This is a genomic window from Pseudomonas sp. M1, from assembly GCF_022760135.1.
Lineage (GTDB): Bacteria > Pseudomonadota > Gammaproteobacteria > Pseudomonadales > Pseudomonadaceae > Pseudomonas > Pseudomonas citronellolis.
Genome location: NZ_CP094343.1, coordinates 5,725,793 through 5,780,786 on the forward strand (window position 1 = coordinate 5,725,793; position 54,994 = coordinate 5,780,786).

The following is a 54,994-nucleotide window of genomic DNA, read 5'->3' on the forward strand; positions in this document are numbered from 1 at the left end:
TTTCGCAAGCTCAACCCATCCTACGAAAAGCCCCTCGGCGCAGCCGGAAAGGCATTGGCCGGGACAAAAGAAAAAACCCCGCATCGGCGGGGTTTCTTCGCTTCAGCTGCGGCTCAGATGTAGAAGGCCTTCAGCGGCGGGAAGCCGTTGAATTCCACCGCGCTGTAGCTGGTGGTGTAGGCGCCGGTGGACAGCCAGTACAGGCGGTCGCCGGCGGCCAGGTTCAGCGGCAGGCCGTACTTGTAGTGCTCGTACATGATGTCGGCGCTGTCGCAGGTCGGGCCGGCGATCACCACTTCTTCCATCTCGCCCTTCTTCTCGGTCCAGATGGGGAACTTGATGGATTCGTCCATGGTTTCGATCAGGCCGGAGAACTTGCCCACGTCGGCGTACACCCAGCGCTCCACCGCGGTGCGCGACTTGCGCGCCACCAGCACCACTTCGCTGACCAGAATGCCGGCGTTGGCGATCAGCGAGCGGCCCGGCTCGAGGATGATTTCCGGCAGGTCGTCGCCGAAGTCTTCCTTGAGGAAGCGGATGATCTCCTCGGCGTAGGTTTCCAGGTCGTTGGTCTTGGCGATGTAGTTGGCCGGGAAGCCGCCGCCCATGTTGATCATCTTCAGCTCGATGCCGTCTTCTTCCTTCAGACGCTCGAAGATCACCTTGACCTTGGCGATGGCCGCATCCCACACCGAGATGTCACGCTGCTGCGAGCCGACGTGGAAGGAGATGCCATAGGGCACCAGGCCCAGCTGGCGGGCGAGGATCAGCAGGTCCATGGCCATGTCGGTCTGGCAGCCGAACTTGCGCGACAGCGGCCAGTCGGCGGTGGTCGAACCCTCGGTGAGGATGCGCACGTAGACCTTGGCGCCCGGCGCGGCCTTGGCGATGTTGCGCAGGTCGGCCTCGGAGTCGGTGGCGAACAGGCGCACACCCTTCTCATAGAAGTAGCGGATGTCCTTGGCTTTCTTGATGGTGTTGCCGTAGCTGATGCGCTCCGGGCCCACGCCGGTCTTCATCACCTTGTCCAGCTCGTAGATCGAGGCGATGTCGAAGTTCGAGCCCTTGTCGCGCAGCAGCTCGGTGATCTCGGTGGCCGGGTTGGCCTTGACCGCGTAGTACACCTTGGCGAACGGGAAGCAATGGGTCAGCTGGTCGTAGGCGTCGGCGATGGTCTGCTTGTCGATGACGACGAAGGGGGTTTCCTGCTTGTCGGCAAATGCCTTCATACGCTGGAAGGTTTCAGGGGCGAAGTAATCCTCGACCTTGATGGACATGGTTGGGACTCCCAATGGCAAAACACATGGATACGTAGGGGTGAAGCTGAACGTCTAATCCGTTTCCCCACTTTGGTTCGCCTACTTCCCAAGGCATGTCGCCGAGTATCACCTGGTGCCCGGCGCTTTCTGCGAAGGACTCGCAGAAACCGCTGAACTGATTAGTCAGGCAGACTCTCGTCGTCAGTACTTGAGCCGGATGGATCGTTTCCAGCATGGACGTTCGGGCGCGAACTTTAGGACCTGAAGTCCGTGAGTTCAACCAGAAATTGCCGCTTTGCCGAATCCCTTTGTCGCCTGGCCGGTTGACTGTTCTAGATACTCGACAAAATGCACGGAATACCGCACAGCACGGGGCTTCCAGGGGTTCGGAACGGCCTAATCATCCCCCTTCTTTTTGACAGACCGGGGACAGCGACGAGGGTTCATCGGCGGCATCATCACGCTCCAGGTTTTGGGGAAAGTTCGCGCACCAAGCTCGGAAACCCTAACCACGGCTGGACCCCATACTCCCCGCCCCTGTCGGACGAAACCTCGGCGCTCGCCAATATGTCCGCCATATCCGGTTATCATCCGGTCTCTTTCCGCGTGCCCCCGACCCAGGGATAGGTCACTGGGGCCGGCCCACTTGCCTTGCCAAGGAGTACCTGCGACATGCTCGACCTCGCCGCGGCGTTCATCACGCTGACCACCCTGCTCACCTACGTGAACTACCGCTTCGTACGGCTGCCGCCGACCATCGGCGTGATGGCCACGGCGCTGGTGTTCTCGCTCCTCGCCCAGGGCCTGTCGATGGCCGGCTACCCGGTGCTGGAGGTGGAGATGCAGCAGATCATCCGCCGCATCGACTTCTCCGAAGTGCTGATGACCTGGTTCCTGCCCGCGCTGCTGTTCGCCGGCGCCCTGCACGTGAACCTCGGCGACCTGCGCAACTACAAGTGGCCGATCGGCCTGCTGGCCACCTTCGGCGTGCTGATCGCCACCACGGTGATCGGCTACCTGGCCTACTACACCTTCGCCCTGTTCGGCTGGCACGTGGACTTCATCTACTGCCTGCTGTTCGGCGCGCTCATCTCGCCCACCGACCCCATCGCCGTGCTCGGCATCCTGCGCTCGGCCGGCGCGCCCAAGCCGCTGGCCACCACCATCGTCGGCGAGTCGCTGTTCAACGACGGCACTGCGGTGGTGGTGTTCACCATCCTCCTGGGCATCCTCATGGCCGGCGAGACGCCGACCGTCTCGGCCACCGCCTGGCTGTTCCTGCAGGAGGCGGTGGGCGGCGTGCTGTTCGGCGCGGCGCTGGGCTACGGGGTGTTCCTGATGATGCGCGGCATCGACCAGTACCAGGTGGAAGTGATGCTGACCCTCGCCCTGGTCATCGGCGGCGCCGCCCTGGCCGCGCGCCTGCACGTGTCGGCGCCGATCGCCATGGTGGTGGCCGGGCTGATCATCGGCAACCAGGCGCGCCAGTACGCCATGTCCGACGAGACGCGGCGCTATATCGACAAGTTCTGGGAGCTGATCGACGAAATCCTCAACGCCCTGCTGTTCGCCCTGATCGGCCTGGAACTGCTGCTGTTGCCGTTCAACTGGCTGCACGTGGTGGCCGCCCTGGTCCTCGGCGGCGCGGTGCTGGCCTCGCGCCTGCTCACCGTGGCCCCGGCCATCCTGGTGCTGCGCCAGACCGAGGCCGGGCGCCGCCAGGTGCCGAGCGGAACCATCCGCATCCTGGTCTGGGGCGGTCTGCGCGGCGGCGTCTCGGTGGCCCTGGCGCTGTCGCTGCCGCTGGGCGAACAGCGCGACCTGATCCTCAGCCTGACCTACGTGGTGGTGCTGGTGTCCATCCTGCTCCAGGGCCTGTCCATCGGCCCGCTGGTGCGCACCCTCTACCGCGGCGAGGCGCCCGCGGCCGTGGAGGAACACTGACAGCCCTGCAAGGAAACGCGGAGCCGGCTTGAGGCGGGCGCCCTGAATTATACTCTTCAAGGAATATTCATTTAAGGATATATTCAACGATGAGGTGGCAGGTCGAATTTTGCGATGAATTCGAGCCGGAATTCGCGGCCATGGCCGAGGCCGTGCAGGATGAGCTGCTGGCCCAGCTCCAGGTGCTGGAGCGTTTCGGTCCGGAACTGGGGCGTCCGCAAGTGGACACCCTCAAGGGCTCGAAGCACGCCAACATGAAGGAACTGCGCTTCAGGGCCGATGACGGTGTCTGGCGCGTGGCCTTCGCGTTCGATCCGCAACGCAAGGCCGTGCTGCTCGTCGGTGGCGACAAGTCCGGCGGCAGCGAAAGGAAGTTCTACAAGGCTTTGATCATGAGCGCGGATGCCCGCTTCGACCGGCACCTGGTCGCTTTGCAGAAGGGGAAAGACAATGGCCAAGTCACTTGAGCAGGTTATGAAAGGGCTCCCCACGGCCCGCCGGCAGAAGATCGAACAGCGCGGCGCAGAGCTCATCGCCGAGCAGATGACGCTACAGGAACTGCGCAAGTCGCTGAACCTGACCCAGGAAGCCATGGCCGACCTCCTCGCCATCAAGCAGGGGAACGTCTCCAAGGTCGAGAAGCGCACCGACATGCTGATCTCGACCCTGCGTGAATATGTCGAAGCCATGGGTGGCACGCTGGAGCTGGTCGCCCGCCTGCCGGGGCGCCCTCCGGTCAAGCTCGAAGGTTTCCGCGACCTCCACGCCGAGCACGAATAGACAAGCGCCTCGCCCATCGCGGCATTCGCAACCGGCGAGCCCCCGCCCGGCTGCGCCCTCGGGCAATCCCGACCACCTTTTGTTACAATGCACGGTTTCCTGCGCTGGCCCGAACAAACGGCCAGGGGCGCCTCTTCAGCTGTGTACACAGCAGCGTACACAATCGAGATCCAGAACGATGTCCGACAGCAAAATTGTCAATGAAGTGAAGGCCAGACGCACCTTCGCGATCATCTCCCACCCCGACGCCGGTAAGACCACCATCACCGAGAAGCTGCTGCTGATGGGCAAGGCCATCGCCGTCGCCGGCACCGTGAAGTCGCGCAAGTCCGACCGCCACGCGACCTCCGACTGGATGGAAATGGAGAAGCAGCGCGGCATCTCCATCACCACCTCGGTGATGCAGTTCCCCTACCGCGAGCACATGGTCAACCTGCTCGACACCCCCGGCCACGAAGACTTCTCCGAAGACACCTACCGCACCCTGACCGCGGTGGACTCGGCGCTGATGGTGCTCGACGGCGGTAAAGGGGTAGAGCCGCGGACCATCGCCCTGATGGAAGTCTGCCGCCTGCGCGACACGCCCATCGTCAGCTTCATCAACAAACTGGACCGCGACATCCGCGACCCCATCGAGCTGCTCGACGAGATCGAGGCGGTGCTGAAGATCAAGGCCGCGCCCATCACCTGGCCGATCGGCTGCTACCGGGACTTCAAGGGCGTGTACCACCTGGCCGAGGACAAGATCATCGTCTACGTGCCCGGCCACGGCCACGAGCGCATCGAGACCCAGGTCATCGACAAGCTCGACTCCGACGAGGCCCGCGCGCACCTGGGCGATCTCTACGACAACTTCCTCGAAGAGCTGGAACTGGTGCAGGGCGCCTGCCACGCGTTCGACAAGGACGCCTTCCTCAAGGGCGAGATGACCCCGGTGTTCTTCGGTACCGCGCTGGGCAACTTCGGCGTCGACCAGGTGCTCGACTGCATCGTCGACTGGGCCCCGCAGCCGCTGGCGCGCGCCGCCCACGAGCGCATCGTCGAGCCCACCGAGGAGAAGTTCACAGGCTTCGTGTTCAAGATCCAGGCGAACATGGACCCGAAACACCGCGACCGCATCGCCTTCATGCGCATCTGCTCGGGCAAGTACGAGAAGGGCATGAAGATGCGCCACGTGCGCCTGGGCAAGGACGTGAAGATCGCCGACGCCCTGACCTTCTTCTCCAGCGAGCGCGAGCAGCTGGAAGAGGCCTACGCCGGCGACATCATCGGCCTGCACAACCACGGCACCATCCAGATCGGCGACACCTTCACCGAGGGCGAGAACCTGGGCTTCACCGGCATCCCGCACTTCGCCCCGGAACTGTTCCGCCGCGTGCGCCTGAAGGACCCGCTGAAGTCCAAGCAGCTGCGCCAGGGCCTGCAGGAACTGGCCGAGGAAGGCGCCACCCAGGTGTTCTTCCCCGAGCGCAACAACGACATCATCCTCGGCGCCGTGGGCGTGCTGCAGTTCGACGTGGTCGCCAGCCGCCTGAAGGAGGAATACAAGGTCGAGTGCGCCTACGAGCAGATCAACGTCTGGTCGGCGCGCTGGATCGAGTGCAAGGACGAGAAGAAGCTCAAGGAGTTCAAGGACAAGGCCTTCGAGAACCTCTCCGTGGACGGCGGCGGCCACCTCACCTACCTGGCCCCCACCCGGGTGAACCTGAGCCTGATGGAAGAGCGCTGGCCGGACATCACCTTCCGCGCGACGCGCGAGCATCACTGAGTCAGGTGCCTTCGTGAAAACGCCCGCCGTTGTGCGGGCGTTTTTGTTGGTGGCGGAGGCCTCCCGGGTGGGCCGGTATTCCGAATGAACTCCGCACCCTCTCCCCAGCCCTCTCCCTGAAGGGAGAGGGGGCCGTACGTGCAAGCAGATAGTCCGGTTTCATCCTGCACCATCTGCTTTTGCGCTGGCTTCGTAGAAGCGAATTCGAACGAGGGTGCAGGATGACGCCTGACTTCCCACTCGCTCAGGACAGCCCCCTCTCCCTTCAGGGAGAGGGTTGGGGAGAGGGGACGGAACCAACCCCCGCACAACTCTTCCCACCTGACATCTCATCACGGATCCAACGCACCGGAGCTCCAGGTGGACGATGGCGCCGAGCCGGTGAACTTCGCCGCAATCGCCCCGCGCGGGATCAGCCGGTCGCGATAGCGGGTAACGAACAGCCCAGTCTGCGGCGCCCGCAGCACCACCTCGCTCCCGGCATCCCCCGGCCGCGCGACGATGCGGGCGAAGCGCTCGCCGGCCTGCACCACCTCACCCAACTCGCGCTCGAACACCAGCACCCCGGCCACCGGCGCGAACACCGTTTCCATGAACCCCATGGGCACCGCCACGCCTTGCCAGGCCGGTAGTTGCACCGCTTCCTCGATCACCCCGCGCCCGCAGAGGAAGGCCCACAGGCCGTCGGCATCCTGCTGCGCCAGCGCGTCGCTGACGTCGCCCTGGCCGCGCAGTTCCACCGTGGCCACCAGGCGCCCGTCGAAGCGATCCTCGGCCAGCCAGGGTGCGATCACCACTTCCTCGAAGGCGCCGTCGCTGTCGCCTTCCCAGATGATCGCCAGCTCGGCGCGCAACGCCGCGGCCAGGTCCTGCGCCGCCGGCCACAGGCGTTCGTGGACGTAGAGGTACTGCAGCGCCTCGTCGTCGGTATGCAGGTCCAACACGATGTCCGCCGGCGCCGCCAGCGCGGCCAGTTGGCGCTGCCAGTCGCTGAGGTTGTCCACTGTGCCCGTGGCTTTCGCCGAGGCCGGGAAGCCGCGGTTGAAGTTGCGCGCCGTCGCTTCGTGATGGCGGCCGAGGATGCGCCCCTGGCGGAACTGGCCGATGCCGAAGGGGTTGGCCTGGGGCACCAGCGTCACGCTGCCGTTGAGCCTCCCCTGCTCCGCCGCCTGGCGCAGCCTCGGCAGCAGTTGGTGCAGCACCAGCATGCCGGCGATTTCGTCGGCGTGGACCCCGGCCTGCAGGTGCACCCGCGGCCCCGGCCGGCCGGCGTCGATGCGCCAGGCCGGCACCGTCAATGGCGCGCCGGAATCCCCGCTCAGCCGCAGCGATACGTCTTCGATCATGCTTGCCTCCTCCCTCGTCGCGGGGCATGGCAAACTTGCCCGGCGCCCCCTAGTATCGATTCCACCCACCGCGCCCCGGCGCCCCGCACAAGGAACTCCCCCGCGTGGACAGCCCCCGCCAGAAAGCCCGCCGCGCCACGCCCGAGGAACGCCGCGAGGACCTGGTGCGCGCCTGCCTCAAGTGCCTGGTCGCCGATGGCCACGCCGGTATCTCGGTGCGGCGCATCGCCAAGGAGGCGGGGGTGGCCGTGGGCCTGGTCAACCACCACTTCGGCAGCATCGAGGCGCTGGTCGCCCAGGCCTACGAGAGCCTCGCCGCCGGCGTCACCCAGTCGCTGCGCGAGAGCGTCGCCGCCGCCGGCCTGGACCCCGCCGCGCGCCTGGACGCCTTCCTGGTCGGCTCCTTCTCCCCGGGCGTGCTCGACCCCGACCTGCTCAGCCCCTGGGTGGTGTTCTGGAGCCTCATCCGCCATTCCACGCCGGTCAACGACGCCCACGAGCGCGGCTACCGCGCCTACCTGCAATTGCTCGAAGGCCTGATCACCGACCTCGCCCGCAGCGAAGGCTTCGCCATCGCCAACCCGCGCCTGGCCTCCATCGGCCTGTCGGCCATGCTCGACGGCCTGTGGCTGGAGTGGTGCCTGAACCCCACCACCTTCAGCGCCGAGGACGGCCTGCAGCTCAGCCGCCACTGGGTCGAGGGCCTGCGCCGCGGCGCCTACGCCTAGACCTTCGCCTTGCGCCGCCAGAACACCCAGCCGGCGCGCGAACGCGGCGCGACGGACTCGCGGCGGACCGGCGTGGCGCGCTCCAGCAGGTTGAAACAGCCCTCGATGATGAACGTCAGGCACACGTAGATGGCCGCCACCAGCAGCAGCGGCTGGTACACCTGGAAGGTCTGCGCGCGCACCACGTTGGCCGCGCCCAGCAGGTCGACCACGGCGATGGTCGAGGCCAGCGCGGTGGACTTGAGCAGCAGCACCGTTTCCCCGGCCAGGGTCGGCAGCAGCAGGCGGATCGCCCGCGGCAGCCACACCCGGTAGAGCACCAGGCGGCGGTGCATGCCGAAGGCCGCGGCGGCTTCCAGCTCGCCGCGCGGCACGGCCTTGAGGCCGCCGCGCACCACCTCGCCGACATAGGCCCCCACCGACAGCACCAGCGCCAGCACTATGTACCAGTAGCCGTCGCGCAGGTACGGCCAGAGGAAGCTGCTGCGGATCGGCGGGTAGGTGGCGAACAGGCTGCCCAGGCCGTAGTAGCAGGTGTAGATCTGCACCAGCAGCGGCGTGCCGCGGATGACGCTGGTGAAGGCCAGGCTGGCCTTGGCCACGAACAGGTTGCGCGACATCCGCGCCAGCGCCACCAGCAGCGCCAGGGCGAAGCCGAGCACGGCGCTGACCAGCAGCAGCGACAGGGTGGTGCCCAGGCCGCGCAGCAGCAGGCTGGCGTAGCTGAATATCCAGTGATCGCTCATCGCGCGCGCCTCATACCGCCGGTATCCAGCGGCGGAAACGCCGCTCGAGCCAGCCGGAGAACAGGTTGGAGAGCACCGTGAGCAGGTAGTACAGCGCCGCCGCGGTGAGGTAGAAGGTCAGGTAGTGTCGCGTCGAGCCGGCCGCCTGCTTGGCGGTGTAGAGCAGCTCGTTGGTGCCCACCACGCTGATCAGCGCGCTGTCCTTGATCAGGTTGACCCACAGGTTGGCCATCCCGGCCAGGGCGTTGGGCGCCATGATCGGCAGGGTGACGCGGCGGAACAGGCCGAAGCCGTGCATGCCGTAGGCCCGCGCCGCCTCGATCTGGCCGTAGGGGATGGCCTGGATGGCGCCGCGGAAGATTTCCGAGGCGTAGGCGCCCTGCACCAGGCCGAGCACGGCGATGGCGACCATGGTGCCGTTGAGCTTCACGTCGCCGTAGCCGAGCCAGGCGAACAGCTGGTTCAGGCCCATGGAGCCGACGTAGTACAGCAGCAGGATCAGCAGCAGCTCCGGCACCGCCCGGCACAGCGTGGTGTAGCCGCGCGCGGCGGCGGCCAGCGGGCGCGGGCCGTTGAGCTTGGCGCTGGCGGCGCCCAGGCCGATCAGCATGCCGACCAGGAAGGCGCCGAAGGAAATCTGCAGGGTGACCAGCAGCCCGCGCAGCAGCGCCGGCCCCCAGCCCTGGGCGCCGAAGCCGACGAGGTCGAGATAGGATTGCATGGTGAATTCCTCGAACGACGGCGCCGCCCGGGCAGGGGCGGCGCCGGCTCATCACTGCTGCTTGGGCGCGACGCTGAGGCCGAAGTACTTGTCCGACAGCGCCTTGTAGTCGTCGCTGGCCAGCAGCTTGCCGATGGCCTCGTCGAGCCTGGCCTTCAGCGCGGTGTCGTCCTTGCGCAGGCCGGCGCCCACGCCGCGGCCGAACAGCGGGTCGTGGGGCACCTCGCCCTTGCTGACGATGCCCGCGGCCTTGGCGTCGGGGGAGTCGAGGAAGGACTTCACGGCGATGCCGTCGGCCATCATCAGGTCGATGCGCCCGGCCACCAGGTCGGCGTTCACCGAGTCCTGGGTGTCGTAGTAGCGCACGTCGGCGATCTTCTCGTAGTACTTCTTCAGGTAGTTGGAGCTGACGGTGGAGATCTGCACGCCGATCACCTTGCCCTTCAGCCCCTCGGGGCTGATGGCGATGTCGCTGGCGGCCGGCGCGGCCACCGCCACCGGGGTGTCGTAGTAGGGCACGCTGAAGGCGATCTGCTTCTCGCGCTCGTCGGTGATGGACATGGAGTTGAAGATGACGTCGATCTTCTTCGCCATCAACGCCGGGATGATGCCGTCCCAGGCCACCTCGTCGATCTCGCACTGCGCCTTCATCTCGGCGCAGACCTTGTGGATCAGGTCCGGCTCGAAGCCGGTCCACTGGCCGTCCGGCTGCTTCACCGAGAACGGCGGGTAGGGCTCCGCCGCCAGGGCGAAGCGCAATGTCTCCGCCTGCGCGCTGGCCATGCCCGCCGCCAGCAATGCCGCACCCACCAACCAACCGCAAAGACCCTGTCTATTCATGATGCCCCTTCCGCTTTCTTGTGGTTTGTCGTGCTAGAAGCTTGCCCGGGTGGCCGCGCGGGGCGGCCGGTTCAACGATTCTGGTGGGCGTTGACGAACTGCCGGCAGCGCTCGCTGCGCGGCCGCGCGAAGACCTCCTCGGGGGTGCCCTCCTCCTCGATCAGCCCCTGGTGGAGGAATGCCACGTGGCTGGAGACGTCGCGGGCGAAGGCCATTTCGTGGGTCACCAGGATCATGGTGCGACCCTCCTCGGCCAGCGAGCGGATCACCCGCAGCACCTCGCCGACCAGCTCCGGGTCCAGCGCCGAGGTCGGCTCGTCGAACAGCATCACCTTCGGCCGCACCGCCAGGGCGCGGGCGATGGCCACGCGCTGCTGCTGGCCGCCGGAGAGGAAGGCCGGGTATTCGTTGCGCTTCTCCGCCAGGCCCACCCGCGCCAACAGCGCCTCGGCGCGCTCGCGGGCCTCGGCGCGGCTCTCGTGGAGGACGAAGGTCGGCGCCTCCATCAGGTTCTCCAGCACGGTGCGGTGCGGCCACAGGTTGAAGTTCTGGAACACCATGCCCAGCCGCGAGCGGATGCGCGTCAGTTGCTTCTGGTCGGCCACCCGCGGCTCGCCGTGGCGGTCCTGGTCGAGGCGGATGATCTCGCCGTCGACGCTGACGCTGCCGGCGTTGGGCACCTCCAGCATGTTGATGCAGCGCAGCAGGGTGCTCTTGCCCGAGCCGCTGGCGCCGATCAGCGACACCACGCCGCCCTCGCGGGCCGACAGCGAGACGCCCTTGAGCACCTCGAACTGGCCGAAGCGCTTGTGCAGGTCGCGGACTTCGATCACGGGTTTGCTGGCGAGCACGCTCTGTGTAGGAGCGCGCCCTGCGCGCGATTCGCGGGCAGGGCCCGCTCCTACAGGGGAGGCCGCGGGCAAGCCCTCGACGAAGCCGAGGATGCGCTCGCAAGCCTCGGCCAGGGTCTCGTCGGCCAGGGTGAAGGACAGCCGCACGAAGCCGTCGGCCTGGGGCCCGAAGGCGGCGGCGTCGAGCACCGACACGCCGCGGGCGCGGAACAGCTGCCAGGCGAAGTCCAGGGAACTCAGGCCCGTGCCGCGCACGTCGACCATCACGAACATCCCGGCCTCGGGGCTCAGCACCTTCAGCCGCGGGCTGCGCGCCAGCTGCCGCAGCACCAGGTCGCGGCGCCGGCGGTAGACCTCGCGCATCCCGGCGGCCACCTCGTCGTGACGGCGCACCGCCGCCAGCGCGGCCTCCTGCACGAAGCCGGGCAGGCCGTAGAGCATGTTCAGCGCCAGGTTCTCGATGTGCCCGACCAGCTTCGGCTCGGCGACGATCCAGCCGGCGCGCCAGCCGGTCATGGCGTGGGACTTGGACAGGCTGCCCAGGCTCAGGGTGCGCGCGGCCATGCCCGGCAGCGCGGCGAAGCTCTGGTGCGGCTGCTCGAAGGTCAGCGCCTCGTACACCTCGTCCACCACCACCCAGAGGTCGTGGCGCTCGGCGACGGCGGCGATGGCACGCAGCTCGTCGGGGCGCATGACCACGCCGGTGGGGTTGTTCGGGTTGGCGAAGAAGATCGCCTTGGTGCGCGGGGTGATGGCCGCTTCCAGGGCCGCCGCGTCGAGGCGGAAGCCGTTGTCGGCGGGAGTGGGCACCGCCACCAGCTTGGCGCCGGTGGCCTTCAGGGTGGCCTCGTAGGTGACGTAGACCGGGTCGAAGACGATGACTTCGTCGCCGGCCTCCAGCAGGCACAGGGCGGCGGCGAACAGGGCGTTCTGCGCGCCGGCGAGGACGATGACGTTGTCCGCGCCCACCTGCAGGTCGAAGCGCCGCCGGTACAGGTCGGCGATGGCCTGGCGCAGTTCCGGGCGCCCGGCCACGTCGCTGTAATGGGTGTCGCCGGCCTGCAGCGAGACCACCGCGGCGTCGGTGATGAAGGCCGGGGTGGCGAAGTCCGGATCGCCGACGCTGAGGACGATCGCGTCCTCCCCAGCGCGTTGCGCCGCCACGGCGGCGTAGTGGATATCCCAGGCGGCTGCGCCTGGCCCGACCATCCTGTCCACAAGCGACGAATAACGCATGCACGGACCTCACCCGAATGACGGAGAACCCGCGGCGGGAACGGCGTTCGGCGGCGGGGCGTGGCATCACCATAACCACGAATGAACGAGTGTTCAACAGTGTTTTCCGGCCAAATCGAGCGCTCGTTCAATTTGCCCCGGAATAGAGCGGCCGCGGCCTGCGGGCCCATTTTCGGCGCCCGGCGCGGCAGGCACCGGCAAGCCTGGCGAAGGGCACGAAGCGGCCCGCACTCTCCCGTCTGCCCTGCCCCGCCAGGGTGCAGGCAGGGCCGCGACATTTTCCGAACATGCTCATAACGGGTTCTTAACGAATGCTCGGCGAGCATGGATGCATTCAATGGCCACAGTCCCGTGACCCGCATGGACAACGCGTTCCTCCCCTTCTCCCGGCCCAGCATCGGCGCCGAGGAAATCCAGGCCGTCAGCCAGGTGCTCGGCTCCGGCTGGATCACCACCGGCCCGAAGAACCAGCTGCTGGAGCAGCGCTTCGCCGACTACGTCGGCTGCAAGCACGCCGTGGCCGTGGCCTCGGCCACCGGCGCCATGCACATCGCCCTGCTGGCGCTGGGCATCGGCCCGGGCGACGAGGTGATCACCCCGTCGCAGACCTGGGTGTCCACCGCTAACATGATCTGCCTGCTGGGCGCCACGCCGGTGTTCGTCGACGTCGACCGCGACACCCTGATGACCGACGCCGCGCGCATCGAGGCGGCCATCACCCCGCGCACGAAAGCGATCATCCCGGTGCACTATGCCGGCGCCGCCTTCAACCTCGACCCGCTCTACGCGCTGGCCGAAAAACACGGCATCGCGGTGATCGAGGACGCCGCCCACGCCGCCGGCACCCGCTACCGTGGCCGCCACGTCGGTTCACGCGGCACGGCGATCTTCTCCTTCCATGCGATCAAGAACATGACCTGCGCCGAGGGCGGGATGTTCGTCAGCGACGACGAAGCCCTGGCCAACCGCGTGCGCACCCTGAAGTTCCACGGCCTGGGGGTGGACGCCTACGACCGCCTGAGCCACGGCCGCAAGCCCCAGGCGCAGGTGATCGAGCCGGGCTTCAAGTACAACCTCACCGACATCAATGCAGCCATCGCGCTGGTACAGCTGGAGCGCCTGGACGCCCTCAACGCCCGCCGCGCCGAACTCGCCGCGCAGTACCTGGAGCGCCTGGCGCACCTGCCGGTGCAGCCGCTGAGCGTGCCCGGCTACCCGCAGCAACACGCCTGGCACCTGTTCATCCTGCGCATCGACGAGCAGGCCTGCGGCATGCATCGCGACGCCTTCATGCAGGCCCTGCAGCAGCGCGGTATCGGCAGCGGCATCCACTTCATCGGCACCCACCTGCACACCTGGTACCGCCAGCGCTTTCCCGGCGCCAGCCTGCCCGCCACCGAATGGAACTCGGCGCGCCTGTGTTCCATCCCGCTGTTCCCCGACATGACCGACGCCGACCTGGAGCGCGTGGTCGGGGCCTGCGAAACCCTTCTTCGGTGAACCCGTGAAACCCTATGCCATCGACTGCGTCTCCGTGGTCATCCCGGTGTACAACGAGCAGGACAGCCTGCCCGAACTGCTGCGCCGCACCGACGCCGCCTGCCGCCAGCTCGGCCGCGCCTACGAAATCGTGCTGGTCGACGACGGCAGCCGCGACGGCTCCGCCGAGCTGCTCCAGGAAGCCGCCGAGGCGCCCGACAGCCACGTGCTGGCGGTCATCCTCAACCGCAACTACGGCCAGCACGCGGCGATCATGGCCGGCTTCGAGCAGTGCCGCGGCGACCTGGTGATCACCCTCGACGCCGACCTGCAGAACCCGCCGGAGGAAATCCCGCGGCTGGTCGAGCAGGCCGCCAGGGGCTACGACGTGGTCGGCACGGTGCGCGGCAACCGCCAGGACTCGGCCCTGCGCCGCTGGCCGTCGAGGCTGATCAACCTGGCCGTGCAGCGCTCCACCGGCGTGGCCATGAGCGACTACGGCTGCATGTTGCGCGCCTACCGCCGCGGCATCGTCAAGGCGATGCTGGCCTGCCGCGAGCGCAGCACCTTCATCCCCATCCTGGCCAACAGCTTCGCCCGCCACACCAGCGAGATAGTGGTCGGCCATGCCGAGCGCGAGCACGGCGAGTCGAAGTACGGCTTCCTGCGCCTGGTCAACCTGATGTTCGACCTGGTCACCTGCATGACCACCAGCCCGCTGCGCCTGCTCAGCCTGGTCGGCGCCGGCATGGCCCTGGCCGGCACCGCCTTCGGCGTCCTGCTGCTGGCGCTGCGCCTGCTTTTCGGCGCGGCCTGGGCCGGCGACGGCCTGTTCGTGCTGTTCGCCATCCTCTTCCTGTTCAGCGGCGTGCAGCTGGTCGGCATGGGTCTGCTCGGCGAGTACCTGGGCCGCATGTACAACGACGTGCGCGCCCGCCCGCGCTTCTTCATCGAGCGCGTGGCGCGCGGCGCGGCCCTGCCCACCGCCAGCACCGCGTCGATCTCCCCTACCCCTGCCGTCGAGTCCCTAGCCCAATGAGCGCCAAGACCCTCGTATTCGCCTACCACGACATCGGCTGCGCCGGCATCGAAGCCCTGCTGGCCGCCGGCTACCAGATCGACGCGGTGTTCACCCACGCCGACGACGCGCGGGAAAACCGCTTCTTCGGCTCGGTGGCGCAGCTGTGCGCGCAGCGCGGCATCCCGGTGCACGCCCCGGAGGACGTCAACCACCCGCTGTGGATCGCGCGCATCCGCGAGCTGCAGCCGCAGTTCATCTTCTCGTTCTACTACCGCCACCTGCTCGGCGAGGAGCTGCTGGCCTGCGCCCGCCGCGGCGCCTTCAACCTGCACGGCTCGCTGCTGCCGCGCTACCGCGGCCGCGCCCCGGCCAACTGGGTGCTGGTCAACGGCGAAAGCGAAACCGGCGTGACCCTCCACCGCATGGTCAAGCGCGCCGACGCCGGCGCCATCATCGCCCAGCAGCGCGTGGCCATCGACGCCGAGGACACCGCCCTGAGCCTGCACGGCAAGCTGCGCGAGGCCGCCGGCGAACTGCTCGGCCGGCTGCTGCCGGCGATGCTCGAAGGCGACTTCGTCGAGCGCGAGCAGGACGAAAGCCAGGCCAGCTACTTCGGCCGCCGCACCCCCGCCGACGGCCTGCTCGACTGGCGCCGCCCGGCCAGCGAACTGCACAACCTGGTGCGCGCGGTGACGCAGCCCTACCCCGGCGCCTTCGCCCCGGTGGGCGAGCGCAAGCTGATCGTCTGGCAGTCGAAGGTGGTGCCCGGCAACCAGGGCCGCCCGGCCGGCGCCGTGCTCAGTGTGGAGCCGCTGCGCATCGCCTGCGGCGAAGACAGCCTGGAGATAGTCGCCGGCCAGCAGGGCGACGCCGGGCTGTTCCTCGCCGGCGCGCAACTGGCCCGCGAGATGGGCCTGGTGATCGGCTCGCGGCTGCACGCGGTGGGCAAGCCCCGGCGCAAGACGCGGGTGCTGATCCTCGGCGTCAACGGCTTCATCGGCAACCACCTCTCCGAGCGCCTGCTGCGCGACGGCCACTACGAGGTGTACGGCCTGGACATCGGCTCCGACGCCATCGAACGGCTGAAGAGCAACCCGGACTTCCACTTCGTCGAGGGCGACATCAGCATCCACACCGAGTGGATCGAGTACCACATCAAGAAGTGCGATGTGGTGCTGCCGCTGGTGGCCATCGCCACCCCCATCGAGTACACCCGCAACCCGCTGCGCGTGTTCGAGCTGGACTTCGAGGAAAACCTCAAGCTGGTGCGCTACTGCGTGAAGTACGGCAAGCGGGTGATCTTCCCGTCCACCTCCGAGGTGTACGGCATGTGCAGCGACGCCAGCTTCGACGAGGACAGTTCCAACCTGGTGGTGGGCCCGATCAACAAGCAGCGCTGGATCTACTCGGTGTCCAAGCAGCTGCTCGACCGGGTGATCTGGGCCTACGGCCAGAAGGGCCTGCGCTTCACCCTGTTCCGCCCGTTCAACTGGATGGGCCCGCGCCTGGACCGCCTGGACTCGGCGCGCATCGGTAGTTCGCGGGCGATCACCCAACTGATCCTGCACCTGGTGGAAGGCACGCCGATCCGCCTGGTCGACGGCGGCGCGCAGAAGCGCTGCTTCACCGACGTGGACGACGGCATCGAGGCCCTGGCGCGCATCGTCGACAACGACGGCGGGCGCTGCGACGGGCAGATCGTCAACATCGGCAACCCGGACAACGAGGCGAGCATCCGCGAGCTGGGCGAGGAACTGCTGCGCCAGTTCGAGGCCCACCCGCTGCGTGCGCACTTCCCGCCCTTCGCCGGCTTCCGCGAGGTGGAGAGCCGCAGCTTCTACGGCGACGGCTACCAGGACGTGGCGCACCGCAAGCCGAGCATCGACAACGCCCGCCGCCTGCTGGACTGGGAGCCGAAGGTGCACATGCGCGAGACCATCGCCAAGACCCTCGACTTCTTCCTGCGCGAGGCCATCGCCGAGCAGCAGCAGGCCGGCAAGCTGAGGATCGCCAGCTGATGCAGGCCGGGTTGCGCATCGACGTCGACACCTACCGCGGCACCCGTGACGGCGTGCCGCGGCTGCTGGAGCTGCTCGACGAGGCGGGGGTGAAGGCGACCTTCTTCTTCAGCGTCGGCCCGGACAACATGGGCCGCCACCTGTGGCGCCTGGCGCGGCCGCGCTTCCTGTGGAAGATGCTGCGCTCCAAAGCCGCCAGCCTGTACGGCTGGGACATCCTCCTGGCCGGCACCGCCTGGCCCGGCCGGCCCATCGGCCGCGACCTCGGCCCGCTGATGCGGCGCACCCTGGCCGCCGGCCACGAGGTCGGCCTGCACGCCTGGGACCACCACGGCTGGCAGGCCAACGCCGGCCACTGGAGCGCCGAGCAGCTGCACCGGCAGATCGCCCTGGGCGTGGACAGCCTCAGCGACATCCTCGGCCAGCGCGTGGACTGCTCGGCGGTGGCCGGCTGGCGCGCCGACGAGCGCACCGTGCAGGCCAAGGAGGCCTTCGGCTTCCGCTACAACAGCGACTGCCGCGGCGCCTCGCCGTTCCGCCCGCGCCTGGCCGACGGCCGCCCGGGCACCCCGCAGGTGCCGGTGGACCTGCCGACCTTCGACGAGGTGGTGGGCCCGGAGGTCTCCGCCAGCGCCTTCAACGACTTCATCATGGCCCGCTTCCGCCCGCGGGCGCTGAACGTCTACACCGTGCACGCCGAGGTGGAAGGCATCGTCATGGCCGACGTCTTCCGCGCGCTGCTGGGCCATGCCCGCGAGGGCGGCATCCGCTTCCGCCCCCTCGGCCAGTTGCTGCCGGCCGACCCGGCGACGCTGCCGCTGGGCGAGCTGCGCCGCGGCAGCCTGGCGGGCCGCGAAGGCTGGCTGGGCGTGCAGCGATGAACCGGCGCTATTCCCTGCTGGCCGGGGCCGTGCTGGTCCTGTTCTTCCTCGTGCCGCTGGGCCTGCACGGCCTGTGGATACCCGACGAGACGCGCTACGCGCAGGTCGCCCAGGAAATGCTGCAGCGCGGCGACTGGGTGACGCCGCACTTCCTCGGCCTGCGCTACTTCGAGAAGCCCATCGCCGGCTACTGGCTGGTCGCTCTCGGCCAGGTGGCGTTCGGCGAGAACCTGTTCGGCGTGCGCTTCGCCTCGGTGCTGGTCAGCGCCTGCAGCACCCTGCTGGTCTGGCTGCTGGGCCGGCGGCTGTGGCCGCAGCCGGGCCGGGCGTGGACGGCCGCGCTGCTCTACGGCAGCTTCGCGTTGATCGCCGGGCAGGCCGGCTACGCCAACCTCGACCCGCAATTCACCCTGTGGGTGAACCTGAGCCTGTTCGCCCTGTGGTTCGCCTTCGAGGCCACCTCGCCCCGTGCCCGCCTCGGCGCCTGGGTGGCGTTGGGCGCAGCCTGCGCCATGGGCTTCATGACCAAGGGCTTCCTCGCCGGCCTGCTGCCGGTGCTGGTGGCGCTGCCCTACGCGCTGTGGCGCCGGCGCCTGCGCGAACTCTTCCTGCTCGGCCCGCTGGCGGTGCTGGTGGCGCTGCTGGCCAGCCTGCCCTGGGTGCTGGCGGTGCACCTGCACGAGCCGGACTTCTGGCATTTCTTCTTCTGGCACGAGCACATCCAGCGCTTCGCCGGCAGCGACGCCCAGCACGCGCGGCCGTTCTGGTTCTTCGTGCCGCTGCTGTTCGCCTGCGCGGCGCCCTGGACGCTGCTGGTCCCCGCCGCCTTCCAGCGCGGCTGGCAGGCGCGCCGCGCGCCCCACGCGGTGTTCCTGCTGCTGTGGTTCGCCATGCCCTTCCTGTTCTTCAGCCTGGCCAGGGGCAAGCTGCCGACCTACATCATGCCCTGCTTCGCGCCCCTGGCCCTGCTGATGGCCGATGCCCTGGCCAGCGCCCTGGAGAGCGGGCGCCTGCGGGCGCTGCGCCTGAACGGCGCGCTGAACCTGCTGCTGGGCCTGCTCGGCCTGGCCGCGCTGGCATTCCTGCAGGCGAAGAAGGCGCTGTACCACCAGCAACTGCCGAGCCTGCTGCTGATCGGCCTGGTCTGCGCCCTCTGGGCCCTGTGCGGCGCCCTGCAATGGCTGCGCCCGCAGCAGCTGTGGGGCGCACCGGCGCTGGCCGCCTGGCTGCTGGTGGCTGCGGCGCCGGCGGCGCTGCCCGAGCGCATGGTCAACAGCAAGATGCCCGACCAGTTCATCGCCCAGCACCTGGAGGAGCTGGCCGGCGCCCGCACCCTGCTGAGCAACGACCTGGGCAGCGCCTCGGCGCTGGCCTGGCGCACCGGGCGCAGCGAGGTGTTCCTGCTCAACACCGAGGGCGAGCTCAAGTACGGCCTCGGCTACCCCGACGCCCAGGGCCGCTCGCTGAGCCTGGAAGGCTTCCCCGCCTGGCTCGCCGATGCGCGCCGCAAGGGGCCGGTGGGCGTGATCCTGCGCGTCAACAGCCCCGGCGACGAAGCCGAGCTGGCGCTGATGCCCAAGGACGTCACCAGCTACCGGGAAAACCACCTGGTGTTCCTGCTGATCCCGCAGGCCGCGCCATGACCGCCGTGCTGCTCGCCGCCGTGTGCCTGCTCACCTGCCTCGGCCAGGTGGCCCAGAAACTCGCCGTGGACGGCTGGGGCGAACGCGACTTGAGCCTGTTGGGCAAGCTGCTGTCGCCCTGGCTGCTGCTGGCCGTGGCCTGCCTGGGCGCCGCCCTGCTGCTCTGGCTGCTGCTGTTGCAGCGCCTGCCGGTGGGCCTGGCCTACCCGATGCTGAGCCTGAACTTCGTGCTGGTCACCCTGGCCGCGCGCCTGCTCTTCGGCGAAAGCGTCGATGCGCGCCACTGGCTGGGCATCCTGCTGATCGGCGCCGGCGTGGCGCTGCTGGGGGCGCAGGCATGAGCCGCGTCACCGGCTTCGCCCTGGCCCTGGGCAGCGTGGCCCTGGTCAGTAGCGCCCAGTTGGGGATGCGCTGGGCCATGGTGCGCCTGCCCGAGCCGGCGCAGTGGCTGCAAGCGCTGAGCACCTACCACCTGCCGCTGCTGGGCGTGCTCGCCGCCGCCGTGCTGGCCTACGCGCTGTCGCTGCTGTGCTGGCTGGGCGCCCTGCGCCAGCTGCCGCTGGGCCGCGCCTATTCGCTGCTGAGCATCAGCTACGCCCTGGTCTACCTCGGCGCCGCCGCGCTGCCCGGCTTCGGCGAACCGCTGAACACCCGCGGCACCCTTGGCGTGGCCCTGGTGATCGCCGGCGTGCTGACCATCAACGCGCCGCGCGGCAAAAGAACCGTAACGAAGCACCGGCATGCTGGCCCAAGCCAGGGCGGCAGCACGGCGGTGCGCTCGAATCACCCGTAACCACCAGGGACACAACCATGAAAATCAGCGTATTCGGGATCGGCTACGTCGGCCTGGTGCAGGCCGCGGTCATGGCCGAAGTGGGCCACGACGTGGTCTGCATGGACATCGACCAGGCCAAGGTCGCCAAGCTGCAGCGCGGCCAGGTGAGCATCTACGAACCCGGCCTGGCCGAGCTGGTGAAGGAGAACCTGGAGGCCGGCCGCCTGCGCTTCACCAGCGAGGTGGAAGTGGCCGCGGCCCACGGCCTGGTGCAGTTCATCGCCGTGGGCACACCGCCGCTCGCCGACGGCTCGGCCGACCTCGGCGCGGTGTTCGCGGTGGCCGAGGGCATCGCCCTGCACCGCAAGGCGCCGGTGGTGATCGTCGAGAAATCCACGGTGCCGGTGGGCACCGGCGACCTGGTCAAGGCGCACATCCACAAGGTGCTGAGCCAGCATGGCCGCAGCCTGGACTTCGATATCGTGTCCAACCCGGAATTCCTCAAGGAAGGCTCGGCCCTGGCCGACTGCCGCCGCCCCGACCGCATCGTCATCGGCTGCGAGCGGCCCGAGGTGCTGGACGTGATGCGCGAGATCTACGAGCCGTTCAACCGCAACCACGACCGCATCCTGTGCATGAACCTGCGCAGCGCGGAGCTGACCAAGTACGCCGCCAACTGCATGCTCGCCACCAAGATCAGCTTCATCAACCAGATCGCCGAGCTGGCCGAGCACCTGGGCGCCGACATCGAAGCGGTGCGCCAGGGCATGGGCGCCGACCCGCGCATCGGCTACCACTTCATCTACCCCGGCTGCGGCTACGGCGGCTCCTGCTTCCCCAAGGACGTCCAGGCGCTGATCCACAGCGCGGACGACGCCAGTTGCTCCAGCGACCTGCTGCGCGCGGTGGAAGCCGTCAACCAGCGCCAGAAGCACAAGCTGTTCGAGCGCATCGCCGCCTACTTCGGCGGCAACCTCAAGGGCCGCACCTTCGCCCTCTGGGGCCTGTCGTTCAAGCCCAACACCGACGACATGCGCGACGCCCCCAGCCGCGCCCTGATGGAGGCGCTGTGGGCGGCCGGGGCCAAGGTCCGCGCCTTCGATCCCGAAGCCATGCCCGAGGCCCAGCGCCTGTATGGCCATGACGAACGCCTGACACTGATGGGCACCCCCGAGGCGGCGCTGGGCGGCGCCGATGCCCTGGTGATCTGCACCGAGTGGCAGCAGTTCAAGGCCCCGGATTTCGAGCTGCTGGCCAGCCGCCTGAAGGCGCCGGTGATCTTCGACGGGCGCAACCTCTACGATCCGGAGCGGATGGCGCGCTATGGCTTCGAATACTTCGCCATGGGCCGGGGGGATTCGCACCGGCTGCCGGTGCCGGCGCAGGAGCAGCCATTGCGGCGGAGTGCCTGAGGGGCGAGCGAGCTTGCTCGCGAACCGTGTTTCCCGGCGGCGCTGGTGCGTTGGATTGACTCCGCTCCCTCTCCCCAGCCCTCTCCCTGAAGGGAGAGGGGGCTTGTCCGTGCCAAGAGAAGGCCTGGTTTCAGCCGGTAGTCACCGTGCTAGCCGGCTGACTCAGGAACACCAGCGCCTGCCCAACAGTCCCCTCTCCCTTCAGGGAGAGGGTTAGGGAGAGGGCGCTCTTCGGGATGAACACCAGCCGCCGCCGGCAAACACCGTTCGCGAGCAAGCTCGCTCCTACGAAAATCAATCCCCATCCAGCCCCTACGCAGGACGGCACCACCGTAGGAGCGGACTCCGTCCGCAATTGAACACCCAACCTATGCCCGCCCCGGCACCCCCACCATCCCCTGCACCTCATCCCGCTTGAGCACCGCATAAATCACCCCCGTCACCACACTCCCCACGACGATCGCCAGCAGATACGCCAACGCATGATTCATCGCATTGGGAATCAGCAACACGAACAACCCGCCATGGGGCGCCAGCAGCTTGCAGCCGAAGTACATCGACAGCGCCCCGGTCAGCGCGCCGCCCACCACGCTCGCCGGCAGCACCCGCAGCGGGTCCTTGGCGGCGAAGGGGATGGCGCCCTCGGAGATGAAGCACAGGCCCAGCACCAGCGCCGCCTTGCCGGCCTCGCGCTCGCTCCGGGCGAACTTGCGCCGGGCCAGCAGGGTAGCGAGGCCCATGCCAATCGGCGGCACCATGCCGGCGGCCATGGTCGCCGCCATCGGCGCGTAGCTCTGCGAGGCCAGCAGGCCCACGGAGAAGGCGTAGGCGGCCTTGTTGATCGGCCCGCCGAGGTCGACGCACATCATGCCGCCCAGCAGCAGGCCGAGGAGGATGGCGTTGGCCGTGCCCATGCCGGCCAGGAAGTCGGTGAGCGCGCTCATCAGCCCGGCCACCGGCTGGCCCACCACGTAGATCATCACCAGCCCGGTGAACAGGCTGCACAGCAGCGGGATCAGCAGGATCGGCTTGAGCGCCTCCAGGCTCTGCGGCAGCTTCAGCCACTGGCTCACCGCGCGCGCCGAGTAGCCGGCCAGCAGGCCCGCCACTATGCCGCCGAGGAAGCCCGCGCCCAGGCTGCTGGCCAGCAGGCCGCCAATCATCCCCGGCGCCAGGCCCGGGCGGTCGGCGATGGACCAGGCGATGTAGCCGGCGAGCATCGGCACCATCAGCTTGAAGGCGCTTTCGCCGCCGATCTGCATCAGCGCCGCGGCCAGGGTGCCCGGCTCCTTGAAGGCCTGGATGCCGAACACGAAGGACAGCGCGATCAGCAAGCCGCCGGCCACCACCATCGGCAGCATGAACGACACCCCGGTCAGCAGGTGCTTGTACAGCCCGCGCGCCTCGCCCTTGCCCGGCTTCTGCGCAACGGCGGCGACGGCGCTTTCCGTGGCGCCTTCCTCCAGAGCCTTGCGCAAGGTCGCCTCGGGCTGCTTCAGCGCCACGCCGGTGCCGCAGCGGAAGATGCGCTTGCCGGCGAAGCGCTCGGCGTTCACCTCGATGTCGGCCGCCAGCAGCACCACGTCGGCGGCGGCGATGTCCTCGGCCGACAGCGGGTTGCGCGCGCCCACCGAGCCCTGGGTTTCCACCCGCAGTTGCCAGCCCAGGCGCTCGGCGGCCTGCTGCAGCGCTTCGGCGGCCATGAAGGTGTGCGCCACGCCTGTGGGGCAGGCGGTCACCGCCACTACCCGCACCGCCTTGGCCTCGGCCTGCGTGCCTTGCCAGGGCTGCGCCTCGGCGGCGGCGCGTTGCAGAAAGGCCGCCGGCTCGGCCAGGGCCTCGGCCGGGCGCGCCTGGAACAGCGGCTTGCCGGCGAAGCGGGACAAGTCCAGCGGCTGGCTGCTGACCACCAGCACCAGGTCGGCCGAGCCGATCTGTTCGGCGCTCAGGCGCTGCTCGGGGCGCTGCGGCTCGTTGCTCTCGACGCACACCGACCAGCCCAGGCGTTCGGCGGCGGCGCGCAGCAAGCGCGCGCTGAGCAGGCTGGTGACCTGGCCGTTGGGGCAGGCGGTGATCAGGGCAAGGTTCATCGTCGTACCTCTTGTCATGGCTCCGCCCGGCGCTGCGGGCGGGCGGATCAATCCAGCGCGCGCACCGCCACCTGCGCCTGCAGGCGGGCCAGGCGCTCGCGGTCGGCGATGCCGAAGTCGAACTGGGTCACGGCCAGGGCGGCCACCGCGGTGGCCTGGCGCAGCACCTGCGCGGCGGGCCGGCCGGCGAGCAGGCCGTCGACCATGGCCGCCAGCAGCGAGTCGCCGGCGCCCACGGTGCTGGCCACCTCGACCTTCGGCGGCGTCGCCTGCCACAGCCCGTCCGGGCCGTACCAGCGCACGCCCTCGGCGCCCTCGGAGAGCACCAGGTGCTCGATGCCGCCAGCGCGCAGGGCGCGGGCCTGGGCATCGGCGCCGCCCTCGCCCGCCGGGCCGCAGGCCTCGGCCAGTTCCTCGGCGTTCGGCTTGACCAGCCAGGGCCTGGCCGCCAGCCCCTGGCGCAGGGCTTCGCCGCTGCTGTCCAGGGCCACCCGCAGGCCCAGGCGCTTCAGGCGCAGCAGCAGTTCATGCAGCCACTGCGGGTCCACGCCGCGCGGCAGGCTGCCGGCCACCACCACCAGGTCCTGATCGGCGGCCAGTTCGTCCAAACCGTCCAGCAGGCGCCGCTGGGCCTCGGCATGCACTTCCAGGCCGGGGCCGTTGAGGTCGGTGATGCGCCCGCTGCGTTCGGCCAGCTTGATGTTGCTGCGCGTCTCGCCCGGCACCCGGACGAAGGCGTCGCGGAAGCCGCGGCGGCGGAACAGCGCCTCGAAGGCCTCCGCGTTGTCGGCACCGAGGAAGCCGCCCACGCTCAGCTCATGGCCAAGGTCGGCGAGCACCTGGGCAACGTTCAGGCCCTTGCCGGCGGCCTGGGCCAGCACTGCCTCGCTGCGGTTCACCGCGCCCAGTTCCAGGCTCGACAGGCGCACGGTGAGGTCCAGCGCCGGGTTCAGGGTGAGGGTGAGGATGCGGGCCATCAGCGCACCTCCCCCAGGGCCCGCGCCACCAGGGCACGGACCTCCGCCGCCGAGGCCAGGCCAAGGGCGGCGCCGGCCAGTTCGCGGGCCTGGCCCAGGTCCAGTTCGCGCACGCCCTGCTTCACCAGCGGGATGCTGCGCGCGGACACGCTCAGCTCGTCCACCGCCAGCCCCAGCAGGACCGGCAGCGCCTGGGCGTCGGCGGCCAGCTCGCCGCACACGCCCACCCACTTGCCGTGGGCATGGGCGGCGCGCACGGTCATGTCGATCAGTTGCAACACCGCCGGGTGCAGGCCGTCGGCCTGGGCGGACAGCGTCGGGTGGCCGCGGTCGATGGCCAGGGCGTACTGCGTCAGGTCGTTGGTGCCGACGCTGAAGAAGTCCACCTCGCGCGCCAGCACCGGCGCCAGCAGCGCCGCCGAGGGCACCTCGACCATGATGCCCAGCTGCAGGTCGGCGCAGTCGTATTCCTCGCGCAGGGCCAGCGCCAGGTCGCGCGCCCGGCGCCATTCCTCGACCTGGCCGACCATCGGGAACATGATCCGCAGCGCCCGCCCGGCGGCGGCCTGCAGCAGGGCGCGCAGTTGCGTCTCGAAGATCTGCGGGCGCTGCAGCGTCAGGCGGATGCCGCGCACGCCCAGGTAGGGGTTGGCCTCGGCCGGGATCGGCCAGTACGGCAGCGGCTTGTCGCCGCCCACGTCCAGGGTGCGCACCACCAGCGGACGGCCGCCGAGGGCGTCGAGCACACGGCGGTACTCGGCTTCCTGGGCCGCCAGGTCCGGCGCGCGCGGGCTGTCGAGGAAGACGAACTCGCTGCGTAGCAGGCCCACGCCTTCGGCGCCCAGCTCCACGGCCTGGGCGGCGCCGGCGCTGTCGCCGAGGTTGGCGCAGACTTCCACCGCATGGCCGTCGCGGGTGCGCGCCGGTTCATGCCGGCGCGCCTCGGCCAGGGCCTGGCGGCGCTGGTGTTCCTCACGCTGGCGCAGGGCCTGTTCCAGCACCTCGTCCGCAGGCGCCACCACGAAGCGGCCGCGCTCGCCGTCGAGCAGCAGCGGCGTGCCCGGCGGCAGCGCCAGCAGCCCTTCGCCAGCGCCGACCAGGGCGGGAATGCCCAGGGCGCGGGCGATGATGGCGCTATGCGAGGTGGCGCCGCCGCGCACGGTGAGGATGCCGGCCACGCGCTCGGGGTCCAGGCGCGCCACGTCGGAAGGCCCGACCTCGTCCATCACCAGGATGTACGGCTGCGCCGGCTCGGCGGCCAGGCTCACCCCGCACAGGCGCGCCAGCACCCGGCGGCCGAGGTCGCGCAGGTCCGCCGCGCGCTCGGCGAGCAGGGCGTCGCCGAGGGCCTCCTGCTGGCTGGCGGCCCGTTCGATCACCGCGTGCCAGGCCGCTTCGGCGCTGGCGCCGTCGGCCAGTTGCACGGCCACTTCGGCGCTCAGCTCGGGGTCGTCGAGCAGGGCCTGGTGGGTGACGAAGATGTCGCGCACCGCCTTGCTCCGGCTGTGCGCCACCAGGGCCTCGATCTCCGTGGCGATGGTGGCCTTGGCCTCGGCCAGGCGCTGCGCCTCGATCTCGGGGGATTCGCCGCGGGCGGGGTAGTGGAATTTCGGCTCCACTTGCAGATGCGCCGGGCCGCTGGCGATGCCCGGGGCGGCGGCGATGGCGTCCAGCCACTCGCCCCGGACCAGTTCGGGCAAGGGCGCTTCCGGCTCGGCAGGCGCCTCGGGTTCCACGGGCGCGTCCACCAGTGGCAGGACTTCCTCGCCCAGGCCCTGCTCCACCGCCTCGCGCAAGGCCGGCAGGGCCGCCTCGGCGATCGCAGGTTCAGCGAAGAACTCCAGCACCTGGCCACGCCGCGCGCCCAGGCTGAGCAGCTTGCTCAGGCTGCGGATGGATACCGGCGCAGCCTCGCTGTCGGCGACGCGCACACGGATTTCGCCGTCGAAGTCGCGGGCCATCTGCATCAGCACCTGCGACGGCCGCGCATGCAGGCCATGGGGGTTGGCCAGGGGCACGCGCAGGCTCGGCCAGTCCACCGGCAGCTCGCCGCCCAGGGCCTCCAGCACGGCGCGCACCGAAGTCGCACGGGCCAGTTCGGCGCCGCGGCCATCCACCAGCAGGTCGCACAGACGTTCCAGCACTGCGCGCGCCGCATCGCCGCGCTCGGCCAGGCAGAACAGCCCGCGCAGGGGCTGGCCGGCGTGCTGCAGCTCGCGTTGCGGGGTGACGAAGGCCAGGCCGGGCCGGCTGACCTTCTCGCCGCCGCCCAGCCACCACAGGCCCTCGCCCAGCGGCAGCGCCTCGCCCTGCTGCAACGCGGCGAGGAAGCCGCCCTCCACGCAGCCGGCGGCCTTGAGCCGGCGCGCGGCGAGCAGCAGCAGTTCGTCGAAGTCTTCGGCGCCCTGCCCCAGCGCCACCAGTTGCGCGTCCAGGGCCAGGGCTTGCGGGGCGCCGCTCAGGGCCTTCAGCAGTTGCTCGGCATCCTGCGCCTCGCGCAGCACCGCGCCGGTGTCGCCCTCGCCCAGGGCGCGGGTCAGCAGTTGCAGCAGGTTCAGGTGCTCGTCCGAGCGCGCGGCGATGCCGATGGCCAGGTAGACGAGCTGCCCGTCGCCCCAGTCCACGCCTTCGGGAAAGTGCAGCAGGCGCACGCCGGTGCGGCGCACAAGATCGCGGGTCTGCGGGGTACCGTGGGGGATGGCGATGCCCTGGCCGAGGTAGGTGGAGCCCTGGGCCTCGCGGGCCTTGAGCCCGGCGAGGTAGCCCGGCTCGACCAGGCCGTCGGCCTCCAGGGCCTGGCAGAGCAGTTCGAGGGCGGCCGGCTTGTCCGCGGCCCGCTGTTGCATGCGGACCTGCTGCGCGGTCAGTTCGAGCACATCGTTCTCCTCAGCGGCTGGCCCGGGAGGAAGGCCGGGCTGCCGAAACGGGGCGGTTATCCGCTTGTTGGGGTGAACAGCGAGGCTGTCCCTGGTGACCAGCATAGTGGCCGCAGGCAGGGGGACAGCTTCTGCTGAATCGTTTCACCTATTGAGACTGGCACGTTACCCGATAATGCGTGATCCTTGGAAGCCTCCAGTTGTCAGTCAGCAGTGCCGGGGTATGTGTTGAAACTCAGTGATATCGCCCGTCTGGCCGGGGTCTCGGTGACCACGGCCAGCTACGTCATCAACGGCAAGGCCGTGCAGCGGCGCATCAGCGCGGCCACCGTGGAGCGCGTGCGCGCGGTGATCGAGGCCCACGGCTACCACCCCGACCAGCAGGCCGCCAGCCTGCGCCGCGGGCAGACGCGCACCCTTGGCTTCATCCTCCCGGACCTGGAGAACCCCAGCTACGCGCGCATCGCCAAGCTGCTGGAACAGGGCGCCCGCGCCCGCGGCTACCAGTTGCTGATCGCCTGCTCCGACGACGAGCCGGAAAGCGAGCGCCAGGCCCTGAACCTGTTCCGCGCGCGGCGCTGCGACGCCCTGGTGGTGGCCAGCTGCCTGGCGGCCGACGACGACAGCCACCAGCTATTGCTGGACAAGGGCGTGCCGGTGATCGCCATCGACCGCCAGCTGGACCCACAGCGCTTCTGCTCGGTGGTCAGCGACGACCGCGACGCCGCCCAGCGCCTCACCGCCACCCTGCTGCAACCCGCGCCGCGGCACATCGCCCTGCTCGGCGCGCGCCCGGAACTGATCATCAGCCAGGAACGCAGCGCCGGCTTCGAACAGGCCCTGAAAGGCTTTGGCGGCGAGCGCTTCATCGAACAGGGCGCCAGCTTCAGCCGCGAGTGCGGCCGCCAGTTGATGGAAGGCCTGCTGCAGCGCCTGGGCTACCTGCCGGACGCGCTGATCACCACTTCCTACGTGCTGCTCGAAGGCGTGTTCGACGTGTTCCAGGCGCTGCCCGGCGGCTGGCCGCGCAACCTGCGCCTGGGCACCTTCGGCGATACCCAGTTGCTCGACTTCGTGCCGCTGAAGGTCAACGCCATCTCCCAGCAGCACGCGCTTATCGCCGCCCGCGCGCTGGAGCTGGCCCTGGAGGCCGTGGAGCACGAGCACTACCAGCCCGGCGTGCACCCCATCCCGCGCACCCTCAAGCTGCGCGCCGGGTGACCGCCATGCGCCTGGTCGACACCCACAACCACATCGACTTCCCGGACTTCGACGCCGACCGCGCCGCCCTGCTGCAACGCTGCGCCGGGCTCGGCGTGGAGCGCCAGGTGCTGCTGGGGGTGTTCCGCGAGAACTGGGAGCGGGTGCTGCAACTGGCCGAGCAGAACGACACGCTCTACGCCGCCCTGGGGCTGCACCCGATCTACCTGGCGCAGCACCGCCCCGAACACCTGCGCGACCTGCGCGAGCACCTGCAGCGTCTGGCCGGCCACCCGAAGCTGTGCGCGGTGGGCGAGATCGGCCTGGACTACTACCTCGAGGACCTGAACCGCGAGGCACAGCAGGCGCTGTTCGAGGAACAGCTGCGCATCGCCATCGACTGCGAACTGCCGGTGCTGCTCCACGTGCGCCGCGCCCACGCCGCGACGATCGCCACCCTCAAGCGCTTCCGCCCGCCGCGCCGCGGCATCGTCCACGCCTTCGCCGGCAGCCGCGAGGAAGCCCGCGAGTACATCAAGCTGGGCTTCCGCCTGGGCCTGGGCGGCGCGCCCACCTGGCCCCAGGCCAACCGCCTGCGCAAGACGGTGGCGGAACTGCCGCTGGAGTCGATAGTGCTGGAGACCGACGCCCCGGACATGGCCCCGGCGATGTTCCCCGGCCAGCGCAACAGCCCGGAGCACCTGCCGGCGATCTGCGAGGCGCTGGCGGAGCTGCGGGGGGTGAGTGCGGAGGAGTTGGCGGAGGTTAGTACGCGGAATGCTATGGATGTGTTTGGTTGGGGCTTGGGTAACTAGAGCGGCGGCAGGTTCGGCCCCGGAGCTGTGTTGAGGTCCGCAACCCTCTCCCCAGCCCTCTCCCTGAAGGGAGAGGGGGCTTGTCCGTGCCAGCTGCAAGCATGGCATCAGCCGGAGACTCCAGTGTTCCCGGCTGACTCCGTACTACCCGTTTCTGCCCAACGGTCCCCTCTCCCTTCAGGGAGAGGGTTAGGGAGAGGGCGCTCTTCGACTGGACACCAAGCGCCAGACCTCTTCGCGAGCAAGCTCGCTCCTACGACAAACACTCTCTTCCACCGACAACCCGGCACCCGCGAGACGGGGAAGCATCCTTGCGCTCGCGCGGATGCCGGGCTGCTGGTGAAACCCTTTAGACCCTGAAGGCGCCGATCAGCCGCTTCAGCTCCACCACCTGCTCGGACAGCTCGCGGCTGGCGCGCTCGGTCTCGTTGGCGCCCAGGGCGGTGCGCTCGCCGGCCTGGTTGATCTGCACGATGTTCTGGTCGATGTCGTGGGCCACCGTGGTCTGCTGCTCGGCGGCGGCAGCGATCTGCTGGTTCTGGTCGACGATCATGCCCACCGCGCCGAGGATGTTGTCCAGCGCCTGCTGCACCTGCGCCGACTGGCTGACGGTGCCATCGGCGGTCTGGTGGCTGCTGCCCATGGCCTTCACCGCGGCGCCCACGCCACTCTGCAGGCGCGAGATCATCTGCTCGATCTCCTCGGTGGACTGCTGGGTGCGCTTGGCCAGGGTGCGCACCTCGTCGGCCACCACCGCGAAGCCCCTGCCCTGCTCGCCGGCCCGGGCCGCCTCGATGGCGGCGTTGAGCGCCAGCAGGTTGGTCTGCTCGGCGATGCCCTTGATCACGTCCAGCACGCGACTGATGGAGGCGCTGTCGGCGGCCAGCTGGTTGATCACTTCCACCGACTGGTCGATCTCCGCGGCCAGGCGCTGGATGCTGCCCACCTGGGATTCCACCAGGTCGCGGCCGCTGACCGTCTCCTGGTTCACGCTCTGCGCGCTGCCCACCGCGGCGGCGGCGCTGCGCGCCACTTCCTGGGCCGTGGCGGCCATCTGGTTCATCGCCGTGGCCACCTGCTCGATCTGGTCGCGCTGGCCGGCCACCGCCTGGTTGCTCTGCGCCGATACCACTTCCACGCGGCCGGTCTGCCGTTCCACCTCGGCCACGGTGCGGCCCACCTGCTCGATCAGGTCGTGCACGCGGCGCACCGTCTCGTTGAAGGCCTGCCCCAGCTCGCCCAGTTCGTCGCGGCTCTGCGCCTGGTAGTTGACCGTCATGTCGCCGGCGGCGACGCGCTCCATCATCGCGCCCAGGCTCTTGAGCGTGGAGCGGGTGGAGACGTAGAAACCGCCGTAGAGGTAGACGATGGCGAGGAACACCACCAGCAGCGCCACCACCAGCAGGACCATCTGCGCCTGCTTGCCGGTCAGGCGCTGTTCCAGCTGGCCACCGAGGTAGCCGAGCACCTTGTCGTTGAGCTGGTAGGTCTTGTCCATGCCCTGGCTGACCTGGTCGTAGAACTGCGCCCAGGGCAGGTCGAGGGAGTCGGCCATCACCACCTTGTCCTCGATCAGCTTGCCCAGGCTCTTGAGCGTCTCGCGGCTGGCCTCGGCCTCGCCGGCCAGCGCCTGCTGCGCCGCGCTGCTGGCACCCAGCGCCTCCTGCAGCTTCAGGGCGTATTCGGCGTGGAGCTTCTCCAGGTCCTGCAGCAGGTCGTCGAGCTTGCCGCTGGTGGAGGAATTGAGGAACCCCTGGCCCAGCGCCGCGGTGCCCAGCACGCGGCCGCGGCTGATGGTCTCGGTAACCACCGGGGTGACGCTGCTGATCAGGTCGGCCATCTGCCGCACTTCGGCGCTGTCGTCCTGGCTCAGCCCGGACTGCGTGGCCAGCAGCTTGTTGAAGATCTGCACGTTGCTCAGCAGGCGCATGGCCATGCCGGCCTTGCTCTGCATCGAGCCTTCGGTCTCCACGGCCTTGAGGGCGGCGAGCAGTTCGTCGCGCTTGGCGGTGAAGGCGGCCACCTGCTCGCTGTCCCGCGCCACCGGCTGCAGCGCCGAAAGCGCCGTGTGCAGGCGCTGCTGCAACTGGCCGATGCGGCTGTCCAGGTCGCCGGTGGTGCGCGTCTGGCCGATGCCGATGTTGATCTGCAGGAGGTCGTTGTAGGCCTCGACGTCGCGGCGGATCTGCATGCCCGAGGCGATCAGCTGCAGGCTCTGCAGCTCGGCGCGGGTGCTGACGAACTGGCGGTAGGAATCACGCACCAGGTAGAAGTTGGTCACCAGCATCGGCAGGAAGAAGAGCACGCTGATGAGGCTGAACTTCATGCCGAAGCTCAGGCGGTTCATCAGTGCGATAGCTGGATAGAGCACGGTCTTCACGTAAGACGTCTCCTGTTCCCGTTGTTGTTCTTGTGTGGGATGGCCGAGGCGGGCTACGAGCCCACGCTTGGCGCAGGCTCCTGTGTACCCGATATCGGCGGGACGTTCTGTAACTTAAGGTTAAAACGCCATCAGTGGCGACGTGCGGTACTCAGAGGAAAATCGCGCACAGGGCGAAGGCCGCGTACCAGAGCACCGCCGTGCGCACCAGCAGCTGCCAGAGCGCATCCAGGCTGGCCACCCCGGCCGGGCCGGGAGTGGCGTCGCACAGGTCCTCGCCGACGCAGGCGGCCTGGGCCAGCAGGCGCGCCGCCGGGTAGTCCCAGGCCAGCAGGTGGTGCAGCAGCACCCGGGCCACGGCGACGAAGTTGCCGACGAAGGCGAAGCTCAGCGCCAGGGCCCGCGCCGGCAGCCAGTCGAAGGCGTGGCGCAGCAGCGCGGCCCGCTCGCCCAGGCCCGAGCCCCGGCCCAGGTGCACCTCGGTCAGCGACAGCAGGCGATAGGCCAGGGCCGCCGCCGGGCCCAGCAGGGCGTACCAGAAGATCACCGCGAAGAAGCCCTGGAAGGCCTGCCACACCAGCATGCCCTGGACCTGGGCGAACAGCTCGGCATCGGAATCGGCCTGCACGCCCAGATCGCGCTCGGCGACGTGGTAGGCGCCCTGCAGGTCCTCGCGGCGCCAGGCGTCGCGGAACGGCCCCATGGCCTGGTGCACGTCGCCGCGGCCCAGGCTCCAGATCAGCACCAGCAGGTGCACCGGCAGCGCCAGCAGGCCGTAGGCCAGCGGCTGCAGCAAGGTCAGGACCAGCGCCAGCACCAGCAAGGGCCCGAGCAGGGCCACCAGCAGCGCCAGCCAGGGCCGCGCCGCCACGCCCGGCAGCCCCTGCACCAGGCCCAGCCAGGCGAGCCAGGCGCCATCCCTCTGCAGGCGCGCGCGCCAGCCGGAGAACTTCTCTACCAGCAGGGCCAGCAGCAGTACCAGGAAACTCATGTCGACTCCTTGCAGAGGGCGGCGAGGAAACGCTGCCAGTCGAAAGCCGGGCCGGGATCGGTCTTGCGCCCCGGGGCGATGTCGCTGTGGCCCTGGATGCGCTCAGGGGTGATGGCCGGGTAAGCCCGCAGCAGTTGCCGGGCCAACTCCGTCAGGGCGGCATATTGCGCATCGCTGTAGGGCTCATCGTCGGTGCCTTCCAGCTCGATGCCGATGGAGAAGTCGTTGCAGTTCTCCCGGCCGTCGAAGCGCGACACGCCGGCATGCCAGGCGCGGTCGTTGCAGGAGACGAACTGGAACACGCTGCCATCGCGCTCGATGAGGAAGTGCGCGGACACCGTCATCTGCGCGATGTCGGCGAAATAGGGGTGCTCGTCGGCATCCAGGCGGTTCTGGAAGAAGCACTGCACCTTGCCGGTGCCGAACTGCCCGGGCGGCAGGCTGATGTTGTGGATCACCAGCAGGGAGACCACCTCCCCCTCCGGGCGGGCGTTGAAATTGGGCGAAGGACAGTGGCTGACGCCCTGGCACCAACCGCTGCGGGGATCGAACTGCATAGGGGCTCCTTGATTGGACCCACTCTAAAGCAGCTTGCGGCGGAAGAGAACGGCCGCTGCGGTGCGGGAGCGACAGTCTTGCCGACTGCGCCAGGACGCTTTTCGTAGGAGCGAGCTTGCTCGCGAACCGTGCTTCCCGGGGGCGCTGGTGCGTTGGGTTGACTCCGTTCCCTCACCCCAGCCCTCTCCCAGAGGGAGAGGGGGCTTGTCCGTGCCGAGAGAAGGCCTGGCCTCAGCCGGTAGCCGCCGTGCTAGCCGGCTGACTCAGGAACACCAGCGTCTGCCGAACAGCCCCCTCTCCCAGAGGGAGAGGGGGCTTGTCCGTGCCGAGAGAAGGCCTGGTCTCAGCCGGTAGCCGCCGTGCCAGCCGGCTGACTCAGGAACACCAGCGTCTGCCGAACAGCCCCCTCTCCCAGAGGGAGAGGGGGCTTGTCCGTGCCGAGAGAAGGCCTGGCCTCAGCCGGTAGCCGCCGTGCCAGCCGGCTGACTCAGGAACACCAGCGTCTGCCGAACAGCCCCCTCTCCCAGAGGGAGAGGGGGCTTGTCCGTGCCGAGAGAAGGCCTGGCCTCAGCCGGTAGCCGCCGTGCCAGCCGGCTGACTCAGGAACACCAGCGTCTGCCAAACGGTCCCCTCTCCCTCCGGGAGAGGGTTAGGGTGAGGGGGCCGCAGGCCTGCTCGCTCGATCCCAAGTCGTAGGGCGTACAACCGTTCGCGGTTATACGCCGCAGCCCGGCATCCCCTGTAGGAGCGGGCCCTGCCCGCGATTCGCGCGCAGGGCGCACTCCTACATATTTCCAGGCAAGGCCGACTCAGCCGTTCTTCAACCGCCGCAGGTTGCCGATCACCGACTCCAACGCCCGGTCGAACAGCAGCGCGTCATCCAGCAGCCGCACGGCGTTGCGGCGGAATTCCACGGCCAGGCCCATGCGGGTCTTTTCCAGCACCTTCATGCCAGTGCGGTTGACGAAGATGTAGCGGCCGGTCGGCTTGATCACCGCGGCCAGCTTGCAACGCAGCTTGTGCTCGGAATCCTCGAGGATTTCCACCCAACTGCCGACGCGCAACTCGTCGACCTTGCGCAGCGACTCGTCGTCGTCCGCCAGCAGTTCTTCCGGCTCCGGCGCGCGCTCCTCGCCGGGCGTCGCCAGGACGATTTCCTCTACCACGGCGACCATCTCCGGCTGGCCGCTGGCCTGCGCCGCAGGCGCCTCGACAGCCTCGTCGAGCAGCGGAATGCCATCGAGCAGATCGTCGTCGGCCGCCGCTTCCTGCGCCTGCTTGAAGCGCTGGAAGGCTTGCACGTGCAGGCTCTCCAGGCGGCTGAAGAACTCGCCGGTGGAGAACGGATCGAAGGCCGCGCTGGTCAGGCCCTCGCGCAGCGACTTGAGCAGTTGCGGCACCATTTCCAGCAGGCGCGTGCGTGACTCCGGGTCCTCATGGGGCTCGACGCTCCAGATCAGGTCGTCCATGGTCGCCACGGCGTCGCGCCAGGGTTGCGAATCGCTGCCGTGCTTCAGGCAGGTCAGCAGCAGCACCTTGCTCCAGGCCTCGCGCAGCAGGCGCACCACCACTTCGGGCAGGGTGCGGCCGAACAGCCGCTGGTTGAGCACCTGCGCCACCTCGCGCCGGGCCGCGTCGGCGCGGGCTCGGCCTTCCTCGGCGTCGCGGGTGCGTTGTTCGAGCAGTTCGCTGCGGCGGCGCTCGTCGCCGGTGAAGGCGATGAAATCTTCCAGCAGCACGCCGAAGATCGCCGTGTCGTCGACGAAGTCGTTCAGCAGGCGCATCACCACCTGCTCGATCTTCTGGTACAGGCTGTCGCGCTGCAGGTCGGTCTGTTCCGCCCAGCCGAGCGCCGCCGAGGCGATCTCGTTGAGCAGGCGCCGGGCGGGGTGGTTGCCGCGGCTGAAGAAGGTCTTGTCCAGCACCGCGACCTTGAGCATGGGGATCTGCATGCGGCCGATCAGGGCCTTGAGCGAATCCGGCAGGTTACGGTCGTCGAGGATGAACTCGAAGAGCATGGACACCAGGTTGATCACGTCCTCGTCGACCTGCCCCACCACCCGCGAGCGCCCGCTCTTGTGGCTGACGCGGGTGAGCAGGTGGTCCAGGTGGTGGCGCACGTCCACCTCGTCCATGCCCTGGGCCGGCAGGTGGTCCTGCAGGTGCGAGAGCAGACGCATCAGGTCGTTGCTGGAAATCGGCACCGCGTCGGCGGGCACCTGGCGGCGCGCGGCCAGGCTGCCGCGGACCTGGGACATCAGCTCCTGCAGCGCGCCGAAGGCCTCCTGGCTCTCGGCATCCAGGTAGGCGCCGGAAGCGGCGGCCTGGGCGGCGGCACCGGCGTAGCCGGCGCTGGCAGGGGCCTCGGCGGCGGGACGCGGCGGGCGGCGCACGGGGGCGGACTTCAGCTCCGGCAGCACGCCATGGGTGACGAGAATCTCGTTGGCCTCGGCATACAGTTGCTCGAGCTCGGCAAGCACGTACTTTTCGAACAGCTTGAGGACGATCAGCTTGACCTTGATCTCCACGCCCAGGCCCTGGCAGGCCTCGAGGAAAGCCTCGCACAGCGGGCGCGGGCCGAGCGGGTTGGTCTTGTCCTCGACCTTGTTGCTGACCAGGGTGTTCAGGCGCGTGGTCAGGTGGCCCAGGGCCAGGCCGTCGCGGCTGAGCACCTTGCCGACCATGGCGTCCATCGCCACGGTCTCTTCCAGCTCGTCGTTCTGCACCAGCGACAGGTTGTCGAAGGAGACGGCGTCCAGCTGCGGCGCCTTGCCGATCTGGTACTGGTTGAGGTTGGCGAAGCCCTCGAAGAACTTCTGCACGAAGCCGCGCTCGATGCCCTTGCGCTTCAGGCGCAGATCGCGCATGGCCTCGAAGAAGGCGCTCTGCTCGGCGTTGCTGGTGGCGCGGTCGGCCATCTCGAAGAGGGTGTCGTCGGCATTGTCGAACAGCACCTGCAAGGCCTGGCGCAGCTGCACCGAAGCCTTGTCGCGGACGTTGACCAGCGCCGCGGGCAAACGCCCGGGGATAGCAGTCGGCGACTGGCCCTGGGCCGCCTTGTTCAGCGGCACTACGTTCGCGTCGTTCTGCATCGCTAGTCTCCTGCCGCCGGGCCTACCAAAGGCCCGATGACACCAATCAGGTAAGCGTCGTTCGGAATGTCAATCGACTGACGTCAAAATAAGAATATTCTTAGTCATTATAGAGAAGCGCCTATGACAACCAAGACCCTTAGAAGGCATTCTTGATGAAATTCACACAAGAACAGCCACCGTTCGTCCGACTCCCGCCGGCCGCCGCGGATGCACACGGCGGCCGCCGCGCCCCGTATAATCCCGCCACCGCGAATCAGGAGTCCGCCATGCCGAACCTCACCCTTGCCGACCTTTCCGGGGAAATCCAGGCCAACGTCCGCGCCGCCCTGGCCGAAGACATCGGCAGCGGCGACATCACCGCGCAGCTGATCCCCGCCGAGCGCGAGGCCCAGGCCCGCGTCATCACCCGCGAGGACGCCACCGTCGCAGGCACAGCCTGGGTCGACGAGGTATTCCGGCAGATCGACCCGCGCGTGCAGGTGCAATGGCAGGTGCGCGACGGCGAGCGGGTCAGCGCCGACCAGACGCTGTTCAGCCTGCTGGGCCCGGCCCGCGCGCTGCTCAGCGGCGAGCGCAGCGCGCTGAACTTCCTCCAGCTGCTCTCCGGCACCGCCACCCGCGCGCGCCACTATGCCGACCTGGTGGAAGGCACCGGCGTCAAGCTGCTGGACACCCGCAAGACCCTGCCCGGCCTGCGCCTGGCGCAGAAGTACGCGATCACCTGCGGCGGCTGCCACAATCACCGCATCGGCCTGTACGACGCCTTCCTGATCAAGGAAAACCACATCGCCGCCTGCGGCGGCATCGCCCAGGCCATCGCCGAGGCCCGGCGCATTGCCCCCGGCAAGCCGGTGGAAATCGAGGTGGAAGACCTGGACGAACTGAACCAGGCCCTGGCCGCCGGCGCCGACATCATCATGCTCGACGAACTGAGCCTGGAAGACATGCGCACCGCCGTGCGGGTGACCGCCGGCCGCGCCAAGCTGGAAGCCTCCGGCGGGATCGACGAAAGCACCCTGCGCGGCATCGCCGAAACCGGCGTGGACTACATCTCCATCGGCACCCTGACCAAGGACGTCAAGGCGCTGGACCTGTCGATGCGCTTGAGCCTGTAGCGGCGCGGCGGGTCAGATCAGCGCCACCAGAAGGGAATGGCGTAGGTGGGGCAGCGTAGGAGCGGATCTCATCCGCGAATCACGCCGATATACCCGGTCATCGCGGACAAAGATCCTACGGGGGAGGCATACCGTGCTTCCCGGCTACCTGTAGGAGCGGGCCCTGCCCGCGAAATCGCGCGCAGGGCGCGCTCCTACAGGGGAATGGCGTGGGTGGGGCGGCGTAGGCGACCCAGGGCTTTGCCTTTCCAGGAGGTTCCGTATACGTTACATAACATATGACTTGTCACGTATTCAGAACATGGACTATTCCCTCATCTCGACCCGCCTGGGTGAGCAGATTCGACAAAGGCGCCTGAATCGCGGGCTGACCCAGGCCGAGCTCGCCTCCATGGCCGGGCTCACCCGACAAAAGATCATCGCCGCCGAGAAAGGCAGCCTGTCGGTCGCCATGATGGCCTATGCCCGCATCCTCGGCGCCCTGGACTGCGAGTTCGCGCTCGTGCCGGCGGCGAGGCCTACGCTGGAGGAAATCCAGGGAGTGTTCGACTGATGCCGGCGACGCTGAAGGTTTCGACGCCAGAAGGTCCGAGCGGAAGGCTCTTCAGTAGCGCGGATGACTACCTGTTCCGCTATCAGGAAGGGACGGACGCGCGCGCCGCGGTCAGCCTGCTCATGCCCGTGCGCCTGGAAGAGTATCGCCATCGCGAACTGCACCCGATTTTCCAGATGAACCTGCCCGAAGGCTATGTCCTGGAACAACTGCGCAACCGCCTGGCCAAGTTGGTGAACGTGGACCCGATGCTATTGCTGGCCCTGTCTGGCAGCAGTGCGCCTATCGGACGGGTCCTGGTGAATTCGCAAGAGGTCGATGCGCTACTGCAACGCAGGCAGTTTCCAGGTGAGAAGCTGGAGGAAATCCTGGCCTGGGACGGCACGGACGATATCTTTGCCGAACTGGTGGACCGCTACATCCTGCGGGCCGGCATATCGGGCGTACAGCCCAAGGTGCTGGTTCCGGAACACCGGGATTCGCTACCGCAGCGGTTCACCTCGAAAACCTCCGACCTGATCATCAAGAGCGGCCGGGCTGAACTCCCGGGGCTGGCGATCAATGAATTCCTCTGCATGTCCATGGCAAAGGCATGCGGCGTTCCCGTTCCGGAGTTCTACCTGTCAGACAACGCCAGGCTGTTCGTCATGAGACGTTTCGACAGGGACGCGCAACTCGACCCCATCGGCTTCGAGGACATGGCGGCCCTGATGGGACTCTCGGCGCAACAGAAGTACAGCAAGAGCTATGCGGCCATTGCCAAGGCCATCCGGCTGTTCTGCCCTCCCGAGCATGTGCCGGCCTCCCTGGAACAGCTTTTCGGCATCGTGTCCCTGAGCTGCATCGTCGGCAATGGCGACGCACACTTGAAGAATTTCGGCCTGCTCTATTCGGATCCGACGCAAGGCGACGCGCGGCTGGCGCCGGCCTATGACATCGTCAATACCACCGCCTATATCCCAGAGGACGTGCTTGCCCTGGACCTTGCCGGCAACAAGTCGCTGTTCGCGTCGCGGCAAGGGCTTCTGGACCTTGCCAGGGTATGTGATGTGGCCCGGCCGGCCGAAGTCATACGTGCTCAACTGCAAGCGGTGGAAAAGGTGCTGGCGAACCACCCCGGGCTCTGCGAGCAGGCGCCCCAGGTGGTGGCCGCCATCCGGCACAGCGCCGAACCCTTCGCCAGGACCTTCGGCTAGGCCCGGCGCGCGGCGGTTGAGCCTGTAACGGCGCAGCAGGTCAGATCAGCTCCGCCAGGCCGATACGCTCGTCTTCCAGGCTCCTTTTCAATTGCTCTGCCGAATTTGGGCGATCGCCTGGTTCGAACTGCTGCCCTTCTTCAGAAAGGGCAACATGCGCCGGGAAAGATTTCGTCCAGCAGCAGCTTCATGCCGCCTCGATCCTGGCCGAATGTTTCATGCGGGCCACCGCGAAGGCCAGGCAAGCGAGAATGTCTTCACGCTCGAGCTCCGGGTAGTCAGCGATGATTTCTTCCTGGCTCATTCCGGCGGCCAGCCAGCTCAGGACATCCTCCACGGTTATCCGCAGCCCACGCACACAGGGCTTCCCGCCACGCCTGCCGGGCTCCAGGGTAATCCTCGATTCATCCGCCATGGCTCTGTCTCGACTTATGTTCGTTCGATGATCCGGGAGCCATCCGAATCCGCTTCGTTTGCGCCTCAGTCGTGGTGCTGCAAATACTCGCTCAGCGCCTGCCGGGTGAGGTCGTTCAGGCTCATGTGCTGCCGATTGGCTGCCAGGCTCGCTGCCAGATGCAAGTCATGGCCGACCCGCACGTTGAACGATCCCTTGCAAGGCACTTCCGGCTCCTGCCCCTGCGCCTGGCATGTGGCCAGGTAGTCGTCCACCGCCTCGCGGAAAGCGGCCTGCAGTTCGGCCACCGTCTCGCCTTCGTAGTTGACCAGCGCGCGGATGAAGAGCAGCTTGCCGAACAGGCAGTTGTCCTCGGTGCTGGCTTCGATGGAGCCGTAATAGCCCCGGTATTGCAGCAGGTTGTTCACGGAATCAGTTCCCCCGCCTTGAGGTGCTCGATGATCTGGCGCCGGACATAGGCTTTCAGCTCGTTGCCCGGGTGCGGCTTGTGAAGGTTGATCAACGCCTGCGGGTCGCCGTTGTCGAACTTGACCCGGCTCCCGCTGCCCTCCAACTGCCTGTAGCCCAGCCAACGCAGTAGTGTCACAAGCTCCTGCCAGGTAAAGCTGGCGCTTTCGTTGAGTAGCTTGGCCAGCAGTTTCTCGTTCCTGGACATGGAGCCTCCTTCATGCAACTAAAAATAGTTGCATACCATTTGATCGTCAACGGTCCTCTACCCCAGAGACGTGCTTGCCCTGGACCTTGCCAAGGTATGTGATGTGGCCCGGCCGGCCGAAGTCATACGCGCTCAATTGCAAGCGGTGGAAAAGGTGCTGGCGAGCCACCCCGGACTCTGCGAGCAGGCGCCCCAGGTGGTGGCCGCCATCCGGCACAGCGCCGAACCCTTCGCCAGGACCTTCGGCTAGGCCAGGCGCGCAGCGGCATCCAGCGCGGAAGCCAGGACGATGCGGTCGCGTCCCTGCCCCTTGGCCTCGTACAGCGCCTGGTCGGCCCGGCGCAGCCATTCGGTGGCGTCGGGCATGGCCGGATCGAAGCCGGCGATGCCGATGCTGAGGCTGACGCGCAATTCCGGCACCCGCTCCCAGTCCTCCCCGGCCAACTCGCGGGACAGTCGCGCCAGAACCTCCCGCGCCGCCTCCGGCTGCAGCCCCGGCAACAGCACGCAGAACTCGTCGCCGCCATAGCGCCCGGCCAGGTCCTCGGCGCGCAGGTGGCTGCGCATGAACTCGCTGAGCCGACGCAATACCAGGTCGCCGATCACGTGCCCGTGGCGGTCGTTGGTGGTCTTGAAATGGTCGACGTCGATCAGCGCCAGCGAAGCGGGCTGCTGCGCTTGCCGACAATGCTCGAAGGCCTGCTGCAGACGCTCCTTCCAGTAGCCGCGGTTGAACAGCTGGGTCAGGCTGTCGGTACGGCTCAGGTCGCGCAGCGCCTTCTTGTGCCGCGACAACTGGATGGCCAGGCGATAGAGCACCAGGCCGATGGTCATGGGGTGGATAACCAGCATGGGAATGCAGGCGTACAGCTCGGCCTGGGAGGTATCAGGCGAAAAACCGAAGCCCAGCACCAGGCCGGACAACAACATGCCGAGCGCCTGCAGCACGAAACCCTGGGCCACGAACCGCGCCCCGCCCGCCGCGGTGTTGTTCATCGCCAGCATGGAAAGCATCATCACCGAGGGCAGCACGTTGAACTGGATGGTGGCGATCCAGAACCCGCCCATCAGCGAATCGAAGAGCACGAAACGCCGCTCCAGCTCCTTGGGCCGCGGCGAACGTGAAGTGATCTGGTAGGCCATCAGCGGCCACAGATAGCAGAACCACAGCAGCAGCCCCCACAGCCACGCCGAATGCCCCTTCCCCCAGAGCACGCCGGCAACACAGAAGAACCCCACGGCCAAACCCACCGCGCGCGGCAAGAGCACGCGCTGGGCATAGGAACGGCTGAACCTGGCGGACTCACTCGACTGCTTCACAGACCGCTCCCTTCCTCACCGAAAGCTTCCCTGGGCAGCGGGAGTATAGTCCGGCAAATGATGGCAGTTCGATAGCGCCCGAGCGGCAAGTACGGCGGCTTCGAAGCCAGAAAGCAAAAGGCCCCGCCGAAGCGGGGCCTTTGCCAGAGATGGTGCCGGTAAGAGGAATCGAACCCCCGACCTTCTCATTACGAATGAGCTGCTCTACCGACTGAGCTACACCGGCGGGCGGGGCGCTAAATTAACATCCGCTCATCTGGCAGGCAATCATCTGCCTACCTCGATTGCTCCGACCTCCTACAGGCCAACAGCGCATAGCTCATGGCGAGCATTACTTGGGGGAAAGCGTGGAACAGAACCCCGTCCACCAGGGAAAGCACGAACAGCGAAATCACCAAGGCCGCGCCCAGCAGCCTTGCATCGCACGAATGCGCCGCGGCGATAGGACCGGGTAGATGTTTCAGCAGGCCGAACAACATCCCCCCGCCAATCACCAGAACACCTAGCCCACCCCATTCCACCGCAACCTGCAATGGCCCATTGTGCGCCTGTACGATCGGCCAGTCCGGGAGCAACCTCCTGACCGCATCCCCTCCCCAGCCAAACCAGGGACGCTCCAAGACATGAATCCACAACTCCGACCAGATCAACAAGCGACTGGAACTGAGGCGGTTAAGCGACTCCGCCGATTCGGAGCGAGCCAACGCCGCCATCCAGCCAAGGCCCGGGAAGTCGACAGGGAACAGCGCTGCCAACAGCAATGCCAGCAAAAAGCCGATCAGCATCCAGGCTATCACCCGTCCCGAGCAGAACTTCCTCCCCAGCCAGAGGATGCCAGTTCCTCCGACCAGGCAGGCTATGAACGCACCGCGCCCACCGGACCACAGCAGAAGCCCCATGGCCACGACATAGGTCAGCCAAACCAGCCCCCGGGCAAGCCCCCTATAGCGCAACATCGCCCATATGCAGAGGACGATTGCCACGCACAGGAAGTAAGCGACATGTCGAATGTGATTGAACAACGGTGGCGAGCCAAACCAGTTGTATGCGCTCGGGTTATCCAGACGCAACCAAAGCGAAGCGATCGCCCCCAGACATAGAAAAACCATCAACACAATGGTCGCAACCACCCAATCCACTGCAGATGAGTCTTCTCCAAACCAACGACATAGGCAGATAGCAAAGGCGAGATGCCCCAGCACCTCGAATAGCCGCTGATCATTTACAGCAGGCGCCCCATCGATAGCGGCCAAGTGATCGGAAAGCGCCATCAGTACTGCTACCACTACCACCCAAGGCAGTATCAGACGAGGCAGGGGGCCTGTGTCCCGAAAAACCACCAGCCCCAGCAATACGATGGAAACCTCCAGAAAAAATACACTGTGGTGGTATTCATCAAGAGAGCCAGAATTACCCAGTATCAGCCAGAGCAAAAATACACAGACTGCCAAACGAAACAACTGCACAGGTGAAAGGAAAAGCGACCGCCCCTCACGCCAGGCCAACACTCCGACCCAACTTCCATGCACCAACGCAAAATGCAAGAGCCGCCAACTATATAGTGTTTGTCCCTCCACAAGCAGCGGCACAACGCAGAACGAGAAGGACAGGAACGGCAAGCCAAACGCCGCAATCCGGGAGCGCCTGGAGCATTCGACACGGGTCCAAGAAAGCGAAACTGTCAGCAACAACAATTGCACGCCAGTGAACGGCAAGTAGTTGATCAGCTCGGTCGATGCCAGATAAAGCAAGTAAAACAAAACAGCCATTATCGAAATACGACTTACCTGCTGTCGAGCCAAGCCAACTCCCTGGAAGGCCAAGTCCATACTCTTCCTCTAGTCAATGAACGTACTGCAGTCTGTAAGTAGCTATTTTTGAGATATCTTCATCCCGAGGCGTCCGCTGCTCGTAAGGCCTTCCCTGTTCATCGAGCCCATAGGACAGATAACGCTTCTTCGCCGGCTCGTACCAGGTAAGCCGATCCGCACACCGCAACCCAATATCCTTGGCGGCCAACAATGCCGGCAAAGCGTCCTCCCGAAGACGCATACGCCCTTGGGAATCTATCTCGTAGAAAGATGCTGCCTGCTGGACAACCTTCCCCTCGCTCAGGGTTCGGTAGTCGGCAGTTGCCTCCAAGCGGATGCCGGTCTCCACGATCACGCAAGGGTCAAGTGCCGCTATATTGAAATCACCACCAGCAGCATACCCCTCTATCGCCCGCTTGAGGTCCAGCAGGGAAACCTGCTGATTGTGGCTCCCTGCCACATCGACTGGAGCACCGCCGACGAACTGCGTAGCGGCCAGCACTATGCGATTCTGCCATTCGCTGAGTAGATTCACGCCGTGCCCATACCCCTGGACAGGCACCGAATGCCCATCCAGTTCGATAGTTGCCTCCAATTCTCCCAGCCCTTCTCCGTGATCGGAAACGACGATCAGGAGCGCATTGTCCAGCACGCCCTTATGGCGCAACTGCTCCATGAGACGTCCGACCTGCGCATCCACCGCTGTTAACGCCTCGAGATGATTCACCAGGATGGGATTACTGCCCTGCACCTTCATGCGGGCATGCCGGGTCTTGAAGGGAAAGTGTGCAGACTCGAAATGAACCGCAAGAAACAGCGGCTTATCCGACGCCGCGGCTGCCGCCACGGCATCCACGAAACCGTCTGCCGAGTAGTTGGCAAAAGCAGCGGTGTTTATATAAGTGTAGGGAAGCAAAAGCCCAGCGAGTCGAGTCTGCAACAACAGGTTGCTTAAGGGCGTATCACTGACCGACTGGAGCAGAAAGTCCAGAACCCCAGGGCGAGGCCCTACCACCTCGTCAAATCCGAAGCTTTCATCGATGTTCGAGAAACGCCGCTCATCGATGCCAAAAACCGTACGGTACCCCAGGTCCCGGAGGCCTGAAGGCAGCAAGCCGGCTCTCGACACATGATCCATGTTGCGCAGGTTGAAAAAGGCTCCACTCTCTGCAGGAGGCCGCCCACTCAGTAGTGTGACCCAGGCTGGGAACGTCCTACCTAAAGGAGTATAGGCTTTCGTATAGCGCTGAGCGTGAGCGGTTGCTTTTACAATATTGGGCAGTAACGCCAGATTTTGCTCGAAGACATGAGCCGAAAGAGAGTCGATCCCGATAATTATGATATTTCGATCCGCCATAGGCGCCTTTAGTAAAGACGAGCCTATAGTACCTATACCGAAGAGCAGTATAAGCAAGGAAGCTATCAGCCCGAAGACCTTCAGGCGTGCCATGCCAGCACCTAGGAAGAGAGCAACACAAACTCCGATTACGAAAACGGCCGCCAAGCCCTTCCCCAGAAGCGGAGAATTCAATACAGCGAACGGAACAGAGTAGCTCGACAGGGGGAAAAGCCAAGAATTCACAGCAACCAGAAGGACCCAGCCAAATAGCAGGACACAAGCCTCCAGCAGCAGGCTCTGCACCGTTAAAAAACGTGCCAAAGCGCCAGCCATCCATCCCAAGAGCGCCAGCCATAAGGAACACAAGAAGATATTTACAAACACAAACAGTAGTGCTCCCGCAACAATTGCCGGGGTCACCAATACCTGACCTAGCAGCAAGTGTATCTGCGGATCAGCTATCGAGAGCGACCCGGGCTCCAGTAGCAGAGGCATAAAATAAAGAAGCGCGAATATTGCGCGCAGCACCGACTTCCTGCAGCCCAACACTCCCCCCATGCCGAAGGCGATTTCATCAACTCCAACAAAAACGCCCTGCTGGGCAGGGCGTTAAGAACAGGCCTCGACTATTTAGTCGTCACTGGTGGTGTTAATTACGGCACTCAGCAGGCACATACTTTTTGTCAGTGGAAGTGGTGCACTTCCAAGTCACCGGGCCACCAGATACCTGGGTCGGAGTCAGCGCCAGCTTCACGCTTTTAGCGGTGGCATCCATAGTGATGTCAATTTTACCGGTGGTGTCAGTGCATCCAATGGAAGTCACATGCCCACCAGCGGTAGTGTTCGCACCTGTGCAGCGAGTAGTGGTAGTCGGATCGTTAGCCATATTCTCGGCGACGGTGGTCTTGACACCACTTGCCAGGCTCAGACCTTCGGAAACGCGAGCACGGACGGTGTAGTCCTGGTAGGCCGGCAGGGCGATGGCAGCCAGGATACCGATGATCGCTACGACGATCATCAATTCGATGAGGGTGAAGCCTTTCTGAGCGTTCATGCAACTCTCCTTGAGTAGGGTAGCGGTCCTAGGACCTAAAATTCTTCAAGCACAGGCCGTGCCAATATTCTCACGCCAAGAATGGACATTTCGCACGCTACTTTCAGTAATAGGCAACCGCAATCAGGCAACAACTGACAAAAAACGGCACGCCCGAGACGCACATTTGGCACTAGGAAGGCGGTGCGTTATAAGGCCTAGTGAATCCTCTTTTCGGCCCATACCTACATGAACGATCAAGTCGTGCTTTCCGGCCTCGCCCGCCAGTTAGTGATTGCCGAACTTCTTGACGAGAAAAGCGCCCAGCAGGCGCAACAGCAGGCCCAGCGCAACAAGCTTTCGCTGGTGACCTACCTGGTACAGAACAAGCTGGTGAAAAGCCGGCCCCTGACCGAACTGGCGGCGGACCAGTTCGGCGTGGCGTTCTGCGACCTCAGCTCGATAGACAAGGAAGGCATCCCGAAAGAGTTGATCAGCGAGAAACTGGTCCGCCAACACCGGGTCATTCCCCTCTGGCGCCGCGGCAACAAATTGTTCGTCGGCCTTTCCGACCCGACCAACCACCAAGCCGTTACCGATGTCCAGTTCAGTACCGGCCTGACCACCGAAGCCATCCTGGTCGAGGACGATAAGCTCGGCGATGCCATCGAAAAACTCTTCGAGAGCGCTACTGGCGGGCTGGACGATCTGGGCGATGTAGACCTGGATGGTCTGGACATAGAAAGCGGCGATGCTGAGCGTAAGGAAGAAGCCATTGGCGGTGATGCCGACGATGCCCCAGTGGTGCGCTTCGTCAACAAGATGCTGCTGGATGCCATCAAGGGTGGTTCATCAGACTTGCACTTCGAGCCCTACGAGAAGATCTATCGAGTGCGCTTCCGTACCGACGGCATGTTGCACGAAGTCGCCAAGCCACCGATCCAATTAGCCAGTCGTATTTCCGCACGCCTGAAGGTGATGGCTGGTCTGGATATTTCCGAGCGGCGCAAACCCCAGGACGGCCGCATCAAGATGCGTGTGTCCAAGAGCAAGTCCATCGATTTCCGCGTCAACACCCTACCCACACTGTGGGGTGAGAAGATCGTAATGCGGATCCTCGATTCGGCAAGCGCACAGATGGGCATTGACGCCCTTGGCTATGAAGATGCGCAGAAACAGCTCTATCTGGAGGCCCTGAAGCAACCGCAGGGAATGATTCTAGTGACCGGTCCAACCGGCTCCGGCAAGACCGTATCTCTGTATACCGGCTTGAATATCCTTAATACCCCCGACATCAATATCTCCACCGCCGAAGACCCGGTGGAGATCAACCTGGAGGGCATCAACCAGGTCAATGTCAACCCTCGCCAGGGCATGGACTTCGCTCAGGCGCTGCGCGCCTTTCTGCGCCAGGACCCGGATGTGATCATGGTGGGCGAGATCCGCGACCTGGAAACCGCCGAGATCGCCATCAAGGCCGCCCAGACCGGCCATATGGTGATGTCCACCTTGCACACCAACAGTGCTGCGGAAACCCTGACGCGCCTGCTGAACATGGGGGTGGCCTCCTTCAACCTGGCCACCTCAACCAACCTGATCATTGCCCAACGCCTGGCGCGCAAACTCTGCCCGCACTGCAAGAAGGAACACGACGTCCCCAACGAAACCCTGCTCCATGAAGGTTTTCCCGAGGACAGGATCGGCAGCTTCAAGCTGTACGCCCCCGTGGGGTGTGAAAATTGCAAGAACGGCTACAAGGGCCGCGTGGGTATTTATGAAGTGGTTAAAATCACGCCGGCGCTGCAGCGGATTATCATGGAGGAAGGCAACTCCATTCAGATCGCGGAGCAAGCCCGCAAAGAAGGCTTCAATGACCTGCGTACCTCGGGCCTGGTCAAGGCCATGCAAGGCATTACCAGCCTCGAGGAAGTCAACCGCGTGACCAAGGATTAATCCATGGCGGAAAAAGCGTTAAAAGTCAGCCTCTTTACCTGGGAAGGTACGGACCGCAAGGGCGGCAAGATCAAGGGGGAGCTGTCGGGCACCAATGCCGCACTGGTGAAGGCACAATTGCGTAAGCAGGGCATCAACCCGATCAAAGTGCGCAAGAAAGGTATTTCTCTGCTGAGCAAGGGCAAGAAAATCAAGCCCATGGACATCGCCCTGTTCACCCGGCAGATGGCGACCATGATGGGCTCGGGGGTGCCTTTGCTGCAGTCTTTCGACATCATCGGTGAGGGCTTCGACAACCCGAACATGCGCAAGCTGGTCGATGACATCAAGCAGGAAGTAGCTGCGGGTAACAGCCTGGCCAACTCCCTGCGTAAGAAACCCCAATACTTCGACGACCTTTATTGCAACCTGGTTGATGCTGGCGAGCAGTCAGGTGCCTTGGAAACCCTACTCGACCGGGTCGCCACCTATAAGGAAAAGACCGAGTCGCTGAAAGCCAAGATCAAGAAAGCGATGACGTACCCCATAGCAGTAATCGTCGTCGCCATCATTGTTTCAGCGATTCTGCTGATCAAGGTAGTGCCACAATTCCAAACAGTTTTCTCAAGTTTTGGCGCTGAATTGCCAGCATTCACCCAGATGGTCATTACCCTCTCGGAAATCCTGCAGCAATGGTGGCTCATTGTCCTGATCGCCCTATTCGCAATTGCTTTTGGCCTCAAGGAAGCACACAAACGCTCGGAGAAGTTCCGCGACTCGGTCGATAGAGGCATCCTGAAACTCCCCATTGTCGGCGGCATCATCTACAAGTCCGCCGTCGCCCGTTATGCACGCACCCTGTCCACTACATTCGCCGCTGGCGTGCCGTTGGTGGAGGCACTCGATTCGGTAGCTGGTGCCACCGGCAACGTGGTGTTCCGCAATGCGGTGAACAAAATCAAACAGGACGTTTCCTCTGGTACCCAATTGAATTTCTCGATGCGTACCACCGGCGTCTTCCCGACCATGGCCATCCAGATGGCAGCTATCGGCGAAGAGTCCGGTTCGCTCGACGGCATGCTGGACAAAGTAGCCTCCTACTATGAAGAAGAAGTCGACAACGCCGTCGACAACCTCACCACCCTGATGGAACCCATGATCATGGCAGTCCTCGGCGTACTGGTCGGCGGCCTGATCATCGCCATGTACCTCCCCATCTTCCAACTGGGCTCCGTCGTCTAAGCATGCCTGTACTCGACTTCCTGGCCAGCTACGAGCTGGCCTTTGTTTTATGCGCCGCCCTGCTCGGCCTTCTGGTCGGTAGCTTCCTCAACGTGGTCATCCATCGCCTGCCGAAGATGATGGAGCTGGAATGGCAACAGCAGGCACGTGATGCGCTTTCCCTGCCCCAGCCCGAGCAAAAGGCCACCTACAACCTGGTTCTGCCCAACTCCCAGTGCCCGCATTGCGGTCATGAAATCCGTGCCTGGGAGAACATCCCCGTCATCAGCTACCTGGCCTTGCGCGGCAAGTGCTCGGCCTGTAAGGCGCCGATCAGTGCGCGTTATCCGCTGGTCGAGCTGGCCACCGCTCTACTCTCCGGTTTCGTTGCCTGGCACTTCGGCTTTACCTGGCAGGCTGGGGCCATGCTGTTGCTGACCTGGGGGCTGTTGGCCATGAGCCTGATCGATGTCGATCACCAGTTGCTGCCGGATGCGTTGGTGCTGCCGCTGCTCTGGCTGGGCTTGATCGTCAATTACTTCGGGCTTTTCACCAGCCTGGGCGATGCGCTCTGGGGTGCGGTGTTCGGTTACCTGAGCCTGTGGTCGGTGTACTGGCTGTTCAAGCTGCTGACCGGCAAGGAAGGCATGGGTTATGGCGACTTCAAGCTGCTGGCCATGCTCGGCGCCTGGGGTGGCTGGCAGGTGTTGCCGCTGACCATCCTGTTCTCGTCCCTGGTCGGGGCCGTGCTGGGCGTCATTCTGCTGCGTCTGCGCAATGCCGAGACCAGCACGCCGATCCCCTTCGGGCCCTATCTGGCCATCGCCGGCTGGATTGCGCTGCTCTGGGGTGATCAAATAACCACTACCTATCTGCAGTTCGCCGGTTTCCGGTAGCTCCTGCTCGAACGCTGGCTCGCCTGGTCCCCTGCGTTCGCGGGGCGACGGGGAGCCTGGCGCGAGGAGTACGATGAAACCCTGGATCCTTGGCCTCACCGGCGGCATCGGCAGCGGCAAGAGCGCCGCCGCCGCCCACTTCGCCAACCTTGGCGTGCACATGGTGGATGCCGACCATGCCGCGCGCTGGGTCGTCGAGCCCGGCCGGCCGGCGCTGGCGAGCATCGTGGAACGCTTCGGCGAAGCCATGCTGCAGCCCGACGGCACCCTGAACCGCGCCGCCCTGCGCGAGCGCATCTTCCAGTCCGCGGAGGAACGCCGTTGGCTGGAGCAGTTGCTGCACCCGCTGATCGGCCAGGAGATCGCCAGCAACCTGGCGCAGGCCGAATCGCCCTATGCCATCCTGGTTTCGCCGCTGCTGGTGGAGTCCGGGCAGCACCGCATGGCCCAGCGGGTGCTGGTGGTGGACACGCCTGAGCACCTGCAGTTGGAGCGCACCGTGCGCCGGGACAACGTCTCCGAGGAACAGGTGCGCGCCATTCTCCAGGCGCAGGCGCAACGCGACGACCGCCTCAAGCATGCCGATGACATACTGCTGAACGACCGCGATCTCGGCCACCTGCAGCGCGAAGTGGAGCGCCTGCACGACTTTTATCTCAGCCTGCGCGGAGGACGCCCATGAGCCAGCCCCTGACCGTTGAATGCCCGACCTGCGGCGCCCCGGTGGAGTGGAGTGCCAAGAGCCTCTACCGCCCCTTCTGTTCCGAACGCTGCAAGCTCATCGACCTGGGCGCCTGGGCCGCCGAGGAGCATGCGATTCCCGGCAACGACCTGGAGGACGATGTGTTCTCCGGGGAGTTGGATACGCCGCCGCTGCGGGGGCATTGAGGGTTCGCCGAGTTGGATGGGCCGGCCTGTTGGCCGGCATCGCGGATGAATCCGCTCCTACACCTTCCCCCGTAGGATGGTGTTGAGCGAAGCGATACCCATCACCGCGACCGCATGGGTTTCGCAAGCTCAACCCATCCTACAAAGAGCATCTCGGCGCAGTCGGCAAGACTGTTGCTCCTACGAACCAACCAGAGACTTCACGGTTGCGCCCTGGCCCACGCCGGGGTGTAGACTGACGAGAATTGCAGCAGAGGCCCGAATCATGAGCGCCCGACTTTCCCCCATAGTCTCCGAGTTCGAAACCCCGGAGCAGGCAGCCAGCCATGATCGCTGGTTCCGCCAAAAGGTGCAGAAGTCCCTTACAGACAACCAACCAGGGCGTCCCCATGACGAGGTAATGGTCGACATGGACGCCATCATTGCCCAGGCCGAAGCCCGGCGCCAGGGCAACGACTAGTGCTATCGATCATCTGGCGCAGGAGTGCCAGTGATGACCTCGCGACCATTCTCGCCTATATAGCCAACGAGGATCCCCAAGCAGCAAGGCGCCTCAAGGAACGCGTGGAGTCTGCCGTGCTGCCGTTGGCCCAGCATCCCTACCTTTACCGTCATGGACGAGTACCCGGCACACGAGAAGTCGTGATCCACCCCAACTACATCCTGGTTTACCGGATCGACGCTGAATGCATCGAAGTAGTCAGCGTCCTGCATTCGCGCCAGGAATATCCCTGATCGTCTTCACGGCCGCATGAACGCGTAGTCCCGATCCTCGTCGAGGTTGTCGGCGAGGAAGTGCAGTTCGTGCGCCAGGTCTTCTTCCGTGCGGACCTGGGCGTTGGCCCGCACCACCGAGCTGAGCAGGGCGCGCAGCACCAGTTGCGTGTCCATGCCCGCCGCTTCGGCTTCCAGCAGCAGTTCGTGAAGGCGTTGTTCGGCCCAACTGTGAATGCTCATGCCGTTCTCCATTGCTGTGGGGCAGCAGAGTGTCCCGGCGTGGCGATCACGGCGAACTGACCTGGATCAATCCGAGGAAAGGGATGACAGCGGCGAATTGGCTGTCATCAACGCGGCTCATCCTCGTCGTCCTTGCCCTCTTCCTTCTTCTCTTCCTTCCAGGGCGCCTGCAGGTAGCGGGTGCGGTTGAAGGTTTCCAGCCAGTCCGGGTAGAACACCACCAGGCCGGTGACCACGGTGCCGTTGATGAAGGCCTCGGGGAACATGATCAGCCACAGGTAGCCGATGAAGTCATCCAGCCAGGGCGGCATCGGGAAGATGCCGTCGACCCACAGCAGGCCCAGGCCCAGCAGCATGCAGCACAGGGCCGCCAGCGCCGCGGGGAAGAAGCCCGAGCAGAAGATGTAGACGAACAGGTTGCGCGGCTGGCGGCGCTCGACGAAGAGCGCGGCCATTTCGGTGATGAACACCGGCACCAGCACCAGCAGCACGCCGTTGACGCCGATCGCCACCCAGTCCTGGCGCCCCAGCAGGCACAGGCCGAGCTGCGCCACCAGGCCGACGAGCAGCGCCAGCGGCCAGTCCAGCAGCAGGGTCACCGCGGTCATGCCGATGAAATGGAAGGACAGCCCCGAAGCGAAGTCCCGGCGCACCAGCCACAGCAGGAACAACGCCAGCATGGTGCCGAACACCAGGTGCTGGCGGCGGAAATCGCTGACCATTTCCACCCAGGGCGCTCGCCACGCGGCGAGCGCCAGCGCGGGCAGGTAGATCGCCCAGCCCAGGGTCAGGCTCTCTTCCGAGAGCAGTTGCGCGGCTATCACTTGGCGACCTGCTCCAGCGCCTCGCGCAGCGCGGGCGCCGAGGTATAGGCCTGGCTGGCGAGCACCCTGCCCTGCTGCAGGCTTATCCACAGCACGCTGTCTTCCGGCACCTGGAAGTGGCTGGCCACCCGCGGTTCGCGGTCGAGCAGCACGCGGTAGTTGTAGTCGCGCATGGCCGGCACGGCGAATATCTTGGAGATCAGCGAGGGCATGCGGCTGATGTCGGCGACGAAGGCCGCATGGCGTTGCTCCAGGTAACCCTGCGGGCGCCCCTCCAATGCTGCCTTCACCAACTTGCCGCCGGCCATGTCGCGGGCCACCAGCAGGACCTTCAGGTCATCGTTCTGGGTGTAGGGCTTGTCGTACTGGTCGAGCAGCGTCCAGCCCGTCGGGGCGCCCTCCTCGCCGGCGGCCAGGGCCAGCAGCGGGACCAGGGATAGCAACAGTGCGGCGCAGGTTCTTCTGATGTTCATGCTCAGGCTCCGGCGGAATAGACCAGGATGTCGTCGCGCCGCCCCCAGTCGGCCTGGCCCTCCCAGAAGGCCAGCGCTTCGGGGGCGTCGCGCAGGACGAAGACATGGGATTTGCCGATGCCCAGCCGCGCCAGGCGCGCCAGGGCCTCGTCGAGCATCCGCCGGGCCAGTCCACAGCCGCGGTAGGGCACATCCACCACCAGGTGCTGCAGGTAGCCGCGGCGGCCGTCGTGACCGACCAGCAGGCTGCCGATCAGCGCACCCTCGGCCTCCAGCACCAGGCTGAGGTCGGGGTTGCGGGCGAGGTAGGCGGCGAAGGGTTCGAATTCGTCGTCGCGGCGCAACTGGATGCCCGGCGTGCGTTCCCAGAGGGCGATGAGCCGCGGGTGATCGGCGGTCGAGGCGCTGCGCAGGAACATGCTGAAGGGCTCCGGGGAAGGATCGCCACAGTGTACACAGGGCGCCGCCGATTCCGCCGCTTTTGCCCCGCCACGGGGTGAGGCGCCATGTCGCAGCGGGACCGAAGCGCCAGCAGCGGCTAAGCTGTTGATATGAATGAAGCCGATTACCTGCACCTGCTCCGGCGCCAGGCGGAACTGGCCAATGAGTTCCTCTCCAACGCACGCAAGTGGGACCGGGAGTGCTGGGCCTGCGAGCGCTTGCTGCAGACGCTCAAGGTGCCCTTTCGCCAGGACGAGTTCATCGCGCCGGAACAGCAGCCGCCGGACGTGCTGTTTCGCGATGCCTGCTTCGAGGTGTTCTTCGTCCTCGACGAGGGCCGCCGGCTCAACGAGGAATGGCGCGACGAACTGCAGCGCCGGCGCCTGGCCCAGAGCCTGCGCCAGCTGATCCGCCGCGAGCAGAAGCCCAGGCGGATCAACTGCGCAGAGCTGCAGCGGCGCCTGGCGCCGACCCTGCGCAAGAAGGCGCACAACTACAGCGAGCGCGGCATCGACCCGGGCGAGCTGGACCTGCTCGCCTTCGTCAGCCTCAAACGCGAAACGCCGGACTTCAACACCCCTTTTCCGCCGCCCACCGAGTTCCTGCGCCAGGGCTGGCGTTCGTTGTCGCTGGTGGGGCCGAACTTCGCCCGGGTGATCTTCGCCCACGACGACGCCCCGGACTTCCTGCGCGACCAGCTCGGTCGCGTGGTGCTGCTGGATAATGGTGTCGGGCTCTGACCGCCGGGTCGGATTGAGCGCGAGCCAACAGCCGACTAGAATGCTCGGCATTAGAAACGGAGGCCGCCCATGCCCAGTCGCTTGAGCCCCGAAGACCAGCAGAAGGTCGAGCAGTACCTCAGCTCGCCCGTTCACCAAGTCGAGCGTGCACCTTTCAAGCCCTGGCTGATGATGGCCGGGCTCACCCTCGTGGTCATCGTCCTGGGACTGCTCAGCCGCCTCCTGGCCTACCTCGCGCACTAGCAGCGCCGCCGGCCCGCACAGGATTCCCTAGCTATGAGTACGTCCCATGTCCCATCGTATCGTGATCGTCGGCGGCGGCGCCGGCGGGCTGGAGCTCGCGACCCGTCTCGGCCGCACCCTGGGTAGGAAGGGCCGCGCCCAGGTCACCCTGGTCGACGCCAACCTCACCCACATCTGGAAACCCCTGCTGCACGAAGTGGCCGCCGGCTCGCTCAACTCCTCGGAGGATGAGCTGAACTACGTCGCCCAGGCGAAATGGAACCACTTCCAGTTCCAGCTCGGCCGGATGAGCGGGCTGGACCGCGCGACCAAGCGCATCCAACTGGCCGCCACCCTCGACGAGGACGGCCGCGAGCTGTTGCCGGCGCGCACCCTGGACTACGACACCCTGGTCCTGGCCATCGGCAGCACCACCAACGACTTCGGCACCGCCGGGGCCGCGCAGCACTGCATCTTCCTGGACACCCGCGAGCAGGCCGAGCGCTTCCACAAGCAGTTGCTCACCCACTACC

The 54,994-nt window shown here is 66.5% G+C and carries 52 protein-coding genes, 1 tRNA gene and 2 pseudogenes (1 of these 55 only partly in view); 29 read left to right on the top strand and 26 right to left on the bottom strand.

The window, feature by feature from the left end:
- Window positions 1–113 precede the first annotated feature (113 nt).
- On the bottom strand, window positions 114–1,277 hold the full coding sequence (locus PM1_RS25305; protein ID WP_009617704.1) for a type III PLP-dependent enzyme: 1,164 nt from the start codon (window positions 1,275–1,277) through the stop codon (window positions 114–116).
- 654 nt (window positions 1,278–1,931) lie between these two features.
- On the opposite strand from PM1_RS25305, the gene PM1_RS25310 reads away from it, so the two are divergent.
- The 4 genes from PM1_RS25310 (at window position 1,932) to PM1_RS25325 (ending at window position 5,751) form a co-directional block, all read left to right on the top strand.
- Window positions 1,932–3,203, top strand: a complete 1,272-nt coding sequence (locus PM1_RS25310) for a cation:proton antiporter (RefSeq protein ID WP_009617702.1) — start codon at window positions 1,932–1,934, stop codon at window positions 3,201–3,203.
- An 89-nt stretch (window positions 3,204–3,292) separates the two neighbouring features.
- Window positions 3,293–3,670, top strand: coding sequence for a type II toxin-antitoxin system RelE/ParE family toxin (locus tag PM1_RS25315; RefSeq protein WP_009617700.1), 378 nt, complete (start codon window positions 3,293–3,295; stop codon window positions 3,668–3,670).
- Window positions 3,654–3,983, top strand: a complete 330-nt coding sequence (locus PM1_RS25320) for an XRE family transcriptional regulator (protein WP_009617698.1) — start codon at window positions 3,654–3,656, stop codon at window positions 3,981–3,983. Before PM1_RS25315 ends, PM1_RS25320 begins: the two co-directional genes overlap by 17 nt.
- A gap of 178 nt (window positions 3,984–4,161) precedes the next feature.
- On the top strand, window positions 4,162–5,751 hold the full coding sequence (locus PM1_RS25325; protein ID WP_009617696.1) for a peptide chain release factor 3: 1,590 nt from the start codon (window positions 4,162–4,164) through the stop codon (window positions 5,749–5,751).
- Window positions 5,752–6,083: 332 nt separating this feature from the next.
- Here the strand turns inward: PM1_RS25325 and PM1_RS25330 are convergent, their stop codons facing one another.
- On the bottom strand, window positions 6,084–7,097 hold the full coding sequence (locus PM1_RS25330; protein WP_009617694.1) for a succinylglutamate desuccinylase/aspartoacylase domain-containing protein: 1,014 nt from the start codon (window positions 7,095–7,097) through the stop codon (window positions 6,084–6,086).
- Between the two features lie 104 nt (window positions 7,098–7,201).
- Between PM1_RS25330 and PM1_RS25335 the strand changes: the two genes are divergently transcribed.
- On the top strand, window positions 7,202–7,825 hold the full coding sequence (locus PM1_RS25335; protein WP_009617686.1) for a TetR/AcrR family transcriptional regulator: 624 nt from the start codon (window positions 7,202–7,204) through the stop codon (window positions 7,823–7,825).
- Here the strand turns inward: PM1_RS25335 and PM1_RS25340 are convergent.
- From PM1_RS25340 to PM1_RS31180, 4 genes are all read right to left on the bottom strand, one after another.
- Window positions 7,822–8,571 carry an ABC transporter permease gene (locus PM1_RS25340; RefSeq protein ID WP_009617685.1) on the bottom strand — a complete coding sequence of 250 codons (750 nt, stop codon included), beginning with the start codon at window positions 8,569–8,571 and terminating at the stop codon, window positions 7,822–7,824. The genes PM1_RS25335 and PM1_RS25340 overlap by 4 nt on opposite strands.
- Before the next feature lie 10 nt (window positions 8,572–8,581).
- Window positions 8,582–9,292, bottom strand: coding sequence for an ABC transporter permease (locus tag PM1_RS25345; RefSeq protein ID WP_009617684.1), 711 nt, complete (start codon window positions 9,290–9,292; stop codon window positions 8,582–8,584).
- 51 nt (window positions 9,293–9,343) lie between these two features.
- Entirely contained in the window at window positions 9,344–10,132 is a 789-nt protein-coding gene (locus PM1_RS25350; protein ID WP_009617683.1) for a transporter substrate-binding domain-containing protein, read from the bottom strand.
- Between the two features lie 71 nt (window positions 10,133–10,203).
- Entirely contained in the window at window positions 10,204–12,219 is a 2,016-nt protein-coding gene (locus tag PM1_RS31180) for an aminotransferase class I/II-fold pyridoxal phosphate-dependent enzyme (protein WP_009617682.1), read from the bottom strand.
- 360 nt (window positions 12,220–12,579) lie between these two features.
- Between PM1_RS31180 and arnB the strand changes: the two genes are divergently transcribed.
- The 8 genes from arnB to PM1_RS25400 are packed head-to-tail and all read left to right on the top strand — an operon-like array spanning window position 12,580 to window position 21,448.
- A complete protein-coding gene (gene arnB, locus PM1_RS25365) occupies window positions 12,580–13,719 on the top strand; it encodes a UDP-4-amino-4-deoxy-L-arabinose aminotransferase (protein ID WP_024128157.1) in 1,140 nt (379 codons plus the stop codon).
- Between the two features lie 4 nt (window positions 13,720–13,723).
- Entirely contained in the window at window positions 13,724–14,737 is a 1,014-nt protein-coding gene (gene arnC / locus PM1_RS25370) for an undecaprenyl-phosphate 4-deoxy-4-formamido-L-arabinose transferase (RefSeq protein ID WP_009617679.1), read from the top strand.
- On the top strand, window positions 14,734–16,737 hold the full coding sequence (gene arnA, locus PM1_RS25375; protein WP_009617677.1) for a bifunctional UDP-4-amino-4-deoxy-L-arabinose formyltransferase/UDP-glucuronic acid oxidase ArnA: 2,004 nt from the start codon (window positions 14,734–14,736) through the stop codon (window positions 16,735–16,737). Before arnC ends, arnA begins: the two co-directional genes overlap by 4 nt.
- Window positions 16,734–17,618: a 4-deoxy-4-formamido-L-arabinose-phosphoundecaprenol deformylase gene (gene arnD, locus PM1_RS25380; protein WP_161788522.1), complete on the top strand. Its 885-nt coding sequence runs from the start codon at window positions 16,734–16,736 to the stop codon at window positions 17,616–17,618. The genes arnA and arnD overlap by 4 nt, the downstream gene beginning before the upstream one ends.
- Entirely contained in the window at window positions 17,615–19,261 is a 1,647-nt protein-coding gene (gene arnT, locus PM1_RS25385) for a lipid IV(A) 4-amino-4-deoxy-L-arabinosyltransferase (RefSeq protein ID WP_009617673.1), read from the top strand. The genes arnD and arnT overlap by 4 nt, the downstream gene beginning before the upstream one ends.
- The gene (gene arnE, locus PM1_RS25390; protein ID WP_009617671.1) at window positions 19,258–19,602 is read left to right on the top strand and encodes a 4-amino-4-deoxy-L-arabinose-phosphoundecaprenol flippase subunit ArnE; all 345 of its coding nucleotides are present in this window, start codon (window positions 19,258–19,260) and stop codon (window positions 19,600–19,602) included. The genes arnT and arnE overlap by 4 nt, the downstream gene beginning before the upstream one ends.
- Window positions 19,599–20,054, top strand: coding sequence for a 4-amino-4-deoxy-L-arabinose-phosphoundecaprenol flippase subunit ArnF (gene arnF / locus PM1_RS25395; RefSeq protein ID WP_009617669.1), 456 nt, complete (start codon window positions 19,599–19,601; stop codon window positions 20,052–20,054). The genes arnE and arnF overlap by 4 nt, the downstream gene beginning before the upstream one ends.
- Before the next feature lie 17 nt (window positions 20,055–20,071).
- On the top strand, window positions 20,072–21,448 hold the full coding sequence (locus PM1_RS25400; RefSeq protein ID WP_009617668.1) for a UDP-glucose dehydrogenase family protein: 1,377 nt from the start codon (window positions 20,072–20,074) through the stop codon (window positions 21,446–21,448).
- Window positions 21,449–21,816: 368 nt separating this feature from the next.
- Here PM1_RS25400 and PM1_RS25405 read toward each other — a convergent pair whose 3' ends face one another.
- Genes PM1_RS25405 through ptsP form a run of 3 tightly spaced genes read right to left on the bottom strand, consistent with a single transcriptional unit; the run spans window position 21,817 to window position 27,391 of the window.
- Window positions 21,817–23,538 (bottom strand): PTS fructose-like transporter subunit IIB, encoded by a 1,722-nt coding sequence (locus PM1_RS25405; RefSeq protein WP_009617667.1) that lies wholly within the window; start codon window positions 23,536–23,538, stop codon window positions 21,817–21,819.
- A 47-nt stretch (window positions 23,539–23,585) separates the two neighbouring features.
- A complete protein-coding gene (pfkB, locus tag PM1_RS25410) occupies window positions 23,586–24,515 on the bottom strand; it encodes a 1-phosphofructokinase (RefSeq protein ID WP_009617666.1) in 930 nt (309 codons plus the stop codon).
- Entirely contained in the window at window positions 24,515–27,391 is a 2,877-nt protein-coding gene (ptsP, locus tag PM1_RS25415; protein ID WP_009617665.1) for a phosphoenolpyruvate--protein phosphotransferase, read from the bottom strand. The genes pfkB and ptsP overlap by 1 nt, the downstream gene beginning before the upstream one ends.
- A gap of 228 nt (window positions 27,392–27,619) precedes the next feature.
- On the opposite strand from ptsP, the gene cra reads away from it, so the two are divergent.
- Both cra and PM1_RS25425 read left to right on the top strand, forming a co-directional pair.
- On the top strand, window positions 27,620–28,612 hold the full coding sequence (cra, locus tag PM1_RS25420; RefSeq protein WP_024128155.1) for a catabolite repressor/activator: 993 nt from the start codon (window positions 27,620–27,622) through the stop codon (window positions 28,610–28,612).
- A gap of 5 nt (window positions 28,613–28,617) precedes the next feature.
- Complete coding sequence (locus PM1_RS25425) at window positions 28,618–29,406, top strand: TatD family hydrolase (protein ID WP_009617662.1); 789 nt, start codon at window positions 28,618–28,620, stop codon at window positions 29,404–29,406.
- 349 nt (window positions 29,407–29,755) lie between these two features.
- Here PM1_RS25425 and PM1_RS31435 read toward each other — a convergent pair whose 3' ends face one another.
- The 5 genes and pseudogenes from PM1_RS31435 to PM1_RS25445 form a co-directional block, all read right to left on the bottom strand.
- Entirely contained in the window at window positions 29,756–30,685 is a 930-nt protein-coding gene (locus PM1_RS31435; RefSeq protein WP_371857770.1) for a methyl-accepting chemotaxis protein, read from the bottom strand.
- Window positions 30,662–31,753, bottom strand: a pseudogene (locus tag PM1_RS31440) (methyl-accepting chemotaxis protein); the annotation flags it as partial. The pseudogene PM1_RS31440 and the gene PM1_RS31435, both read right to left, overlap by 24 nt.
- A gap of 184 nt (window positions 31,754–31,937) precedes the next feature.
- On the bottom strand, window positions 31,938–32,777 hold the full coding sequence (gene ampE, locus PM1_RS25435) for a regulatory signaling modulator protein AmpE (protein WP_009617658.1): 840 nt from the start codon (window positions 32,775–32,777) through the stop codon (window positions 31,938–31,940).
- Complete coding sequence (gene ampD, locus PM1_RS25440; protein WP_009617656.1) at window positions 32,774–33,334, bottom strand: 1,6-anhydro-N-acetylmuramyl-L-alanine amidase AmpD; 561 nt, start codon at window positions 33,332–33,334, stop codon at window positions 32,774–32,776. Before ampD ends, ampE begins: the two co-directional genes overlap by 4 nt.
- 810 nt (window positions 33,335–34,144) lie before the next feature.
- Window positions 34,145–36,427: a DUF1631 domain-containing protein gene (locus PM1_RS25445; RefSeq protein ID WP_009617654.1), complete on the bottom strand. Its 2,283-nt coding sequence runs from the start codon at window positions 36,425–36,427 to the stop codon at window positions 34,145–34,147.
- Between the two features lie 269 nt (window positions 36,428–36,696).
- On the opposite strand from PM1_RS25445, the gene nadC reads away from it, so the two are divergent.
- From nadC to PM1_RS25460, 3 genes are all read left to right on the top strand, one after another.
- Window positions 36,697–37,545, top strand: coding sequence for a carboxylating nicotinate-nucleotide diphosphorylase (gene nadC / locus PM1_RS25450; RefSeq protein ID WP_009617652.1), 849 nt, complete (start codon window positions 36,697–36,699; stop codon window positions 37,543–37,545).
- Window positions 37,546–37,846: 301 nt separating this feature from the next.
- Window positions 37,847–38,098 (top strand): helix-turn-helix transcriptional regulator, encoded by a 252-nt coding sequence (locus tag PM1_RS25455; protein ID WP_009617650.1) that lies wholly within the window; start codon window positions 37,847–37,849, stop codon window positions 38,096–38,098.
- Complete coding sequence (locus PM1_RS25460; RefSeq protein WP_009617648.1) at window positions 38,098–39,294, top strand: type II toxin-antitoxin system HipA family toxin; 1,197 nt, start codon at window positions 38,098–38,100, stop codon at window positions 39,292–39,294. Before PM1_RS25455 ends, PM1_RS25460 begins: the two co-directional genes overlap by 1 nt.
- Window positions 39,295–39,481: 187 nt before the next feature.
- On the opposite strand, the gene PM1_RS25465 is transcribed toward PM1_RS25460, so the two are convergent.
- From PM1_RS25465 to PM1_RS25475, 3 genes are all read right to left on the bottom strand, one after another.
- Complete coding sequence (locus PM1_RS25465; protein WP_009617646.1) at window positions 39,482–39,709, bottom strand: DUF433 domain-containing protein; 228 nt, start codon at window positions 39,707–39,709, stop codon at window positions 39,482–39,484.
- 65 nt (window positions 39,710–39,774) lie between these two features.
- Window positions 39,775–40,116 (bottom strand): type II toxin-antitoxin system HicB family antitoxin, encoded by a 342-nt coding sequence (locus PM1_RS25470; protein ID WP_009617644.1) that lies wholly within the window; start codon window positions 40,114–40,116, stop codon window positions 39,775–39,777.
- A complete protein-coding gene (locus PM1_RS25475; RefSeq protein WP_009617642.1) occupies window positions 40,113–40,364 on the bottom strand; it encodes a type II toxin-antitoxin system HicA family toxin in 252 nt (83 codons plus the stop codon). Before PM1_RS25475 ends, PM1_RS25470 begins: the two co-directional genes overlap by 4 nt.
- Window positions 40,365–40,407: 43 nt before the next feature.
- Here PM1_RS25475 and PM1_RS25480 point away from each other — a divergent pair.
- A pseudogene (locus PM1_RS25480) lies at window positions 40,408–40,614 on the top strand (type II toxin-antitoxin system HipA family toxin); the annotation flags it as partial.
- Here the strand turns inward: PM1_RS25480 and PM1_RS25485 are convergent.
- The 5 genes from PM1_RS25485 to PM1_RS25505 form a co-directional block, all read right to left on the bottom strand.
- On the bottom strand, window positions 40,611–41,684 hold the full coding sequence (locus PM1_RS25485) for a diguanylate cyclase (protein ID WP_009617639.1): 1,074 nt from the start codon (window positions 41,682–41,684) through the stop codon (window positions 40,611–40,613). The pseudogene PM1_RS25480 and the gene PM1_RS25485 overlap by 4 nt on opposite strands.
- Before the next feature lie 150 nt (window positions 41,685–41,834).
- Window positions 41,835–41,910, bottom strand: a tRNA-Thr gene (locus PM1_RS25490).
- 49 nt (window positions 41,911–41,959) lie between these two features.
- Window positions 41,960–43,513 carry an O-antigen ligase family protein gene (locus PM1_RS25495; protein WP_009617637.1) on the bottom strand — a complete coding sequence of 518 codons (1,554 nt, stop codon included), beginning with the start codon at window positions 43,511–43,513 and terminating at the stop codon, window positions 41,960–41,962.
- 13 nt (window positions 43,514–43,526) lie between these two features.
- On the bottom strand, window positions 43,527–45,362 hold the full coding sequence (locus PM1_RS25500) for a sulfatase-like hydrolase/transferase (RefSeq protein ID WP_161788510.1): 1,836 nt from the start codon (window positions 45,360–45,362) through the stop codon (window positions 43,527–43,529).
- Between the two features lie 121 nt (window positions 45,363–45,483).
- The gene (locus PM1_RS25505; RefSeq protein WP_009617631.1) at window positions 45,484–45,888 is read right to left on the bottom strand and encodes a pilin; all 405 of its coding nucleotides are present in this window, start codon (window positions 45,886–45,888) and stop codon (window positions 45,484–45,486) included.
- A 228-nt stretch (window positions 45,889–46,116) separates the two neighbouring features.
- Here PM1_RS25505 and pilB point away from each other — a divergent pair, with 228 nt between their 5' ends.
- The 7 genes from pilB (at window position 46,117) to PM1_RS25540 (ending at window position 51,539) form a co-directional block, all read left to right on the top strand.
- A complete protein-coding gene (gene pilB, locus PM1_RS25510) occupies window positions 46,117–47,820 on the top strand; it encodes a type IV-A pilus assembly ATPase PilB (RefSeq protein ID WP_009617629.1) in 1,704 nt (567 codons plus the stop codon).
- 3 nt (window positions 47,821–47,823) lie between these two features.
- Complete coding sequence (locus PM1_RS25515; RefSeq protein WP_009617627.1) at window positions 47,824–49,041, top strand: type II secretion system F family protein; 1,218 nt, start codon at window positions 47,824–47,826, stop codon at window positions 49,039–49,041.
- Between the two features lie 2 nt (window positions 49,042–49,043).
- Window positions 49,044–49,916 carry a prepilin peptidase gene (locus PM1_RS25520; protein WP_009617626.1) on the top strand — a complete coding sequence of 291 codons (873 nt, stop codon included), beginning with the start codon at window positions 49,044–49,046 and terminating at the stop codon, window positions 49,914–49,916.
- A gap of 73 nt (window positions 49,917–49,989) precedes the next feature.
- Complete coding sequence (coaE, locus tag PM1_RS25525; RefSeq protein ID WP_009617624.1) at window positions 49,990–50,598, top strand: dephospho-CoA kinase; 609 nt, start codon at window positions 49,990–49,992, stop codon at window positions 50,596–50,598.
- Window positions 50,595–50,804: a DNA gyrase inhibitor YacG gene (yacG, locus tag PM1_RS25530; protein ID WP_009617622.1), complete on the top strand. Its 210-nt coding sequence runs from the start codon at window positions 50,595–50,597 to the stop codon at window positions 50,802–50,804. Before coaE ends, yacG begins: the two co-directional genes overlap by 4 nt.
- 265 nt (window positions 50,805–51,069) lie before the next feature.
- Window positions 51,070–51,264, top strand: a complete 195-nt coding sequence (gene relB / locus PM1_RS25535) for a type II toxin-antitoxin system RelB family antitoxin (RefSeq protein WP_009617620.1) — start codon at window positions 51,070–51,072, stop codon at window positions 51,262–51,264.
- Window positions 51,264–51,539: a type II toxin-antitoxin system RelE/ParE family toxin gene (locus PM1_RS25540; protein WP_024128153.1), complete on the top strand. Its 276-nt coding sequence runs from the start codon at window positions 51,264–51,266 to the stop codon at window positions 51,537–51,539. The genes relB and PM1_RS25540 overlap by 1 nt, the downstream gene beginning before the upstream one ends.
- A 6-nt stretch (window positions 51,540–51,545) precedes the next feature.
- Here PM1_RS25540 and PM1_RS25545 read toward each other — a convergent pair whose 3' ends face one another.
- The 4 genes from PM1_RS25545 to PM1_RS25560 all read right to left on the bottom strand — a co-directional run bounded on the left by PM1_RS25545 (window position 51,546) and on the right by PM1_RS25560 (window position 53,477).
- Window positions 51,546–51,761: a hypothetical protein gene (locus tag PM1_RS25545; RefSeq protein ID WP_009617618.1), complete on the bottom strand. Its 216-nt coding sequence runs from the start codon at window positions 51,759–51,761 to the stop codon at window positions 51,546–51,548.
- 107 nt (window positions 51,762–51,868) lie between these two features.
- Complete coding sequence (locus PM1_RS25550; RefSeq protein ID WP_009617616.1) at window positions 51,869–52,585, bottom strand: energy-coupling factor ABC transporter permease; 717 nt, start codon at window positions 52,583–52,585, stop codon at window positions 51,869–51,871.
- A complete protein-coding gene (locus tag PM1_RS25555) occupies window positions 52,582–53,058 on the bottom strand; it encodes a hypothetical protein (protein ID WP_009617614.1) in 477 nt (158 codons plus the stop codon). The genes PM1_RS25550 and PM1_RS25555 overlap by 4 nt, the downstream gene beginning before the upstream one ends.
- 2 nt (window positions 53,059–53,060) lie before the next feature.
- Window positions 53,061–53,477, bottom strand: a complete 417-nt coding sequence (locus PM1_RS25560; RefSeq protein WP_009617613.1) for a GNAT family N-acetyltransferase — start codon at window positions 53,475–53,477, stop codon at window positions 53,061–53,063.
- 132 nt (window positions 53,478–53,609) lie between these two features.
- Between PM1_RS25560 and PM1_RS25565 the strand changes: the two genes are divergently transcribed.
- The 3 genes from PM1_RS25565 to PM1_RS25575 form a co-directional block, all read left to right on the top strand.
- Window positions 53,610–54,239, top strand: a complete 630-nt coding sequence (locus tag PM1_RS25565) for a DUF1780 domain-containing protein (RefSeq protein ID WP_009617612.1) — start codon at window positions 53,610–53,612, stop codon at window positions 54,237–54,239.
- Between the two features lie 69 nt (window positions 54,240–54,308).
- Entirely contained in the window at window positions 54,309–54,482 is a 174-nt protein-coding gene (locus PM1_RS25570; RefSeq protein WP_009617611.1) for a DUF3094 family protein, read from the top strand.
- Window positions 54,483–54,528: 46 nt separating this feature from the next.
- A protein-coding gene (locus PM1_RS25575) for an NAD(P)/FAD-dependent oxidoreductase (protein ID WP_009617610.1) crosses the window boundary here: on the top strand, window positions 54,529–54,994 show its 5' portion. The gene runs 833 nt beyond the window's last position; only the first 466 of its 1,299 coding nucleotides appear in the window; its start codon is at window positions 54,529–54,531; its stop codon lies off the right edge, out of view.

What these genes read in the sequence shown, in the direction of transcription:
- PM1_RS25315 (WP_009617700.1), top strand. Translation starts at nt 3,293, where the DNA reads ATGAGGTGGCAGGTCGAATTTTGCGATGAATTCGAGCCGGAATTCGCG.
- PM1_RS25455 (WP_009617650.1), top strand. Translation starts at nt 37,847, where the DNA reads ATGGACTATTCCCTCATCTCGACCCGCCTGGGTGAGCAGATTCGACAA.
- relB (WP_009617620.1), top strand. Translation starts at nt 51,070, where the DNA reads ATGAGCGCCCGACTTTCCCCCATAGTCTCCGAGTTCGAAACCCCGGAG.
- PM1_RS25400 (WP_009617668.1), top strand. Translation starts at nt 20,072, where the DNA reads ATGAAAATCAGCGTATTCGGGATCGGCTACGTCGGCCTGGTGCAGGCC.
- PM1_RS25465 (WP_009617646.1), bottom strand. Translation starts at nt 39,709, where the DNA reads ATGGCGGATGAATCGAGGATTACCCTGGAGCCCGGCAGGCGTGGCGGG.
- PM1_RS25560 (WP_009617613.1), bottom strand. Translation starts at nt 53,477, where the DNA reads ATGTTCCTGCGCAGCGCCTCGACCGCCGATCACCCGCGGCTCATCGCC.
- ampE (WP_009617658.1), bottom strand. Translation starts at nt 32,777, where the DNA reads ATGAGTTTCCTGGTACTGCTGCTGGCCCTGCTGGTAGAGAAGTTCTCC.
- PM1_RS25545 (WP_009617618.1), bottom strand. Translation starts at nt 51,761, where the DNA reads ATGAGCATTCACAGTTGGGCCGAACAACGCCTTCACGAACTGCTGCTG.
- PM1_RS25305 (WP_009617704.1), bottom strand. Translation starts at nt 1,277, where the DNA reads ATGTCCATCAAGGTCGAGGATTACTTCGCCCCTGAAACCTTCCAGCGT.
- yacG (WP_009617622.1), top strand. Translation starts at nt 50,595, where the DNA reads ATGAGCCAGCCCCTGACCGTTGAATGCCCGACCTGCGGCGCCCCGGTG.
- PM1_RS25495 (WP_009617637.1), bottom strand. Translation starts at nt 43,513, where the DNA reads ATGGACTTGGCCTTCCAGGGAGTTGGCTTGGCTCGACAGCAGGTAAGT.
- arnA (WP_009617677.1), top strand. Translation starts at nt 14,734, where the DNA reads ATGAGCGCCAAGACCCTCGTATTCGCCTACCACGACATCGGCTGCGCC.
- pilB (WP_009617629.1), top strand. Translation starts at nt 46,117, where the DNA reads ATGAACGATCAAGTCGTGCTTTCCGGCCTCGCCCGCCAGTTAGTGATT.
- PM1_RS25475 (WP_009617642.1), bottom strand. Translation starts at nt 40,364, where the DNA reads ATGTCCAGGAACGAGAAACTGCTGGCCAAGCTACTCAACGAAAGCGCC.
- nadC (WP_009617652.1), top strand. Translation starts at nt 36,697, where the DNA reads ATGCCGAACCTCACCCTTGCCGACCTTTCCGGGGAAATCCAGGCCAAC.
- PM1_RS25325 (WP_009617696.1), top strand. Translation starts at nt 4,162, where the DNA reads ATGTCCGACAGCAAAATTGTCAATGAAGTGAAGGCCAGACGCACCTTC.
- PM1_RS25570 (WP_009617611.1), top strand. Translation starts at nt 54,309, where the DNA reads ATGCCCAGTCGCTTGAGCCCCGAAGACCAGCAGAAGGTCGAGCAGTAC.
- arnE (WP_009617671.1), top strand. Translation starts at nt 19,258, where the DNA reads ATGACCGCCGTGCTGCTCGCCGCCGTGTGCCTGCTCACCTGCCTCGGC.
- PM1_RS25445 (WP_009617654.1), bottom strand. Translation starts at nt 36,427, where the DNA reads ATGCAGAACGACGCGAACGTAGTGCCGCTGAACAAGGCGGCCCAGGGC.
- arnB (WP_024128157.1), top strand. Translation starts at nt 12,580, where the DNA reads ATGGACAACGCGTTCCTCCCCTTCTCCCGGCCCAGCATCGGCGCCGAG.
- PM1_RS31180 (WP_009617682.1), bottom strand. Translation starts at nt 12,219, where the DNA reads ATGCGTTATTCGTCGCTTGTGGACAGGATGGTCGGGCCAGGCGCAGCC.
- PM1_RS25505 (WP_009617631.1), bottom strand. Translation starts at nt 45,888, where the DNA reads ATGAACGCTCAGAAAGGCTTCACCCTCATCGAATTGATGATCGTCGTA.
- PM1_RS25330 (WP_009617694.1), bottom strand. Translation starts at nt 7,097, where the DNA reads ATGATCGAAGACGTATCGCTGCGGCTGAGCGGGGATTCCGGCGCGCCA.
- pfkB (WP_009617666.1), bottom strand. Translation starts at nt 24,515, where the DNA reads ATGGCCCGCATCCTCACCCTCACCCTGAACCCGGCGCTGGACCTCACC.
- ampD (WP_009617656.1), bottom strand. Translation starts at nt 33,334, where the DNA reads ATGCAGTTCGATCCCCGCAGCGGTTGGTGCCAGGGCGTCAGCCACTGT.
- PM1_RS25460 (WP_009617648.1), top strand. Translation starts at nt 38,098, where the DNA reads ATGCCGGCGACGCTGAAGGTTTCGACGCCAGAAGGTCCGAGCGGAAGG.
- PM1_RS25405 (WP_009617667.1), bottom strand. Translation starts at nt 23,538, where the DNA reads ATGAACCTTGCCCTGATCACCGCCTGCCCCAACGGCCAGGTCACCAGC.
- PM1_RS25565 (WP_009617612.1), top strand. Translation starts at nt 53,610, where the DNA reads ATGAATGAAGCCGATTACCTGCACCTGCTCCGGCGCCAGGCGGAACTG.
- PM1_RS25350 (WP_009617683.1), bottom strand. Translation starts at nt 10,132, where the DNA reads ATGAATAGACAGGGTCTTTGCGGTTGGTTGGTGGGTGCGGCATTGCTG.
- PM1_RS25520 (WP_009617626.1), top strand. Translation starts at nt 49,044, where the DNA reads ATGCCTGTACTCGACTTCCTGGCCAGCTACGAGCTGGCCTTTGTTTTA.
- PM1_RS25345 (WP_009617684.1), bottom strand. Translation starts at nt 9,292, where the DNA reads ATGCAATCCTATCTCGACCTCGTCGGCTTCGGCGCCCAGGGCTGGGGG.
- arnT (WP_009617673.1), top strand. Translation starts at nt 17,615, where the DNA reads ATGAACCGGCGCTATTCCCTGCTGGCCGGGGCCGTGCTGGTCCTGTTC.
- coaE (WP_009617624.1), top strand. Translation starts at nt 49,990, where the DNA reads ATGAAACCCTGGATCCTTGGCCTCACCGGCGGCATCGGCAGCGGCAAG.
- PM1_RS25340 (WP_009617685.1), bottom strand. Translation starts at nt 8,571, where the DNA reads ATGAGCGATCACTGGATATTCAGCTACGCCAGCCTGCTGCTGCGCGGC.
- PM1_RS25515 (WP_009617627.1), top strand. Translation starts at nt 47,824, where the DNA reads ATGGCGGAAAAAGCGTTAAAAGTCAGCCTCTTTACCTGGGAAGGTACG.
- arnF (WP_009617669.1), top strand. Translation starts at nt 19,599, where the DNA reads ATGAGCCGCGTCACCGGCTTCGCCCTGGCCCTGGGCAGCGTGGCCCTG.
- PM1_RS31435 (WP_371857770.1), bottom strand. Translation starts at nt 30,685, where the DNA reads ATGACGGTCAACTACCAGGCGCAGAGCCGCGACGAACTGGGCGAGCTG.
- PM1_RS25310 (WP_009617702.1), top strand. Translation starts at nt 1,932, where the DNA reads ATGCTCGACCTCGCCGCGGCGTTCATCACGCTGACCACCCTGCTCACC.
- PM1_RS25425 (WP_009617662.1), top strand. Translation starts at nt 28,618, where the DNA reads ATGCGCCTGGTCGACACCCACAACCACATCGACTTCCCGGACTTCGAC.
- PM1_RS25555 (WP_009617614.1), bottom strand. Translation starts at nt 53,058, where the DNA reads ATGAACATCAGAAGAACCTGCGCCGCACTGTTGCTATCCCTGGTCCCG.
- PM1_RS25320 (WP_009617698.1), top strand. Translation starts at nt 3,654, where the DNA reads ATGGCCAAGTCACTTGAGCAGGTTATGAAAGGGCTCCCCACGGCCCGC.